Annotated in this window: 50 protein-coding genes and 1 pseudogene; 16 read left to right on the top strand and 35 right to left on the bottom strand. The window is 72.4% G+C overall.

The window, feature by feature from the left end; translation table 11 throughout:
* Nucleotides 1-233: 233 nt before the first annotated feature.
* On the top strand, nt 234-542 hold the full coding sequence (locus ACZ4YL_RS23475) for a hypothetical protein (RefSeq protein ID WP_189742644.1): 309 nt from the start codon (nt 234-236) through the stop codon (nt 540-542).
* Between the two features lie 142 nt (nt 543-684).
* Nucleotides 685-1,146 carry a Crp/Fnr family transcriptional regulator gene (locus tag ACZ4YL_RS23470; protein ID WP_189742646.1) on the top strand — a complete coding sequence of 154 codons (462 nt, stop codon included), beginning with the start codon at nt 685-687 and terminating at the stop codon, nt 1,144-1,146.
* Between the two features lie 14 nt (nt 1,147-1,160).
* On the opposite strand, the gene ACZ4YL_RS23465 is transcribed toward ACZ4YL_RS23470, so the two are convergent.
* The gene (locus ACZ4YL_RS23465) at nt 1,161-1,364 is read right to left on the bottom strand and encodes a hypothetical protein (protein ID WP_468119041.1); all 204 of its coding nucleotides are present in this window, start codon (nt 1,362-1,364) and stop codon (nt 1,161-1,163) included.
* Between the two features lie 327 nt (nt 1,365-1,691).
* Between ACZ4YL_RS23465 and ACZ4YL_RS23460 the strand changes: the two genes are divergently transcribed.
* Nucleotides 1,692-2,135 carry a subtilase-type protease inhibitor gene (locus tag ACZ4YL_RS23460; protein WP_468119039.1) on the top strand — a complete coding sequence of 148 codons (444 nt, stop codon included), beginning with the start codon at nt 1,692-1,694 and terminating at the stop codon, nt 2,133-2,135.
* A 123-nt stretch (nt 2,136-2,258) separates the two neighbouring features.
* Here the strand turns inward: ACZ4YL_RS23460 and ACZ4YL_RS23455 are convergent, their stop codons facing one another.
* Genes ACZ4YL_RS23455 through ACZ4YL_RS23445 form a run of 3 tightly spaced genes read right to left on the bottom strand, consistent with a single transcriptional unit; the run spans nt 2,259 to nt 4,522 of the window.
* Nucleotides 2,259-3,101, bottom strand: coding sequence for a GNAT family N-acetyltransferase (locus ACZ4YL_RS23455; RefSeq protein ID WP_468119038.1), 843 nt, complete (start codon nt 3,099-3,101; stop codon nt 2,259-2,261).
* Nucleotides 3,098-4,051 (bottom strand): ATP-grasp domain-containing protein, encoded by a 954-nt coding sequence (locus ACZ4YL_RS23450; protein WP_468119036.1) that lies wholly within the window; start codon nt 4,049-4,051, stop codon nt 3,098-3,100. Before ACZ4YL_RS23450 ends, ACZ4YL_RS23455 begins: the two co-directional genes overlap by 4 nt.
* 42 nt (nt 4,052-4,093) lie before the next feature.
* Entirely contained in the window at nt 4,094-4,522 is a 429-nt protein-coding gene (locus tag ACZ4YL_RS23445) for a hypothetical protein (protein ID WP_468119034.1), read from the bottom strand.
* Nucleotides 4,523-4,674: 152 nt separating this feature from the next.
* On the opposite strand from ACZ4YL_RS23445, the gene ACZ4YL_RS23440 reads away from it, so the two are divergent.
* Nucleotides 4,675-5,415: an SIR2 family NAD-dependent protein deacylase gene (locus ACZ4YL_RS23440; RefSeq protein WP_468119032.1), complete on the top strand. Its 741-nt coding sequence runs from the start codon at nt 4,675-4,677 to the stop codon at nt 5,413-5,415.
* A gap of 32 nt (nt 5,416-5,447) precedes the next feature.
* On the opposite strand, the gene ACZ4YL_RS23435 is transcribed toward ACZ4YL_RS23440, so the two are convergent.
* The 9 genes from ACZ4YL_RS23435 to ACZ4YL_RS23395 form a co-directional block, all read right to left on the bottom strand.
* Nucleotides 5,448-5,936 (bottom strand): VOC family protein, encoded by a 489-nt coding sequence (locus ACZ4YL_RS23435; protein WP_468119030.1) that lies wholly within the window; start codon nt 5,934-5,936, stop codon nt 5,448-5,450.
* A 125-nt stretch (nt 5,937-6,061) separates the two neighbouring features.
* A complete protein-coding gene (locus ACZ4YL_RS23430; RefSeq protein ID WP_468119029.1) occupies nt 6,062-9,640 on the bottom strand; it encodes a bifunctional glycosyltransferase/CDP-glycerol:glycerophosphate glycerophosphotransferase in 3,579 nt (1,192 codons plus the stop codon).
* A 194-nt stretch (nt 9,641-9,834) separates the two neighbouring features.
* Nucleotides 9,835-10,209 (bottom strand): hypothetical protein, encoded by a 375-nt coding sequence (locus tag ACZ4YL_RS23425; protein WP_468119027.1) that lies wholly within the window; start codon nt 10,207-10,209, stop codon nt 9,835-9,837.
* 124 nt (nt 10,210-10,333) lie between these two features.
* Complete coding sequence (locus ACZ4YL_RS23420) at nt 10,334-10,753, bottom strand: roadblock/LC7 domain-containing protein (protein ID WP_301373166.1); 420 nt, start codon at nt 10,751-10,753, stop codon at nt 10,334-10,336.
* Nucleotides 10,754-10,824: 71 nt separating this feature from the next.
* Complete coding sequence (locus tag ACZ4YL_RS23415; protein WP_468119025.1) at nt 10,825-11,622, bottom strand: transcriptional regulator; 798 nt, start codon at nt 11,620-11,622, stop codon at nt 10,825-10,827.
* A complete protein-coding gene (locus tag ACZ4YL_RS23410; protein WP_189966848.1) occupies nt 11,619-12,059 on the bottom strand; it encodes a hypothetical protein in 441 nt (146 codons plus the stop codon). Before ACZ4YL_RS23410 ends, ACZ4YL_RS23415 begins: the two co-directional genes overlap by 4 nt.
* A gap of 160 nt (nt 12,060-12,219) precedes the next feature.
* Entirely contained in the window at nt 12,220-12,462 is a 243-nt protein-coding gene (locus tag ACZ4YL_RS23405) for a helix-turn-helix domain-containing protein (RefSeq protein ID WP_030723034.1), read from the bottom strand.
* 137 nt (nt 12,463-12,599) lie between these two features.
* Complete coding sequence (locus ACZ4YL_RS23400; RefSeq protein WP_468119023.1) at nt 12,600-13,220, bottom strand: DUF6461 domain-containing protein; 621 nt, start codon at nt 13,218-13,220, stop codon at nt 12,600-12,602.
* A 56-nt stretch (nt 13,221-13,276) separates the two neighbouring features.
* Complete coding sequence (locus tag ACZ4YL_RS23395; protein ID WP_468119021.1) at nt 13,277-13,840, bottom strand: TetR/AcrR family transcriptional regulator; 564 nt, start codon at nt 13,838-13,840, stop codon at nt 13,277-13,279.
* A 128-nt stretch (nt 13,841-13,968) separates the two neighbouring features.
* Here ACZ4YL_RS23395 and ACZ4YL_RS23390 point away from each other — a divergent pair, with 128 nt between their 5' ends.
* The gene (locus ACZ4YL_RS23390) at nt 13,969-15,261 is read left to right on the top strand and encodes an RsbRD N-terminal domain-containing protein (RefSeq protein WP_468119020.1); all 1,293 of its coding nucleotides are present in this window, start codon (nt 13,969-13,971) and stop codon (nt 15,259-15,261) included.
* Here ACZ4YL_RS23390 and ACZ4YL_RS23385 read toward each other — a convergent pair.
* The 3 genes from ACZ4YL_RS23385 to ACZ4YL_RS23375 form a co-directional block, all read right to left on the bottom strand.
* Nucleotides 15,179-17,119, bottom strand: a complete 1,941-nt coding sequence (locus tag ACZ4YL_RS23385) for an APC family permease (RefSeq protein ID WP_468119018.1) — start codon at nt 17,117-17,119, stop codon at nt 15,179-15,181. The genes ACZ4YL_RS23390 and ACZ4YL_RS23385 overlap by 83 nt on opposite strands.
* 154 nt (nt 17,120-17,273) lie before the next feature.
* Nucleotides 17,274-17,729, bottom strand: a complete 456-nt coding sequence (locus tag ACZ4YL_RS23380; protein WP_030723046.1) for a (2Fe-2S)-binding protein — start codon at nt 17,727-17,729, stop codon at nt 17,274-17,276.
* Nucleotides 17,730-17,750: 21 nt separating this feature from the next.
* Nucleotides 17,751-19,979 carry a xanthine dehydrogenase family protein molybdopterin-binding subunit gene (locus ACZ4YL_RS23375; RefSeq protein WP_468119016.1) on the bottom strand — a complete coding sequence of 743 codons (2,229 nt, stop codon included), beginning with the start codon at nt 19,977-19,979 and terminating at the stop codon, nt 17,751-17,753.
* A gap of 489 nt (nt 19,980-20,468) precedes the next feature.
* Here ACZ4YL_RS23375 and ACZ4YL_RS23370 point away from each other — a divergent pair, with 489 nt between their 5' ends.
* Nucleotides 20,469-21,890, top strand: a complete 1,422-nt coding sequence (locus ACZ4YL_RS23370) for a PP2C family protein-serine/threonine phosphatase (protein WP_468119015.1) — start codon at nt 20,469-20,471, stop codon at nt 21,888-21,890.
* Between the two features lie 133 nt (nt 21,891-22,023).
* Here the strand turns inward: ACZ4YL_RS23370 and ACZ4YL_RS23365 are convergent, their stop codons facing one another.
* Complete coding sequence (locus ACZ4YL_RS23365; RefSeq protein WP_382541735.1) at nt 22,024-23,520, bottom strand: DNA-binding protein NsdB; 1,497 nt, start codon at nt 23,518-23,520, stop codon at nt 22,024-22,026.
* A 231-nt stretch (nt 23,521-23,751) separates the two neighbouring features.
* Here ACZ4YL_RS23365 and ACZ4YL_RS23360 point away from each other — a divergent pair, with 231 nt between their 5' ends.
* The 3 genes from ACZ4YL_RS23360 to kstD all read left to right on the top strand — a co-directional run bounded on the left by ACZ4YL_RS23360 (nt 23,752) and on the right by kstD (nt 27,560).
* Nucleotides 23,752-24,876, top strand: coding sequence for an aminoglycoside phosphotransferase family protein (locus tag ACZ4YL_RS23360; RefSeq protein WP_468119013.1), 1,125 nt, complete (start codon nt 23,752-23,754; stop codon nt 24,874-24,876).
* Between the two features lie 206 nt (nt 24,877-25,082).
* Nucleotides 25,083-25,676, top strand: coding sequence for a hypothetical protein (locus ACZ4YL_RS23355; RefSeq protein WP_468119011.1), 594 nt, complete (start codon nt 25,083-25,085; stop codon nt 25,674-25,676).
* 90 nt (nt 25,677-25,766) lie between these two features.
* Nucleotides 25,767-27,560, top strand: coding sequence for a 3-oxosteroid 1-dehydrogenase (kstD, locus tag ACZ4YL_RS23350; protein ID WP_468119009.1), 1,794 nt, complete (start codon nt 25,767-25,769; stop codon nt 27,558-27,560).
* A 28-nt stretch (nt 27,561-27,588) separates the two neighbouring features.
* On the opposite strand, the gene ACZ4YL_RS23345 is transcribed toward kstD, so the two are convergent.
* The 10 genes from ACZ4YL_RS23345 to ACZ4YL_RS23300 form a co-directional block, all read right to left on the bottom strand.
* Nucleotides 27,589-28,089: a hypothetical protein gene (locus ACZ4YL_RS23345; protein ID WP_468119007.1), complete on the bottom strand. Its 501-nt coding sequence runs from the start codon at nt 28,087-28,089 to the stop codon at nt 27,589-27,591.
* A gap of 88 nt (nt 28,090-28,177) precedes the next feature.
* Nucleotides 28,178-28,939 carry a maleylpyruvate isomerase family mycothiol-dependent enzyme gene (locus tag ACZ4YL_RS23340; protein ID WP_468119005.1) on the bottom strand — a complete coding sequence of 254 codons (762 nt, stop codon included), beginning with the start codon at nt 28,937-28,939 and terminating at the stop codon, nt 28,178-28,180.
* A 34-nt stretch (nt 28,940-28,973) separates the two neighbouring features.
* Entirely contained in the window at nt 28,974-31,841 is a 2,868-nt protein-coding gene (locus tag ACZ4YL_RS23335) for an ATP-binding protein (RefSeq protein WP_468119003.1), read from the bottom strand.
* 102 nt (nt 31,842-31,943) lie between these two features.
* On the bottom strand, nt 31,944-32,351 hold the full coding sequence (locus tag ACZ4YL_RS23330; protein WP_468119002.1) for an ACT domain-containing protein: 408 nt from the start codon (nt 32,349-32,351) through the stop codon (nt 31,944-31,946).
* Between the two features lie 9 nt (nt 32,352-32,360).
* Nucleotides 32,361-32,906, bottom strand: coding sequence for a GNAT family N-acetyltransferase (locus ACZ4YL_RS23325; protein ID WP_468119000.1), 546 nt, complete (start codon nt 32,904-32,906; stop codon nt 32,361-32,363).
* Nucleotides 32,907-33,082: 176 nt separating this feature from the next.
* Nucleotides 33,083-33,310 (bottom strand): DUF397 domain-containing protein, encoded by a 228-nt coding sequence (locus ACZ4YL_RS23320; protein WP_202505543.1) that lies wholly within the window; start codon nt 33,308-33,310, stop codon nt 33,083-33,085.
* Between the two features lie 145 nt (nt 33,311-33,455).
* Nucleotides 33,456-34,622: a thiolase domain-containing protein gene (locus tag ACZ4YL_RS23315; RefSeq protein WP_030723088.1), complete on the bottom strand. Its 1,167-nt coding sequence runs from the start codon at nt 34,620-34,622 to the stop codon at nt 33,456-33,458.
* Nucleotides 34,619-35,677, bottom strand: a complete 1,059-nt coding sequence (locus ACZ4YL_RS23310; protein WP_468118998.1) for a thiolase domain-containing protein — start codon at nt 35,675-35,677, stop codon at nt 34,619-34,621. The genes ACZ4YL_RS23315 and ACZ4YL_RS23310 overlap by 4 nt, the downstream gene beginning before the upstream one ends.
* Complete coding sequence (locus ACZ4YL_RS23305; protein WP_468118997.1) at nt 35,677-36,636, bottom strand: Zn-ribbon domain-containing OB-fold protein; 960 nt, start codon at nt 36,634-36,636, stop codon at nt 35,677-35,679. Before ACZ4YL_RS23305 ends, ACZ4YL_RS23310 begins: the two co-directional genes overlap by 1 nt.
* A 218-nt stretch (nt 36,637-36,854) precedes the next feature.
* Nucleotides 36,855-37,655, bottom strand: a complete 801-nt coding sequence (locus ACZ4YL_RS23300; protein WP_351159377.1) for a crotonase/enoyl-CoA hydratase family protein — start codon at nt 37,653-37,655, stop codon at nt 36,855-36,857.
* Nucleotides 37,656-37,852: 197 nt separating this feature from the next.
* Between ACZ4YL_RS23300 and ACZ4YL_RS23295 the strand changes: the two genes are divergently transcribed.
* Nucleotides 37,853-39,481, top strand: coding sequence for an acyl-CoA synthetase (locus ACZ4YL_RS23295; protein WP_468118995.1), 1,629 nt, complete (start codon nt 37,853-37,855; stop codon nt 39,479-39,481).
* 94 nt (nt 39,482-39,575) lie between these two features.
* On the opposite strand, the gene ACZ4YL_RS23290 is transcribed toward ACZ4YL_RS23295, so the two are convergent.
* Both ACZ4YL_RS23290 and ACZ4YL_RS23285 read right to left on the bottom strand, forming a co-directional pair.
* Nucleotides 39,576-39,938: a hypothetical protein gene (locus ACZ4YL_RS23290; protein ID WP_468118993.1), complete on the bottom strand. Its 363-nt coding sequence runs from the start codon at nt 39,936-39,938 to the stop codon at nt 39,576-39,578.
* A gap of 262 nt (nt 39,939-40,200) precedes the next feature.
* A complete protein-coding gene (locus ACZ4YL_RS23285) occupies nt 40,201-41,052 on the bottom strand; it encodes an alpha/beta fold hydrolase (RefSeq protein ID WP_468118992.1) in 852 nt (283 codons plus the stop codon).
* Nucleotides 41,053-41,157: 105 nt separating this feature from the next.
* Between ACZ4YL_RS23285 and paaK the strand changes: the two genes are divergently transcribed.
* Both paaK and ACZ4YL_RS23275 read left to right on the top strand, forming a co-directional pair.
* Nucleotides 41,158-42,486 carry a phenylacetate--CoA ligase PaaK gene (gene paaK, locus ACZ4YL_RS23280; RefSeq protein ID WP_468118991.1) on the top strand — a complete coding sequence of 443 codons (1,329 nt, stop codon included), beginning with the start codon at nt 41,158-41,160 and terminating at the stop codon, nt 42,484-42,486.
* 71 nt (nt 42,487-42,557) lie between these two features.
* Nucleotides 42,558-43,412: a YhjD/YihY/BrkB family envelope integrity protein gene (locus tag ACZ4YL_RS23275; RefSeq protein ID WP_468118989.1), complete on the top strand. Its 855-nt coding sequence runs from the start codon at nt 42,558-42,560 to the stop codon at nt 43,410-43,412.
* 45 nt (nt 43,413-43,457) lie between these two features.
* Here the strand turns inward: ACZ4YL_RS23275 and ACZ4YL_RS23270 are convergent, their stop codons facing one another.
* Nucleotides 43,458-44,999, bottom strand: coding sequence for a fatty acyl-CoA synthetase (locus ACZ4YL_RS23270; protein WP_468118988.1), 1,542 nt, complete (start codon nt 44,997-44,999; stop codon nt 43,458-43,460).
* 593 nt (nt 45,000-45,592) lie between these two features.
* On the opposite strand from ACZ4YL_RS23270, the gene ACZ4YL_RS23265 reads away from it, so the two are divergent.
* A complete protein-coding gene (locus tag ACZ4YL_RS23265; protein WP_468118987.1) occupies nt 45,593-45,970 on the top strand; it encodes a hypothetical protein in 378 nt (125 codons plus the stop codon).
* Nucleotides 45,971-46,804: 834 nt separating this feature from the next.
* On the opposite strand, the gene ACZ4YL_RS23260 is transcribed toward ACZ4YL_RS23265, so the two are convergent.
* The gene (locus ACZ4YL_RS23260; RefSeq protein ID WP_384395236.1) at nt 46,805-47,188 is read right to left on the bottom strand and encodes a hypothetical protein; all 384 of its coding nucleotides are present in this window, start codon (nt 47,186-47,188) and stop codon (nt 46,805-46,807) included.
* On the bottom strand, nt 47,109-48,401 hold the full coding sequence (locus tag ACZ4YL_RS23255) for a hypothetical protein (RefSeq protein WP_468118986.1): 1,293 nt from the start codon (nt 48,399-48,401) through the stop codon (nt 47,109-47,111). The genes ACZ4YL_RS23260 and ACZ4YL_RS23255 overlap by 80 nt, the downstream gene beginning before the upstream one ends.
* 73 nt (nt 48,402-48,474) lie before the next feature.
* Here ACZ4YL_RS23255 and ACZ4YL_RS23250 point away from each other — a divergent pair.
* Nucleotides 48,475-48,749, top strand: a pseudogene (locus ACZ4YL_RS23250) (penicillin acylase family protein); the annotation flags it as partial.
* A gap of 35 nt (nt 48,750-48,784) precedes the next feature.
* Here ACZ4YL_RS23250 and ACZ4YL_RS23245 read toward each other — a convergent pair.
* Complete coding sequence (locus tag ACZ4YL_RS23245; protein WP_468118984.1) at nt 48,785-49,888, bottom strand: calcium:cation antiporter; 1,104 nt, start codon at nt 49,886-49,888, stop codon at nt 48,785-48,787.
* Nucleotides 49,889-50,036: 148 nt separating this feature from the next.
* Between ACZ4YL_RS23245 and ACZ4YL_RS23240 the strand changes: the two genes are divergently transcribed.
* Nucleotides 50,037-50,390 (top strand): hypothetical protein, encoded by a 354-nt coding sequence (locus tag ACZ4YL_RS23240; protein ID WP_468118982.1) that lies wholly within the window; start codon nt 50,037-50,039, stop codon nt 50,388-50,390.
* A 16-nt stretch (nt 50,391-50,406) separates the two neighbouring features.
* Here ACZ4YL_RS23240 and ACZ4YL_RS23235 read toward each other — a convergent pair whose 3' ends face one another.
* Both ACZ4YL_RS23235 and ACZ4YL_RS23230 read right to left on the bottom strand, forming a co-directional pair.
* Complete coding sequence (locus tag ACZ4YL_RS23235) at nt 50,407-51,990, bottom strand: acyl-CoA synthetase (RefSeq protein WP_468118980.1); 1,584 nt, start codon at nt 51,988-51,990, stop codon at nt 50,407-50,409.
* 5 nt (nt 51,991-51,995) lie between these two features.
* Complete coding sequence (locus tag ACZ4YL_RS23230; RefSeq protein ID WP_468118979.1) at nt 51,996-53,111, bottom strand: nitronate monooxygenase; 1,116 nt, start codon at nt 53,109-53,111, stop codon at nt 51,996-51,998.
* 414 nt (nt 53,112-53,525) lie between these two features.
* Between ACZ4YL_RS23230 and ACZ4YL_RS23225 the strand changes: the two genes are divergently transcribed.
* Nucleotides 53,526-55,424 (top strand): serine hydrolase domain-containing protein, encoded by a 1,899-nt coding sequence (locus ACZ4YL_RS23225; RefSeq protein ID WP_468118977.1) that lies wholly within the window; start codon nt 53,526-53,528, stop codon nt 55,422-55,424.
* Nucleotides 55,425-55,523: the final 99 nt, after the last annotated feature.

Here is a 55,523-nt window from a genome sequence, read left to right as displayed (position 1 = left end):
GCTGCCGCGGGCAGGTTACCGGCGGGTCGCTTCCGGGGGAAGGCACATCCGGGACTCTTTCCGGCGCGGTCGGCCCGTGGATGACCTGTGGCCGGCCCGGACGGCGCGCCCGCCGGATTCAGCCGGTCGACGCCCGGTCACGCACCGTCACCCTGGCGAAACGGCCCCGCGCGGGGCCGCGCCCCTCTACCGTGCCCTGAGGTGATGTGGCACGGCACCGGAGGGCGGGGCGGATGGACGACGACGAAGACATGCGGCTGGCGGGAATGACGCCGGAGATCTCCCGCCGCACCCTCACCCTGCTGCGCGGTCTGGCGGGCCTCGAACCGCCCGAGCAGGTCCCCGAGGAGGCCATGGTCGTCGCCGACGCGGTCCTGGCCGAGCACGGCACCGACGGGCTCCGGGTGCTGGTGATGACGCTGGCGGCCTGGGCGACGGCCCAGATCGAGAATGTCGCCGAGCTGAGCGGGCGCAGCCACGAGGCCGTCCTCGACGCGATGGAGCTGGCCTGCCTGGAGGCCAATGCCGAGGACACCCCCTGAACCACGGGCCGCGGAAGGGCTCTGGAGCCCCGTTCCCGGACCGGGTGCGGAAGAAACCGTGCCCGGTCCGGCCGCGATTCGGCGGGCTTCGGCGACACTGGGAGAGCAGGAGCGTCGTGGGGGGTCGTGATCGGAGGCCGTCGTGAGCACACCTTCCCCCATCCGGATCGCCGCCGTCCTGTCCACCGAGCACCGTGGACGGCTGATGTCCCAGGCCCGTGAGGTCAATTTCCCGGAGAGCGCGCGCATCTTCGACGAGGGCACCCGGGCGGATTCCTTCTGGATCGTGCGTTCCGGCACCGTGACCCTGGAAATCCCCGTCGCAGGCCGCCGGCCCGCGCCCGTGGAGAGCCTCGGCCCCGGTGAGCTGGTGGGCTGGTCCTGGCTGTTCCCGCCGTACGTGTGGCAGCTCGGCGCGGAGGCGATGACGCCGGTACGGGCGTACGAGTTCGACGCCGCGACCGTCCGGATGCTGATGGACGCCGATCCCACCTTCGGCTCCGCGATCGGGCACTGGGTCGGACGCGTGCTCGCGATGCGCCTCCAGCAGACCCGCACCCGCCTGCTGGAGCTGTACGCGCCCCGCCTCAGCAGCACCGCCTGAGCAGCCCTTGGTCCTCAGTCACGCACCTCGGCCGTCCCGGCCGGGCAGGCGGCGGACGTCGCCCCGAGGGCGCCCCAGGGGATCACCAGGGCGCCCATGACGGCGGTGAAGGTGCCCCGGGGGAAGTCGAGGGAGACCCGGTCGAGGGCGGTGACAGCCCGGTCGCCCGCTCCGAAGACCCGGGTGACGTCCTTGAGTTGGATCGCATCGTTTTCCATGCCCCCAGCCAACCGTCGGGGGCGGCGCGGCACAGCGGGCCCAGGCCGTGTCCCCGGGGTGGGACCGGCCCTACCCCGGGAGGGGGTCCAGGCCCCGTCCGGGCAGATCACAGGCGTGGTGCAGCAGGTTTCGGGGACGTGTCCCGGTCGGTGTTCGGCCGATTCGGCGGCCTGCTCCCCCACAGGTCAGCCCGCGCGCACGGCTGCGGTCTGCAGTCATTCGTACACGATCGGTGACGAAAAATGGGGGTCCGAACGGGCGTTCACGGCTCGGGTCGGCAAGACTGCGTCCGCTATCCGAAACATCAACCCAAGGGAGTGTTCGAAATGCGGTCCATCGCAAAGGGTCTCGGGCTCGGTTCCGCCGCCATGGCGCTCACCGCGCTCACCGCGCTGGCCTGGCCGGGTACGGCCGGAGCCGCACCGACCGGTACGGAGAGCCTGTACGCGCCGTCCGCGCTGGTGCTCAGCGTGACGGCCGGGCCCGATGCCGACAGGGGCACGGTCATGCGCGCGGTGACCCTCGTCTGCTCGCCGACGCCCGGCGGGACGCACCCGCACCCGGCCGCGGCGTGCGCCGAATTACGTGCGAACGGCTCGCAGCTCGACCCGCTCGCCGCACCGGCCTCCGACGCCGTCTGTACCAGGGAGTGGAACCCGATGACGGTGGCGGCCGTCGGGGTGTGGCAGGGCCGTCGGCTCAGCTACACGTACACCTTCGCCAATCCGTGCGGCCTGCGGAACACCTCCGGCGCGCTGTTCGGCTTCTGACCCCTCGTGAAGCGGTGGGCCGGGCGGCGCCGTGCGACCGCCGTCCGGCCCGGTGCACCGGGGGTTGCCAGCGCCCATGCCCAGGAGGTGTCTTGTCGACCCTCCGTCAACACGGCCGCATGTTCACCCCAGTTCGAGACTGGTCACCCCGAAGAGCTCCGGCAGGGCGAGGTCCGGTGCCGGGCCGGTGTACATCCGGGCCGTCTCGAAGGCCGGGGCCAGGCCGAGGCGTTCGAAGAGCGTGCCGGCCGCCGGGTTGGCGTCCGGTACGTCCACGGACACCAGCCCGTCGGGGGCGTGCCGGGCCAGTCTCCGCAGCAGGGCCGCCGCCACCGCCGGGGTGGCCGCGTAGAGGGGGCCGATCCGGTGGGCGGCGCTGGAGGGGCGGATCACGCCGAGGCCCTCGATGCGGCCGTCCCGGACGGCGGCCAGCGCGGTGCGGCCGGGCAGCCCGGTCCAGGCGGACAGGAAGGCGTCCCGCGGCGCGGGGAAGAACCGCCGGTCGTAGGCGGCGAGCCGCCCGAAGGGCAGGGTGCCCGCGTCCACGATCTCGACCGCGCCGTCGTCGTCCCCCTGCGGGGTGCCTTCGTAGCGGAAGTTGTTCCAGGCCCAACGGAATCCTGATTTGCGATAGTTGTCCTGCTGGTCGACGACCCCGTCCAGCCCCACGAGCCGCCCGTCGAGCCGTTCCATCCCGGCGCGCCACAGCCGGATGCCGTACCCCTGGCCGCGGACGGCCGGCCGGGCGATGTAGAAGCCGATGAAGCCGAAGCCTCCGCCGTACCGCACGGCGGAGATACAGGCCACCGGCTCGCCGTCCAGCCGCCCGATGAGGAACCCCTCCGGGTCGGCGACCGCGAAGGCGAACCGGTCCGAGTCCCCCGGATTCCAGCCCTCCTCGTCGGCCCAGTCGCGGATCAGCCCCATGTCGGCGGCGCTCGCGCCGGCGATCTCGAATCCCGTCATGCCGGTGTTGTACCAGATGGGTCCGGTGTGCGCAGCGGTGCCTGATCAGCCGTCAGAAGGCGGACGAACGCGGCCTGATCGGCTTCCCGGTGAAGGTCACTGACCTGACCGTCCCCCACTTCGACGACCCGCCAGACCCCGTCCGCGCGCAGCGCGAGGTCGGTCGTCACGAAGGGGCAGCCGAGCGCCCCGACGGCCGCCCGGACCGGTTCGAGGGCCCGTTCGAGGGCTGCTTCCGGGACTTCTGCGGCCGGGCTGTCGGGGTGGGCGGTGACCAGCCTGGGCGCCCCGTCCCGCCACCACACCCGTATCTCCGCGGCCGCCGCCTCCGGCGTGACGAAGTGCTCGAAGGCCCGCAGCACCACCCCGCCCGCCAGGAACTCGCCCTGCAGTTCGACGAAGCGGGTGACGACGCGGTGCAGCGCGGCCGGGTCGGCGAGGTCGGGCACGTAGCAGGCCTCGTCCCACTCGTGCTTGCGGGACTTCACGTAGTCCTTCACGACGGCGGGTCCCGGCGGGAGGCCCGCCGCGAGGGCCGCGAGTCCCTCCGGGTCCGGGACCGCTCCCGGACCCGCCGGCAACCAGCCGCTGACCGGGGTCAGGCCCGCGAAGGTCTCGTACCAGCCGGGGAGTTCGTGCGCCCGGCGGTACGCCTCCGGGGTGACGAGGAGCTCGCCACCGCGCCGGCGCAGGGCCGCGTCCAGTGCGGCGTACCGGCCCGCGGGGATCATCCAGCCCCGGTACCAGACGGCTCCGGTCCCGTCCGGCACGCGTGCGACGGCCCGCTCGGCGTCCCCGGCGAGCAGCGCGTCGTGGTCGATGAGCAGGGCCGTGCCCCCGGCGGCGCGCAACTGCCGGGCCTCCGCCGCGAAGTGGGCGTCGACCCGGCGCTCGTTCAACGGGTCGCGGCAGTGGAGGACGGTGGTGGTGGTCGCGGTTGTCGTAGCCATGCGCCCACCCTACGAACGGCCCCGTCGATCACCGTAAGGATTTCAGCCCGCGCAGATCACGTCGTCGAGCCGGATGGGGTTGGAGTCGAGGCGCACGTACGCGGTGAAGGTGTCGGTGGTGCCGGAGGCCCAGTGGGTGGTCACGGTGGCCCAGCCCACCGAGGCGGTCTTCGCGACGGTGACCGGGCCGACGCCGATGTCCTGCGGCTCGTCGTGGGCGCAGAGCAGGACGTCGAGCTCCTCATTGACCTGCTGTCTCTCTTTGAGGATCTGCGAGACCTGGTTCTCCCGGTCCTGCGCGGAGGGACCGTGGTCACCGTAGAAGCCGATGAGGAAGTCGCTGATCTGGGCAGCGGTGTGTCCCCTCCCCGCGAGGGCGGCGGGCGCGGCAAGGGCGGGAACGGACGGCATGACCGGTAGCGCGAGCAGGGTCAGCAGCAGGGCACCGAGGCGGTACGGCTTGAGCATCATGTCCGGTCTTGTACCCGCCGGGCCGGTGGATCGGGAGGGCGGGGCGCGGATCTCACTCCTGTGGGGGGCGGGATTCACCGCAGAAACGACCCTCCGGCCGGTGCGCGGAAATGGGCTCGCGGCCGGCCCTCACCCGTACGTAGGGTCGATGCATGGGGAAGCCACTTGTCGCAGTGTTCAGCGGGGCCGGGATGTCCACCGACTCCGGAATTCCGGACTACCGGGGGCCCCGGGGCCTGTGGCGGCAGGATCCCGACGCCGAAAAGCTCGTGACGTACGCGTACTACATGGCCGATCCGGAGATCCGGCGCCGCTCCTGGCTGATGCGCGCCGAGATCGGCGGGCTCGGAGCACGGCCGAACGCCGCGCACCTGGCCGTGGCGGAGCTGGAGCGCGGTGGCACCCCGGTGCGGGTGATCACCCAGAACGTGGACGGGCTGCACCAGCTCGCCGGGATGCCCGAGCGCAAGGTGTTCGAGCTGCACGGCAGCGCCCGGTCGGTGGTGTGCACGGCCTGCCACGCCCGGTCGGGCATGGACCAGGCGCTGGCCCGGGTGGCTGCCGGGGAACCGGATCCCGCCTGCCTGGTGTGCGGCGGGATCCTCAAGTCGGCGACCGTGATGTTCGGCCAGCGGCTCGACCCGGAGGTGCTGGGGCAGGCGATCGCCGTGGCCAAGGGGTGCCAGGTCTTCATCGCCGTCGGGTCGACCCTGCAGGTGCAGCCCGCCGCGTCGCTCGCCGGGATGGCCGCGGAGGCCGGGGCCCGGCTGATCATCGTGAACGCGGAGGAGACCCCGTACGACCCGCTGGCCGACGAGATCCTCCGGGAGCCGATCGGCACCGCCCTGCCGGCCCTGCTGGCCAGGATCGCCGCGCCCGAGCCCAGGCCCTAGCCCAGGCCCAGGCCCGAGCCCGAGCCCCGGCCTTAGCCCTGACCCGCGTCCGCCGCCCGGCGCATTTCCGCCACGTCCAGCTTCTTCATCCGCATCATGGCGGCGGTGGCCCGGGCGGCCCGCCCCGGGTCCGGGTCGGCGATCAGGTCGATGGCGCCCGGCGGGATGACCTGCCAGGACACGCCGAACCTGTCCTTGACCCAGCCGCAAACGCCCTCCTCGCCGCCGTCGCCGGTCAGCGCGTCCCAGTAGTAGTCCGCCTCCGCCTCGTCGGCGCAGCGGATCTGGAAGGAGATCGCCTCGGTGAAGGGGAACTGCGGGCCGCCGTTGAGGCCGATGAACTGCTGGCCGTTGATCTCGAACTCCACGACCATCACGGAGTCGGCCTCACCGGGGCCCGCCTCCGTGTACCGGCCGATCCGGCCGAGCTTGCCGTCCTTGAAGACGGACAGGTAGTAGTCGGCGGCCGCTTCCGCGTTGCCGTCGAACCACAGACACGTGGTGAATCCGTTGCCGCTCATCTCTGCCTCCGGGCCGGTGGGTGGACGGTGGTCACCGTCCCTCACATACAGACCGGCCCCGGACCCGAAATTCATCGGTGGGTCCGGGGCCGGTTCGCATTCAGCCGGTAATTCGTCCGTTCGGCCTACTTGGCGGGCGCCGCACCCATCGCGAGCATGCGCTCGACGACGCGCTCGGTGGCGTTGCCGTCGTCCAGGTCGCAGAACTCGGCGCGGAACGCCGCCCGCGCCTCGGCGTACTCCGCCCCGACCTCGTCCGCGTTGCGCACGGCCTCGATCAGGCTCGCCGAGTCCGCCAGCAGCGGTCCCGGCGCCTTCGCCTCCAGGTCGAAGTTGAAGCCGCGCAGCGTGCCGCGGTAGTGCTCCAGGTCGTACGCGAAGAGGAGGATCGGCCGGTCGGTGTGCGCGAAGTCGAACATCGCGGAGGAGTAGTCCGAGATCAGCACGTCGGCGACCAGCAGCAGGTCGGCCGCGTCGGGCCAGCGGGACACGTCGACGACGAACCCGTCGCGAACACCGTCCCGGACCTGCTCCGTCACGTGGTGGTGGCTACGGATCAGCAGGACGTGGTCCTCGCCCAGCTCGCGGCGGGCCTGGTCCAGGTCGATCCGCAGATCGAGCTTGTAGCCGCCCGAGAAGCCCTCGTTGTTCTCGCGCCACGTGGGCATGTAGAGGACGACCTTCTTGCCCTCGGGCAGGCCGAGGCGTCGCCGGACCTCGGCGATCCGCTGCGCGTCGGGCCGCACCAGCGCGTCCGTGCGCGGGCTGCCGGCCTCGATGACCTCGCCGTCGTAGCCGAGGGCGCGCTTGAGGAGGGGCGTGGCGTAGGAGCTCGGGGAGGCCAGCAGGGACCACTGGGCGCTGTCGTGCGCCAGTCCCTCCAGGATCTCCGGGCTCGTGTAGTAGTCGTGCACGAAGTCGTGGCCGATCTGCTTGATCGGCGTGCCGTGCCACGTCTGTACGACGACCTGGCCGGTGCGGCGCTCGAAGCGCTGCGGCACGTTGTCGTTGGTCACGTAGTAGCGGGCGCGGGCCAGCACCTCCCACGACTCCACGCTGCCGTACTGCACGGCGCGGGCGGTCGCGGGGACCTCGGCGCGGCCGTCGCGGACCAGCCAGACGTGCTCCAGCTTCTCGCCGCGGCGCACCAGTTCCTCGTGGATGGCGCGCGGCGAGTCGCCGGCACCCTGCCCCTGGAAGGTGTCGTAGACGACGATGTCCTTGACCGGCAGGGCGCGCTGCGCCGGGTAGGTCTCGAAGCGGGCGACGCGCTGCGCGTAGTGGGAGCGGTCGTGCGGGCTGATCAGCGGGTCGGCGACCAGCACCATGCGGTCGTAGAAGCGGGCCTCGACCCGCATCCGGCGGCCCTGCACGGTGAGCGGGTGCGGCCCGGCGAAGAGCAGGCCGGGGCCCATCTGCACGGGGGCGCCGCGGTCGACACCGAGCAGTCCGGCGGTGGTTCCGCCCTGGGCGGCCGGGCGCAGCGTCGGCCACCAGCGGCCCTCGGGGAGCGTGGTGCGGCCGGCGTACACCTCGGGCAGCACGGGCTGGAAGACGGCCTCGAAGGCGTCCCCGTCACGGGTGACGGGGTAGCTGAACTCCACGCCGTGCGCGTCGTGCAGGACGAACTCGTACGGCTCGTCGGTCGGCGCGACGAAGCGGCCCCGCAGGGTGAGGGTGCCGTCCTCGGCGATGACCTCGTCGACCAGCGGCGGGGAGGGCTGAACGGAGAGGGTCAGGTGTCCGGTGTTGCCGCGCTTGGCGAAGAGGGAGCGGTCCCCCTCCTCACCGGACAGGGGCAGGACGAGGCCGTCGAATCCACCGCGCTCGTCGTGGACCACGCGGTGCTCGGTGCCGTCGGCGCCGATGACGGAGAGGCTCCAGGGCTCGGGGGCCCACTCGCCGGGCTCGCACTCGGCGTCCGGTACGGCGGCCAGGTCGGCCAGCGGGACGCGGGCGGTGAACGAGGCCCGGCCGGCGCCGGACGCCGCGGTCTCCAGCGGGAAGGTGAGGACGGTGCCCGTGGTGACGTGGACGGCCTGCAGCGCGGTGGATCCGACGGCCTCGGCGGAGAGTTCGCCGATGATCTCGACGGCGTCTTCACCCGCGGCGCGGACGTCCAGGGCGCGGGCGCGGGCGATCTCCACCTGGATGGTGAGGGCGCCGGAGACGGCCGGGACGATCCGGACATCGGGGGCCACCCAGTGCGGGGGCGGGTTCTGGCCGGTGTCGTTCTCGCCGCCCCGCAGGCGGGCGCGGTGCAGCCCGCCGGCCCCGGTGACGGCGATGGACGTGGTCCATATGCCCTGGTTCCACTTGCCGCCCGACTGGAAGATCGAGGGGTCGACGACGGCGGTGAAGCCCGCCCAGTCGGCGTGCCGCAGGGCGAGGTGCGGGGCCTTCACCGTGGCCATCGGGGAGGCGACGGTACGGGTGCTGACGACGGAGCGGCGGCGCTTGCTCCCCTCGCGGAACACCAGCATCTTGCGGGAGCCGAGGCGGCTCTCCGCACCGAGGTGGCCGGGGAGGGCGTAGCCGCGCAGCAGCAGCTTGCCGTCGGCCCAGGCCGCCTGCTCCAGGCGGCTGACGACGCGGCGCTCGCGCGGGCCGAGGGTGAGGATCTTGGCCGGGACCGGCGGACGGCCCTGCAGGAAGGGGTAGTCCGCCTGCGGGCGGGCGAGGCCCTTGACCGGCACGCTGTAGTTGTAGTCACGCTGGTGGTGCTGGAGCGCGATGAAGTCCTCGACGCGGCCTTCGCCGGCCAGGTACGCCTTGAGCCGGTCGGCGACGGTCAGGTCGGACCAGGGGCCGGTGCCGATCTCGCGGACGAGACCGCCGACCTCCTTGACGAACGCGGCGCGGAAATCCGGGCCGCCCTCGTCGACGTACTTGTAGATGAGCGGGAGTTCCTCGCTCAGCACGTTGTGGTCGTAGTCGCGCAGGTAGCGGGCGTACTTGGCGCCCTGCTTGGCCTTGAGGGACTCGCGGACCAGGCGTACGGACTTCACCCGGTCGATGAGGGAGATCGGGTCGGTGGAGCGCTGGGTGATGGAGCGCTCGCCGGTCTCGCGGACGCGCCAGTGGTAGACGCAGTCGCTGATGATGTCGACGCTGGAGGCGAAGTAGTGCGCGGGGATGCTGACCGGGGCGTCCTCGTAGAGGATGCCTTCCGGGTACTGGAAGCCGTGCCGGTCCCAGAAGCTGCGCCGGTAGACCTTGTTCCACGCGGTGCGGTCGGTGACCAGCGCCGGGAACTTCGAGATGTGGGTCTTCAGCTGGGTGCGGGCGAAGGCGGCCCGGTGTCCCCAGGACTGCTGCATGCCGACGGAGCGGAAGCGCTTCACGTTGCCGCCCGCGAAGTCCGAACCCGTCTCGTCGAGCGCGCCAATGAGCCGCTGGTAGGCGTAGTCGGGCATCGTGTCGTCACTGTCGACGAAGGCCAGGTACTCGCTGTCCTTGTCGGCGTGGCGGGCGCCCACGTTGCGGGCCGCACCGAGGCCCGCGTTGTCCTGCATCACGACGCGGAAGCGCTTGTCCTTGGCGGCGAACGCCTTGGCTATGACGGCGCTGGTGTCCGTGGACCCGTCGTCCACGAGGATGACCTCGAAGTCTTCGAAGGTCTGGGATGCGATGGATTCCAGGCACTCGTCGAGGTAGAGCTCGACGTTGTAGACGGGGACGACGATACTCAGGCGCGGCGGCATGGGTGGCGGTTTCTCCAGCGTTTTATGCTTTGTCGATGATCAGCTACTCACAGCATCCTACTCTGTAACAGAGTCATAAACTCCACCCATATGGGGCATACGCAGCCAACCGCCAGGGCGGACGGCAAAGAATTCAGCCGTCCGCCACTTCGGCGATGCGGTTGGAGGCGGCCCGACCGTGCCCGTGGGGCCGGTCAGACCTCCAGGTCTGCTTCGATCTTCTTCAATTGATGACGGGCCATCGCGAGGTTGGCGCGCCCCTTGTCGAGCGCCAGGTAGAGGAAGAAGCCCGTGGAACCGCGGGCCTTCATCAGCCGGATCAGGTGGTACTGGCTGCCGAGGGTGATGAGGATGTCCTCGATCTCGTCCTTGAGGCCGAGCATCTCCATCGTGCGGACCTTGGCGCGGACCACGTCCGTGTTGCCCGCCGCCGCGACCGCGAGGTCGAGGTCCTTGCCGCCCCCGATCGTGCCGAGGGCCATACCACTGCCGTAGTCGACGAGCGCGGCACCGAGCGCGCCTTCGATCGTGGTGGTGGCTTCCTTGAGTGCGGTCTCCACATTGACCATGAGAGGGTCCTCTTTCTCGTTTCACTGTGACTGGGATGTGAGGGAATGTGACGGGCTGTAGCTGGGTATGGCCGTGGCGGCACGCGCCGGACAGGTCGGGCCCTGCCGCCGGCCGGAACGCGAATCACCCGGGAGCGGCTCCGGGACCGCGTCGCCCGAGGGTGTGGTCGATCAGTTCTGCTATCCGGAGACTGGAGCGCCGGGCCTCAAGGTGGAGGCGCCCGACGTTGACGCGCGGTTCGGCGGTCAGGGTGAGGACCGCCGCCAGGCCCGCCGCGTAGGTGGCGACGTATCCGTCCTCACCGCGCACGAGCAGTTCGCGGAATGCACCCTGGCCGGTGCAGTCGCTGAGCCGCTGGGCCACCCCCAGGGCGGCGGCGGTCAGCGCCGCGACGGACTCGGCCTCGGCGGCGGCACTGTCCTGGGCCAGCACGAAACCGTCGGCGCTCGCGGCGAGCGCACCGGTGAGCTGGGGTACCCGGGCCCGCAGCCTGCGGAGCTCTGCGAGTATCTCGGCCTCCGTCTCGGGGGGCACCGTACTCATGTCGGCCTTTCTCCTTTCGGGCTGCCTTCGCTCGGAGCGGTCGGCGCGCAGGGCCGGTCGCAGCGGGAGCCTCACAGACTTGCCTCCAGTGCGTCGCGTAACCGGCGGAGCAGCGCCACGTCCGGGGATTGGGCCTCGGTCATCCAGTCGGGCAGGGGCGCCACGGCCGGCGGCGGGGCCGGGGTGTGCGGGGTCTCGACCAGTCCGGCCGCCGCGAGGCGCCGTACGTCGAGCAGGGTGTGGAAGGCGGGCCGGCCCAGGACCCACGCGAGGTCGGCCGGGGTGCGCAGGCCGTCGGCCCGGCCCAGCAGGGCCCGCTGCCGGGAGGTGATCGTCTGGCCCGGCGCGGCCGCCCGGGGTACGACCGGGGAGGTGTCCAGCAGGGGGTACGGCCAGACCGCGTCGAGCAGGTCCCGGCGGCGCCGGGTCTCCCGTTCGACGGCGGCGGCGGGAACGGAACGGACGGAGCCGATCCAGTGGGTGGCCCCGCGGCGGAAGCGGGAGGGCCCGCTGCCCGGGGAGAGTGCGAAGAAGGCGGCGTCGAATATGGCGGCGAGGTGGCATATCTCCAGCTCCCCGCCGGCGAGGCCGCCGCTGTCCACGAGGAAGCGGGCGACCTGGCGGCGGGCACCGGCCCGGTCCACGGCCTCGCGCCAGCGCTCGGGTGCGAGGCCGCCGCCGGTGGTGAGCAGTACGTCGAGACCGGGGGTGGCCGGGCTCTCCGCGTGCACGATGCGGCCGTCCTCCAGGAAGAGGGTGCCGCGGTCGCGGAGCAGGGCACCGGTGGCGCGCTCCGCGGCGAGTCGGGTGAGAAGGGGGGAGACAGCGGCGCAGGCGTTCGCGGCCGTGGCGGTGGCCGGGGTGGTCATCTGAGTACCAGCCCCTCGGCCAGGGCACGGAGCCTGTGGCGCGCGAGGGCGAGATTGCCGTCGGCACGGTCGAGCCACAGGTGCAGGAATACGCTGCTGTCGAAGCTCGTCTCGACGAAGCGCAGTACGTGGTATCCAGTGCGGGTGGTGACGATCAGATCCTCGACAGGCGGGCCGGCCGGTAAGCCGGCGGACGAACCGGCGGAGGGAACGGCTCCGCCACCGTGTGCCGGGTCGGTCTCCGCCGGGGCGAAGGACTCGTACTCGGCTGCCGCCCGAGCCAGTTCGGCGGTCTCGGCGGCGGTGGTCTCGTGGTCTCCCACGGGCGACTCCCCCGCGGTGCCGAGGGCCAGTCCGCTGCTCCAGTCGACCAGCGCGGCCCCCCGCGCACCAGGCAGGGCCATGGCTTCGAGCAGGCATTCGTCGATCCCGGGCACGCGGGCTCCCCTCCCGGCCGGACGTGCTGGGTGCACTGTCGTACGGCGCAACAGGAGGGAACTTACTCAAGTTCCCGTGCACGAAAGGGTGTTCTGGCATTTTCCGCTGGAACATGCCAGGAAGGGTGCGAGACCTTGGCCGGAACGCGTCGATATTTGATCACGAAGCGAGCGGAAGATCGTCCGCGAGGCGGAACGACCCTCCCTCGCGCTGCACGTAGCCCTCATGGCTGAGGGTGCGCAGCAGGTGATAGACGGTCGGCAGGGGGATGCCGGTGAGCCGGGCGAGCCGCTTGGCCGTCACCCCGCCCTCCGCGGACATCGCTTCCAGGAGGCGCAGTGCGCGCTGCACGGAGCCGATCAGGGTGGGTGTGCTGTCCTTCTGACTGTGGTCGGTGCCCATGACTAGTCCCCCTGCTCCGGTACGAGGCCTGGCAAACCCATCAAAGTGGCTCACCGGGCGCAAAACCAGCGGACTCGCGTAAACCTGAGCATAAGATCACCGCATCCCGGCCCTGGCCCGGCCCGGACCGCCGGGCCCTAGCGCGTGCAGGTCACGTACGCCGGGAGCGGGGTGTCCGCGATCAGGTGGCGCGGCAGGGACAGCCCGAAGCGGCGTTCCACGACGGCGAGGGTGTGGCGGTCGCGGTCCGCGTCCGGTTCGCCGGCCGGGCGGGCGCACGCGCCGTCCGGGGTGAGGATGCCGGCCGCGATCAGCTCTTGGAGCAGGAAGTCCGGCCGGTGGCCGCCGCGCCAGCATTCCTCGCCGAGGCCGAAGCAGCACACGAGCTCGCCGTCCCGGGCGTACGCGAACTGCTTGGGCGGGTGGTCGGGCTGCGGGTCGAGGTGGACGGCCTCCACGCCGCCCCGGGAGACCTCGGCGAGCCGTTCCGCTCCGGCCGGCAGACCGTGCTCGACGGCGAAGGACCAGCCGCCCCACCGGCCGACCCGGGCCACGCCGTCGCCGTCCGCGGTCTCGGTGACCATGCTCCAGGCGTCGAGTGCGCCCAGCGGCCCGGGGTGCACCCCGGGGAGCGCGCCGAGCCGCGCGGCGAGTTCGTCGGGGGTTATCCCCCGGGCGAAGGTCAGACCGGCGAACCACTGGTCCCAGTGAGCCAGCCACCGGATCCCGTCCGACACGTCCTCTGCGATGTCCGCCATCTCCGCACTCCCCACGGTTTCCCCACCCCGCCGGTGCTTGTTCACCGGCACGATAGTCAGTCCGCGGGCTTCTCCGGGAGGAGGCGCTCGACCATCGTCCGAATGAGCCCCTGCACCGAGTGCGCCTCCAGCATGGCGGGCGCGGTCAGGTCGTCCACGATCAGACCGAGCATCGCCAGGTACATCAGGAGCACGCCCTGCCGGTCCCCGGGCAGCCCCGCGTCCAGGTGCCACCTGATGTTGGCCTCCAGCTCCAGGCCCTGGAAGGACGCGAGCTCCGCCTGGAGCTCGGGGCGCCGGGTGCCCTCCAGCCGCAGCTCCAGCATGGCGATGTGCACACTGCGCTCGCGCCGCATCCGGTCCAGGAGCCGGGTGAGCAGGATCTCGGTGTCCAGCGGGCCGGCGAGGTCCGCCGGGTCCGGGACCAGCCGTTCCCGGGTGCGGTGCAGGATCTGCACGAGCAGCTGGGACCGGTTGGCGAAGTAGTTCGAGGCGGTGCCCGTGGGCACGCCCGCCTCGGCGTCCACCGCGCGCAGGGTCAGGCCGCGCGAGCCCTCGCGCGCCAGGACTTCGATGGCGGCGTCGAGCAGTGCGGCGCGGCGCTGCGGGTTCTGGCGCATGGGCGGGTCCCTGGGGTGGGTGGGGCACATCGGGTGAGCACTGCAGGTGCAGTGATTCGCACACGGTAGCGGACGTGCCCGGTCCGAGCCCTCCCCACCGCCCCCTCCCCCGTGTCAGGCTGCGCGTCATGGAGCGGATCATCGAGGAGATACGCGAGGACCTGTCCCGCCGGATCGCCGTGGCGGCGGACCGGCTCGCCGACCGGACGCTGGCCGAGGACCCCGCCTACGCAGCCCTGCTGGGGCGGGCCGAGCTGCGCGAGCGGATCCACCACACCCTCCGCCAGGCCGTCGAGGGGCTGTTGCGCAGTTCCCGGGGCCTGCCGGTGGAGCTCGCCGACGCCCGGGCCGTCGGCACGCTCCGGGCCGAGCAGGGACTGCCGCTCGCCTCCCTGCTGCGCACCTACCGCCGTGGCGGCCGGCTCCTCTGGCAGAGCCTCACGGAGGCCGTGACCGCGCACGACCGGGCGGCGCTGCCCCGGCTGCTGCCCGGCGCGGCCGCATTGTGGGACGTACTGGACCAGATGACGGACGCCATGACCGAGTCGTACCGCCGGACGGAGGCCGCGCACGCAGACCGGGACCGGGAGCGCCGGGCGGCCCTGCTGGACGTGCTGCTCGACGGCGCGGACGGGCCGTCGCTCTCGGCCGCCGAAGCCGCCGAAGCCGCCGCCGTGCAGCTGGGGCTGCCGGAGCGGGGCCGTTTCACGGTGGTCGTGCTGGCCGCAGGCGCGTCCGGCATCCCGGTCGCCGCCGTCGCGCCGGCCGCCCCGGCCGGGGGGCCCGGAGCCGCCTCCGCTCCGCGCGTGCTGTGGCGCATCCGCACCGACGGGGAGATCGGCCTGGTGGAGCTGGGCCACCATCCGCTGGAGTCCGTACGGGACCTGCTCGCGCCCCTCGGGGTGCGGGCCGGGGTCGGCCCGGTCGTCGAGGCGCCGGCCGAGCTGGCCCGGGCGCGGCGGCTGGCCGCCCTCGCGCTGCGCACGGCCCCCGAGTCCGAGGGCCCGCGCACCGCGGTGCTGGACGAACGGCTGCCGGCGGCGCTGGTCGCGGCCCAGGCCGAGCTCGCCGGCCGGCTGCGCCAGGTGGTGCTCGGTCCGGTGCTCGCACTGCCCGCAGAGGACCGGCGGACGCTCCTGACCACCCTGGGCACCTGGCTGGCGTGCCGGGGCTCGACCACGGACGCCGCGCAGCGGCTGTACTGCCACCGCAACACCGTCTCCAACCGGCTGCGGCGCCTGGAGCGGCTCACCGGCCGCTCCCTGTCCGACCCCCGGCAGGTGGTGGAGCTGGCGCTGGCGCACTCGGCGGTGCTGCAGCGCGTCGAGGCGGAATCCGCTACCCGCCGCGCCGCGCCGGATCCGCGGGCCTCGCGGACTCCAGGAGGTACGGCACGTCGATCACCGCGACGCCCGGCGTGAAGAACAGTCGCGCCTTCAGCCGCAGGGCGTTCTGGTTGTGCAGGGGCTGCTCCCACCAGTGGCCCACCACGTACTCGGGGATCACCACCGACAGCATGTCCGTGCCGGAGCCGGCGGCCAGTTCCTCGACGTGGGCCAGGATCGGGCCCACCACCTCCCGGTACGGCGAGTGCAGGATCTTCAGCGGCAGGCCGGTGTCGTGCTCGGCCCACGCCTCGCGCAGCCCGGTCGCCTCCTTCTCGTCCGCCGCGACCGTGACCGCCGTCAGGGTGTCCGGGCGCAGTCCCTGCGCGTAGCCGATGGCCTTGAGCGTCGGGGCGTGCACGGCGGCGACCAGGACCAGGACGTGGTGGCGGGCGGGCTTGCGCGGGGTGGCGTCGGGAGCGATGGCGACCTGCCGGGCGACCTGGTCGTAGTGGCGTCGGACGCCCTTCATGCCGAGGAAGAGCAGCGGCATGGCGATGACCACCAGCCAGGCGCCGTGGGTGAACTTGGTGAGCAGGACGATGACCAGGACCAGGGCGGTCAGGGTGGCGCCGACGGCGTTGATGGCGAGCCTGCGGTGGATGTGGATCCGCTCCTCGCGCGGGGTGGCGGGTGAGGCGAGGGCCTTCCTCCAGTGCCGGACCATGCCCGACTGGGAGAGGGTGAAGGAGACGAAGACGCCGATGATGTAGAGCTGGATGAGGCGCGTCAGTTCGGCGTCGAAGGCCACGATGAGGGCGATGGCGACGAGTGCGAGGAGTACGACGCCGTTGGAGTACACGAGCCGGTCGCCGCGGTTGAAGAGCTGGCGGGGCGCGTACCGGTCCTTGGCCAGGATCGAGGCGAGCATCGGGAAACCGTTGAAGGCGGTGTTCGCGGCGAGGATCAGGACGCCCGCGGTGACGGCCTGGAGCAGGTAGAAGAGGAAGTGCCAGCTGCCGAAGGTGGCGCGGCCGATCTGGGCGAGGGCGGTGGAGGTGGCGGTGCCCGGGGGCAGGCCCAGTTCGGTGGGGTCGGCGGCGACGTGCACCTGGTACGACATGGCCAGGGCGGTGATGCCGGCGAACATCGTCACGGAGAGCACGCCCATGGCGGCGAGCGTGCTCGCGGCGTTCTTCGCCTTGGGCTTGCGGAAGGCGGGGACGCCGTTGCTGATGGCCTCGACGCCGGTGAGGGCGGTGCATCCGGAGGCGAAGGCGCGCATCGTGAGGAACACCAGGGCGAGTCCGGTGTAGGTGTCGACCGGGGTGATCGGGAGGTCGGCGGACTCGGCCCGGATGGTGTCGCCGGTCCCGAGCCGTACGGCGGCGACGGCGAACATGAGGTAGATGACGAGGACGAAGCCGTAGGTGGGGATGGCGAAGACGCGGCCCGACTCGCGTACGCCGCGCAGGTTCATGAGGGTCAGCAGCACCACGAAGGCGACGGACAGGACCACTTCGTGGTCGCTGAGCGAGGGAACGGCCGAGGTGATGGCGGAGACGCCGGAGACGACGGAGACCGCGACGGTCATCACGTAGTCGACGAGCAGGGCGCTGGCGGCGGTGAGCGCGGCGGTCTGCCCGAGGTTCTCGGAGCTGACGACGTAGGCGCCGCCCCCGCCCGGGTAGGCGTGGCAGGTCTGCCGGTACGAGGCGACGACGACGATGAGCAGGAAGACGATGGCGGCGGCCGCGTACCAGGTGAGGTGCAGCAGTGCGACGCCGCCGAGGGCGAGGATCAGCAGGATCTCCTCGGTGGCGTAGGCCACGGAGGAGAGCGGGTCGCTGCAGAAGATCGGCAGGGCGAGTCTTTTGGGCAGCAGGGTCTCGCCCAGGCGGGAGGTGTCGAGGGGTTCGCCGACCAGCACGCGTTTCACATTGATACGCCTCATTCGGGCATGATCGTGCATGCTGTAAGCACATCACCCCTTTTGCGGCTTGTGTCACCCCATGAGGTCCTCGGTCCCGTACGGCGGCCGGCGGCCGGTGCGCGGGGGCCGGCCGGCGCGATCGGGCACGGGAGGGGTCCCGGGATCGCCTCGCCCGTCACATCTTGCGCGCCGCGCTGCGGATGGCCTCCCGGATGCGGAAGTAGGTGCCGCAGCGGCAGATGTTGGCGATGGCGTCGATGTCCTCGTCCGTGGGCTCGCTCGTGCGCTTCAGGAGTGCGACGGCGGCCATGATCTGGCCGGGCTGGCAGAAGCCGCACTGGGAGACGTCCTGTTCGAGCCAGGCCTCCTGCACGGGGTGCAGGTCGTCCCCGTTCGCCAGGCCCTCGATGGTGGTCACCGTTCGGCCCGCGCACGCGGAGACGGGCACCACGCAGGGACGGATGTCGGCGCCGTCCAGGTGGCTGGTGCAGGCCTTGCAGACGTCCACCCCGCAGCCGTACTTGGGGCCGCGGACGCCCAGCATGTCGCGGAGCACCCACAGCAGGGGCAGGTCGTCGGGCGCGTCCACGGTGACGCTCCGCCCGTTGACGGTGAAGGTGTGCGAGGGCACTGCGTACTCCTGGATCCGGGACTATCGGGGGTAGGGGGTGAAGTCGACGTCGAAGTCGAGGGGGAAGCTGCGCGGCTTGGAACCGGTGGCCCTGGCCCAGGCGTTGGCGATCGCACCGACGGCGGCGGGCACGCCGAGCTCGCCCGCGCCGCCCGGCTCGTCGCCGGTGGCCGGGAGCACGAAGACCCGTACGTCGCGCGGGGTGTCGCGCTGCCTGGCCCAGTGGAACTGGCTGTAGCTGCCCTCCAGCGGAAGCCCCTTGTCGAGGTGCAGCCCGGCGCGCAGGGTGGTGGAGATCGCGTCGGTGAGGCCGCCGATCATCTGGGCCTCCAGTCCGCGCGGATTGACCGGCAGGCCCACGTCCACGGCGATGACTGCCTTGGTGACGCGGACGTGGTCGGGGTCCCTGGTGTCGATCTCCACGAGGCACGCGGTGCGGGACTTGTACTCCTCGTGGAAGGCGATGCCCTGCGCGCAACCGGCCTCCATCGGCCGTCCCCAGTTCCCCTCCTGGGCCGCCTTGTCGAGTACGGCGCGCTGGGCGTCGGTCTTCAGGAAGGTGCGCCGGAACCGGTACGGGTCCCGGCCCGTCCTGGCGGCGAGTTCGTCGACCACGATCTCCTCGGCTCCGCGCGTGTTGGCGGAGTAGACCGAGCGCCAGGAGGCGGTGGGGATCCCGGTGGGCACCTCGGTGAGGGCCTGGGTGGTGAGTCCGAAGTGGTACGGGGACTTCACCGTGGTCAGGAAGAGGGTCTGGGCGAGGGTGGCGTTGCCGATGCCCAGCGGCAGACTGGCCGCGGTGGCGGTGATGATCTCGCCCAGGCCGTGCCGGAAGTCGGTCTCGGCGGCGGCGACGCGGTGCTCGAAGCTGAGGACCTCGCCCAGCAGGTGGGTGGCGCGGATCTTGTGGTGGGTCGCGGGGCGCATCCGGCCGTGCCGGGTGTCGTCCACGCGGGTCCACATGAGCCGGACCGGGCGGCGGCAGGCCTTGGAGATGCGGGCGGCCTCCAGGGCCGCGTCGAAGAAGAGCCGCCGGCCGAAGGAGCCGCCGGCCTGGACCACGTGCACCGTGACCTTGGACAGCGGCAGGCCGAGATCGGCGGCGATGGTCTCGCGCGCCACGATCGGGGACTTGAGGCCGGACCAGATCTCGGCCCGGTCCTCGCGCACGTCGGCGATGGCGGAGTTGGTCTCCATCGGGGCGTGGCTGACGAAGGCGAAGTCGAACTCGGCGTCGACGTACGGGGTCAGCAGGGGCGGGACCAGCAACGGCGGGGTGGCGGCGCGCAGCTTGGCGCGGATCCCGTCGTCGGACAGCTGGTCGGCGGGTCCGGGGCCCCAGGTGACCTGGAGGGCCGCCTTGGCTTCGATGGCCTGCCCGAAGGTCTCGGCGACGACGGCGACCCCGGTCGGGACGGTCACCACGTGCAGGACACCGGGCATGGCCCGGACGGCGGCGAGGTTGGTGACGGTGCGGACGGTGCCGCCGAGGGTGGGCGGGCGGCGCACGACGCAGGGCTTGGCGCCGGGCACGTCGAGGTCGAGGGTGTACTGCAGGGCGCCGGTGACCATGGCGCGGGCGTCGACGCGGCCGGTCGGCCTGCCCACGAGGGTGTGCCCGGCCCGCTTCTTGGGGGTGGCGCCGAGGACGATCAGTTTGGGGTCGGCGGCGGCCGCGGCGAGGTCGCCGTAGTCGGCGGTGCGGCCGTCGGGGGCGCGGACGGTGCCGCCGGAGGTGGTCAGCGAGGCCGGGGCCAGGCTCCAGCGGTGGGCGGCGGCCGCGACGAGGCGGGCCCGGGCGGTGGCGGCGCACTGGCGGACCGGCCCGTAGAGGGAGCGGATGGAGTTGGAGGATCCGGTGAGCTGGTTGAAGAGCAGCTCGGGCCGGGCGTCGTCCAGCTCCACGCGTACGCCGGCCAGCGGCGCGTCGAGTTCCTCCGCGACCAGCATGGCCACGGCGGTGGTGAGGCCCTGCCCGACCTCCTCGCGCGGCAGCCGGAAGCGGATGGTGCCGTCCGCCTCGACGGCGAGCGCCAGCAGGGCCGAGGTGGGTGCGCCGGCCAGGATGAACAGGTCGCCCAGGTCGATCAGGTCGGCGATGGCCGGCAGGGAGGGCACCACGGCGTGGGCGGGCTGGGGGGCCAGCGCGTCGGCGCCGGCCCGGGTGACCAGGGCCAGGGTCGGCGCGGCCACGAGGTAGGTGAGGAAGGAACGGCGGCTCTGCCCCGTGGCGTGGTTCTGCCCGGTCATGTCGTTGTGTGTCCCCACGCTGCGCGGGCCCGCCCGCGCAGACCTCCCCCGGTTTATTACCGGCACGTAGGGTAGCGACCCGGCCAGGCGATGGGAAGCCCTGATCACGCCGCGTCATCCACGGCGACATCACTCGTTCGGGGGTATCCCGATGGCCCGCCTTGATCCGTTCCTTACTCAATTCCCGCGGCGGGCCGGGCTCGTACATCTCGGCCGTACGATCGAGCGACGGCCGCCGGATGGCCTGATTCCGGCCACCGTTCCCACGGTGGAACGACCTCCACCGGCTGATGCCGTTGCGGCGCCCCGGAGTTCGCCTGACCGGATTCGTTCGCACGCCACGGACGGGCCGGAAGGCCTGCGGCATATACCAGAAGCAAGAACGTAGCGGATGTTGCCAAACGCCTTACACACCGTCGCGCCCTGTGCAACAGTCGTTACCGGTCCTTCCTTCAGACTTGGCCGTGCCGCGCCTGTATCGGAGTTCTCATGCCGTCCCACCTGTTCGCGGACCGTCCCGCGCAGCCGCCCGAGCCGGGGTCGGTGGACGCGCTGATCTCGCAGACCCGGCGGCTGCGGGGGGAAGTGGACGCGGTCCGCCGCGACACCGTCGTCGACGACGACGACGCCCAGGGCCGCTGGCAGCGCGCACTGTGCGATCTCGCCGTCCACCACCTCGACGACCTCCGCGAGCACCTCGACCAGCTCAAGGAGGGCCTGCCGCCGGCGCCCGAGACCGCCGGGCAGCCGCAGGCGGCGCCCGAGGCCGGATCCGAGGCCCAGACCCGCGTCGGCAGCGCCGAGTGGAACCTGCTGACCGACGAGGTGAGTTGGTCCGACGAGCTGTTCCAGATCTTCGGCCGCTCACCCGAGTCCGGTGCGCTCCCCCTCGACGAACTGGGCTCGACCCTCTTCTCCGAGGACCAGCCGCTGCTCACCGCGTGGGTCACCGCCTGCCTGGTGGACGGCAGACCGATCGACGGCGAGTTCCGCATCGTCCGGGCCGACGGCCGGGTCCGGACCTTGCACATGAGGGGCGAGCCGGTACTCGACTCCGACGGCTGTACGGCCTCGATGTGGGCCGTCCTGCGGGACGTGAGCGAACTGCGCCGGAGCCAGCGCGCGGTGCGCGAGTCGCGTGACTCGCTGCAGCGCCAGCGGGAGATCGCGCAGACCGAGCGCCGGCTGGCGGTCGAGCTGCAGGAAGCCGTGCTCCCCCCGTGGCGCGGCTCCCTGCGGTTCCCGTACGGCAGCGCGGGCACGCTGGACGTGGCCGCGCACTACCTGCCCTCCGCGACCAGCGCACTGATCGGCGGCGACTGGTACGACGCGCTCGAACTCCCCGACGGCTGCTCGATGCTGACGGTCGGTGATCTGACCGGACACGGGGTGACCGCCACCTCCGGCATGGCGATGATGCTGGGCGCCCTGCGCGGCATGGCCATGGCCGGCATCGAGCCCGGCCCGCTGATGGGCTGGCTCAACCAGCTCCTGGAGACCTCCGTACAGCCGGCGCTCGGATCGGCCGTGTGCTGCCGCTACGATCCCGCGCGCCGGGTCCTCTCCTGGGCGCAGGCGGGCCACCCGGCACCCCTGCTGTTCCGCCGCGGGTCGGGGCGCTCCCTGCTGCCGCCGGAGGGTGTCCTGCTGGGCGCGACCTCCGGAGCCTCGTACGGGCAGGCCGAGGAACGCCTCGAAGTGGGCGACCTGCTGGTCCTGCACACGGACGGACTCACCCCGCGCAGCATCGAGTTCAGCCGGGCGGACGGGACCGAGCGGCTGCTGGCGCTCGCGCCGCGGTTCTCGGCGGCGCGGTCGGCGCAGGAGTGCGTGCGGATCGTGATCGAGGAGTTCGGCGAGAGCGAGCGCGAGGACGACGCCTGCATGCTCGTCGCCCGGGTCGGCGGGTAACGGGCCCCGGGACCGCAAGACTGCAGGGCTGTAAGGGCTTCAGCAGGGCCGCGCCGGAAGGCGCGGCCTTTCTCGTCTCCGTACGGGGCTTCGTGCAAAGCCTGCGGCGAACCGTGCGGGGGTCGGCGTGGGACTACACCCCCGTACCGCGCGCGCCGCGCGGGGCCGGCGTGTCGGGGAGGGCCAGCTTGATCTCCTGGCGCAGGTCCTCGATGCGCGCGTACCCGGAGTACTGGGCGGTGAGCCGGTACATCTCCCGCAGCCGGTCCCAGGTCCGGTGCGAGGAGGTCTCGTTCATCGAGACCAGGGCGAGGCGCGCGTACCGGTCGGCCTGCTCCGGCTCGTCGGCGATGAAACAGGCCGAGGCCATCGAGATGTAGTCGAAGATCTGCGAGCGCTGGTAGCCCTCGCCGCGCAGCCGCAGGGCCTCCTTGGCGTGGCGCGCGGCGATCGGCGCCGCGGCGGCGTCGTGGTCCGCGAGGGTCCGGTAGGCGAGGGCCTGCATTCCGTGCAGATCGGCCTCGTCGAAGTGCTGCATCCAACTCGGCGGCGGCACGTCGCCCTTGTCGGAGACGAACAGCTCCTCCGCCTCGCCCAGCGTGCGGCGCATGGCCTGGCCCTTGCCCATGGCCGCCTGCGCCCAGGCCTCGATGGTGTGCAGCATGGCGCGCGTGCGCGGGAGGGTCTGCTCGCCGGATCCGGACTGGGCGAGCTTCATCAGGTCCAGGGCCTCGTTCGGCTTGCCCAGGTGGACCATCTGCCGGGCGGCGCGGGACAGCGCCTCGCCCGCCCGCGGCCGGTCGCCGCCCTCACGGGCCGCGTGCGCGGCGATGACGAAGTACTTCTGCGCCGTGGGTTCGAGCCCCACGTCGTGGGACATCCAGCCGGCGAGGACCGCCAGGTTGGCCGCCACCCCCCAGAGCCGCCGCTGGAGGTGGTCGGGGTGGTGGTAGGCGAGCATGCCGCCGACCTCGTTGAGCTGGCCGACGACGGCCTTGCGCTGGAGTCCGCCGCCTCTGGAGGCGTCCCAGGCACGGAACACCTCCACGGAGCGCTCCAGGGCCTCGATCTCCTGGGAACCGATCGGAGCGGCCTCGTAGCGGTCGTAGCCCGCTGGGTCGGCCTGGAAGGATTCCCCGAAGTTCCGGGCCTCCTCGGCCCGGGCGGGGTCGGTGTGCAGCCAGTCGTACATGGCGTTGCTGAGGGCGGAGCCGGCGGTGAGCACCGCTCCCGCGCCCATCAGTCCGCGACGGTTGAGCATGAGGTCCATTCCCGTGAATTCGGTGAGGACCGCGGCTGTGCGTTCGGGCGCCCAGGGCATCCCGTCGGGGTTCTCACGAGCCCCGTCCGGCTGCCGTCTGGAGGTGCGCCGCTGCCGTACGAACCCGAGGTCCTCGATGGTCACGACACGACCGAGCCGCTCGGTGAACAGTGCTGCCAGTACCGTGGGCACCGGTTCGCGGGGGGCCTCCCCCATGTCGATCCAGCGCCGCACCCGCGAGGTGTCGGTGGCCAGCTGGGGGTGGCCCATGGCCGCCGCCTGCCTGTTCACCATCCTCGCCAGTTCGCCCTTCGACCAGCCGGCCAGGCCGAACAGGTCGTTCAAGCGGGTGTTTGGACCTTTGCTCACGTCAAGCCCCCAGGTTCTCGGCTGAGTTGACAGTAGCCCGCCGTCAGATGCCCAGCGACTATTCGCCAGGCTTCGCCAGGGCACGCCCGATGGTTCGCCACCTTGCGCTCGGTGTCAGGTAGGAATGCGCCTCCCCGACCCGGTTCACCGGCGGAACTCCCCAGGGTGAAGTACGGGATCCGGCGGGGCGGCGTACGCAATTCGTCGGCGCACGAAGGGATCCGTATCACCATGTACGCAGCAACGTCCTCCGTGTCCGCACCGGTCCGGTCGCACCGCACGCTCCCGGCTGGCGGCGGCCCCTACCTCGAACCCGGCCGCCCGTCGGCCCCGGCGCAGGGCGCCGTCCGGCCGCGGCGGATGCCGGGTACCGGATCACTGCCCGTCAGCGGAAGAATCGACCTCTCGGGGCCGCAGGGGGCGCAGCTGCGCACCGCCCTCGCCTCGGTGCAGCGGATCTGTCCGGAGTTCGCCCCGGTGCAGGTACTACGGCGCAGTGGCCGTTCGGTCCTCCTGGTCGGCACCACCGGACGGATGACCGCCGTCGCGAAGGTTTTACTGGATCACTCACCCGAGTGGCGTGAGCGCTACCGGCACGAAATAGCGGCATACCGGGCCTTCGTCCGGCACCGCCCACCGGTCCGGGTGCCGCGGCTGATCGCCGCCGACCCCGAGAACTGCACGCTCGTGGTGGAGCGGATGGCCGGGCGGGTCGCGGCACTGCAGCGGCACCCGGTGGAGCCGCCGCCGCGGGTGGACCTCCGGGCGGCCCTGGGCGCGGTGTGCCGGGTCAACCAGTGGCGGCCGCCGGCGGAGTTGTTCGGCTCCCCGATGAACTACGCGCGGCGGATCGCCCGCGACTACGAGTTGGGCCTGCTGACCGATCGGGACCTCGGTGACCTGCAGAAGCTGCTGCACGGCGTGAAGCTGTCGGGCACGGCGCTGCAGTTCAACCACGGTGACGCCCTGCTGTCGAATCTGCTGCTCTCGCCGGCCGGTCCGGTCCTGCTCGACTGGGAGCACGCGGGCTGGTACCTGCCGGGGTACGACCTGGCCACGCTGTGGACGGTACTGGGCGACGCCCCGGCCGCCCGCGCCCAGATCAGCCGGCTCGCCCAGTCGGCCGGTCCGGCCGCGCGGGACGCCTTCCTGGTCAACCTGATGCTGGTACTGACCCGGGAGATCCGGATGTCCGAGACGGCGGTGCAGCGCTCGATGCTGGCGACCGCCCCGGCCCAGCCGCTGCCGGTGGGCGCCCTGTCCTCCGGTGAGGAGCAGCGGCTGCTGCTCCGCCGCCTGCACGACGATGCAGGGATGGCGCGCCGAGCGGTCCGCGCGGCGGTCGGCACGCGCTGACCGTCCCCCGATACGCGAAGTCCCGTGGCCCCCACCGCCGCGGGACTTCGCCGTTCACGGGTGCGGACAGGGGGACGGGGGACGGGGGACGGGTGTCCCCCGTACGGGGGAGCCGGATCCGCCCGGCGGGCGATCCGGGCCCTGCCGGGCAGCTGCGATCTTCGGAGCGGAGCGGGCAAGGGCTGCCCGCGACTCCGGAGGAAACCGTGTCCGTACATCCCGAAGCCCGCCCGGCGGGCGGGCGCGTCAGAGCCGCGTGGACGGCCGCGCACGCCCCGGTGGCGGGAGTTCCGCGCTGGGCGCGGGTCGCCGCGTACGCCGTTCCGCTCACCGTTCTGCCGTCCGGCATCTGGCGGTTGGGCCTCCTCTTCGTCGACCACTCCGAGGCGGACAGCGGGCAGCTGCCGGACTGGCTGCCGCTGGAGGTGTACGTCGTCCTCCTCTCGGCCGTGTCCGAGCTGCTGGCGTTCACGGCGGTCGGGCTGGTGGCCGCGTGGGGCGAGGTGGTCCCCCGGTGGATCCCGGTGCTGGGCGGCCGGCGGATCCCGGTGGCGGCGGCCGCCGTCCCGGCGGCGCTCGGTGCCGTCGCGCTGACCGCTCTGTGGACGGTCCTCGCGTCGGTGACCCAGGTGGCCGGGACCACCCTCCAGGGAGATCCGGTGCCCGCGGACTTCCCCAGTGAGGCGGGTGGCTGGACCGCGCTGTGGTTCTACCTCTGCTACGCCCCGCTCGTCCTGTGGGGTCCGCTGCTCGGCGTGGTGACCGTGGCCTACTGGAGGCGGCGGCGCCGGATGCCTTGACATCACATGATCCCCCGAACACCTTTTCTGACTCAGCATCAGAAATGCTGGAGGCACTTCCCCTCCTCCCCACACCGCTGGAGCCTGCCCATGTCCGCAAGCGCTTCACGCACCAACCCCGCCCCCCTCCCGTCCAGACGTGCGGTCCTCGCCGGTACGGGGGCCGGGGTGCTCGCCGCCACCGTGCTGCCGTCCGCCAGCGCCCGGGCCGACGGCGCCCAGGACGGCCCCCCGCTCGGCGAGTACGACGTCGTCGTGGTCGGGTCCGGGGCCGCCGGGATGACCGCCGCACTCACCGCCGCCAAGCGGGGGCTGAGTGTGCTGGTGGTGGAGAAGGCCCCGACCTTCGGCGGATCGGCCGCCCGGTCCGGAGCCGGTATCTGGCTGCCCAACAATTCGGTGATCCTGGGTGCGGGGGTGCCGGACACCCCGCAGAAGGCCGCGACGTACCTCGCGGCCCTCGTCGGGCCCGAGGTGCCGGCCGACCGGCAGGCCGCGTTCCTCGCCAACGGGCCGCGGATGCTGGACTTCGTGATGGCCAACAGCCCACTGAGGTTCCGCTTCATGGAGGGCTACAGCGACTACTACCCCGACCTGCCCGGCGGACTGCCGAACGGCCGGTCCATCGAGCCGGACCAGATCGACGGGAACATCCTGGGCGCCGAACTGGCCCGCCTGAACCCGGCGTACATGCCGGTCCCGGCCGGGATGGTGGTCTTCAGCCAGGACTACAAGTGGCTGAACCTGGCAGCGGTGAGCGCCAAGGGGCTCGCGGTGTCCACCGAGTGCCTGGCGCGCGGCACGAAGGCGGCGCTGCGCGGCGAGAGGCCGCTGACGATGGGCCAGGCCCTGGCGGCCGGACTGCGCGCCGGGCTCCAGCGGGCCGGGGTTCCCGTGTGGCTGGACAGCCCGCTGGTGGACCTGGTCCTGGAGGGCGGCGCGGTCACCGGCGTGGTGGTGGAGCAGGACGGCGTACGGGGCACCGTACGGGCCGGGCGCGGGGTGGTCATCGGCACGGGCGGGTTCGAGCACAACGCGGCGATGCGGGCGCAGTACCAGCAGCAGCCCATCGGCACCCAGTGGTCGGTGGGCGCGAAGGAGAACACCGGCGACGGGATCCGGGCGGGGCAGCGGGCCGGGGCCTCACTGGCGCTGATGGAAGACGCGTGGTGGGGGCCGTCGATCCCGCTGCCCGGGGAGCCGTACTTCTGCCTCGCCGAACGGACCCTGCCGGGCGGGCTGATCGTGAACGCGAACGGCGCGCGGTTCGTCAACGAGGCGGCTCCGTACAGCGATGTGGTGCACGTGATGTACGAGAAGGACCGGGGCGCGGCCGACTCGCACATCCCGGCGTGGCTGATCGTGGATCAGAACTACCGCAACAGGTACCTGTTCAAGGACATCCTGCCGACGCTCCCCTTCCCGGACTCGTGGTACCAGGCGGGCGCGGCGAAGAAGGCGTGGACCTGGGACGCGCTGGCCGGTCAGATCGGGGTCCCGGCGGCGGCGCTGCGGGCGACGCTGGGCCGGTTCAACGCGCAGGCGTGGAGCGGCAATGACGCCGACTTCCACCGGGGCGACACGGTGTACGACCACTACTACACGGACCCGAACGTGCACCCGAACTCGTGTCTGGCACCCGTCTGGGTCCCGCCGTTCTACGCGTTCAAGATCGTGCCGGGGGATCTCGGTACGAAGGGCGGCATCGTGACGGACGCCCGGGCGCGGGCCCTGCGTCCGGACGGCTCGGTGATCCCGGGCCTGTACGCGGCCGGCAACGCGAGCGCGGCGGTGATGGGCCACAGCTACGCGGGTGCCGGATCGACGATCGGCCCCGCGATGACGTTCGGCTACGTGGCGGCGAACGCCATCGCGGACGCGTGACGCCCGCGCCCGGGGCTACGCAGGACGGTCAGCCCTGCTGGAAGAGCTCGGCGGGGAGCGGCTTCAGGAGGGTGTAGAGGTCATCGGTGATCGGGCGGTCCCAGCTGGCGATGGTGACCAGCACGTTGTCACTGCGGTCGAACTGGACGCAGGAGATGCGGGACTCCGACAGCTTGATCTTCCGGACGATGAGGAGGTTGTCGCCCTGCATGACGGGGCAGTCCTCGACGCCGGTGACCTCGACGTCCTCGTCGTTCTCCAGTGCGTCGAGGAGCTGCGCCACCTCGAAGGGGATCTGGCCGTCGGTGAGGTCCCTGGCCGGGGAGCCCTCCGGGAGGTTCCCGATGATCATCGCGGGGCCGCGTCCGCCGAACAGGTCATAGCGGAGGAAGACACCCTGGCAGCTGCCGTCGGGCGCGGGGAGCAGCCCGGCCCCGAGATTGCCCGGCCAGTCCCCCGGGTCCATGGCCAGGACATCGAAGTCCGGGCCGGCGGGTGTGGCGGCGCGGTGGCGGCGGAGGAAGGACATGCCGCCATGGTACGTGGCCGCGCGAGTTTTCCGGCCCGGGGGCCCGCATCCGGCGACCTGTCCGGGCCGGGCCCGCCGGCCCGGCCCGTCAGACCGGGGGGACGAGCGTGAACCAGTGCGGGAGCAGGGCGGCGTCGCCGGTGACGCGCAGGGCGGTGGGCGGGAGGCGGCGCCAGAGGAACAGGGCGAGGTCGGAGGCGGTGCCGGAGGCCTCGACGTCCGCCGGGGCCGTGGCGCCGGGCTCCAGCAGGACCTGGTCTCCCGAGAGGACGGCCGTCCAGGTTTCCGGTCCGTCGGTACGCCGGAAGCGGTACCTCTCCCCCGTGCCCGGCGGTGCCTGCTGCCAGCCGCGGCGGGCCGGGGCCATGACCTCGATCGTCTGGGTCACGGCGTCGGCGGCCACGGCCGGGTCGAGGCGGTCCGGGGTGCCGGTCGCGGATTCGGCGTCCCAGCGGTGCACGGCCAGCTCGATCAGCTGCATCCGGAGCCAGAATCCCGTGGTCTGCTCGGCCGACCAGGTCCAGACCGCCGTGTCCGGCCCCAGCTCGTGGAAGAGCTCCGCCAGCTCCCGGGCGCCCTGCGCGAACCAGTCGGTCAGCGCGTCCGGGTCGCCGGGGACCTCGGGGAGGGCGAGGCCGGCCGGGTCGGGCGGGGCCGTGAGCCGTTCGCGCAGGACGTGCGCGAGGTAGCGGTGGACTCCGCCCAGGTGCCGGACGAGGTCGGTGACCGTCCAGCCGGGGCACGCGGGCACCGCGGGCACCGGCTCTCCGAGGTCGAACGCCCGGCGCACCGCCTTCTCGAACGCTGCCGCCTCGGTCCGGAAAGGGGCGAGTCTCTCGTCGTGATCCATGGAATCCACCCTGCCCACCGGGCGGCGGATCCGATCACGTTGAGCTACGGGCGAACGACTCCAGTGCGTCCCTGAGCCCGGTCCGGTCGGTGCCCAGCTTGCGGCAGGCCGCCGACAGTGCCCAGTCCGGCGCGGGCAGCACCACCGTCTCCGGCACGGGCTCCTTCTCGGCGCGCACCGCGAGGTCGGCCGCCAGCCGCTCCTCCTCCGTGAGCCCGTCCTCCCAGGCCAGCCCGCACGGCAGGGCGCCGCCCAGGCCCAGCAGGGTGTCGGTGGTCTCCGCGGCCAGCCCGTCCGCACCGCATTCCCGCGCCGTCACCACGGCCTGCATGAGCAGGTCCGCGTCCCGCAGCTCGGTGCCGAGCGCGGCCAGGGCGCAGGCCAGTTCGTAGCCCGCCGGTGAGGCCGACAGCAGGGTGACCGCCTCCTGGAGGAGCCCGGCCCGCTCCTCGGGGGCGGCGACCTGCGCCGCCACCCGCAGGGCCTGGCCGATGCCCGAGGCGGCGCCGAAGGCGCGGGCCCTCCGGACGGCGTCGTCGGCCAGGGCGCGGGCCCGCTGCGGATCGCCGGCGGCGACCGCCCGGGCCAGGTGCAGTTGCCACGGGCACCAGGCCGGATTCTGGATGCCGCGCGGGGTCAGCCGCCGGTCGACCGCCTCCAGTTCGACGATCGCGGCCTGCACCTCGCCCCGGGACAGGAGCAGTTCGGCGTACACGGTCTGCGAGTCGGGGAAGACCACGGCTGCCGGGAAGGGGCTGCCGTACTCGTGCTCGCGGGCCAGCTCCCAGGCTTCCTCGGGCCGGCCCCGGGCGAGCAGGGTGGTGAGGAGGATGGCTATGGCGTACCAGTGCACGGGGGTACGCCGGCCCACGCGTTCGGCGAGCCGCAGCCCGGCCCGGGCCAGTTCCTCGGCCTCCACGAGCCGCCCGCGCCGGTAGCGGACGTAGGCCCGCAGGCTGTAGGCGAAGGAGAGGTGCGCCCCGCGCCAGCCGTGCCGTTCGAACTCGGCGGTGCCCGCCTCGAACAGCTCCTCGGCGCGTCCGGGCCGGTCGGTGTACATGTGGGCCATCGCGACCAGGACCGGGACCTCGAAGCCGCGGTCCTCGTGGGCCCAGCTGAAGGGCCGCTCCAGCACCCGTCCGGCGTGGTGCAGCACCACGTCGACCGACTCGCCCCGCAGGCAGGCGTCCCAGGCGCGCAGCCCGATGATGTACCGCTCGGTGAGGTCGCGCCCGGTCAGCCGGTCGGCGAGGCGGGCGAGCCGGCGGGAGCGGGCCGGGGAGTCGGTCTCGGCGGCGTTGAAGGCGTCCCACATGAACTGCTCGGACTGCAGGCGCAGCCGGGCGCGTACGTCCTGGGTGTACGGGATCTCCCGCGCCAGTGATTCGGAGGCCTCGGCGAGCCGGTCGCTGTGCGCGAGGACCTGGGCGAGCCGGATGACGATGCCCTGGCGCAGGGCCGGGTCGTCGGAGGGCTCGGCGAGGGCGGCCCGCAGGTGGTTGACCGTGTTGGCGGGCTCGGTGAGCAGGGAGGCGCAGCCAAGTTCGTAGAGGACGGCGGCGCGTTCGTCGAAGTCCGGGGGTTCGAGCAGCGCGCGGGCGAGCTGGCGGCGGGCGGCCTCGGGGGCGCCGGCCCGCAGGTTCTCGCCGGCCGCCTCGCGCAGGGTGCGCACCACCCAGGGGTCGTTCTCGGGGTGGGTCTCCAGCAGGTGGCGGGCGGCCGCGGAGGAGCCGAGTCCGGCGTCGACGACGGCCGCCGCGGCCTTGCCGTGCAGGGCGACGCGGAGCGCGTCGGGGATGGCCCGGTAGATGGAGGTGGCGATGAGCGGGTGGACGAACTCCAGCCCGGCTTCGGCCTCGGGTTCCTCGGCGGCGGCCGCCGAGAGGATACGGGCGTCACGCAGCCGCCGGGTGGCGTCCGAGGCCTCCTCGGCGCCGAGGGCGGCGACCCGGGCGGCGAGGTCCTGCGGGATGGCGGTGCCGAGGACGGCGCAGGCCCAGGCGAAGCGGACGGTGGAGGGGCCGAGGCGTTCGAGGCGGGCGACGAGGCCGCTGCCACGCTGGGCGGCGGCGAGGTCGCGCAGCTGCGGGGCGTTCGCCCCGACCGGGGTCAGGCCCTTGCCGCGGACCTTGGCGGTGAGTTCGACGGCCTCGAAGGGGTTGCCGGTGGTGACGGCCCAGGCCTCCTGGCAGAAGGCGTCGTCGGCGTGTGTGCCGACGGCCTCGCGGACCAGGGTGGCGACGGCGGCCGGGGTGAGCGGGGCCAGGGGCAGCGGGCGCTGTCCGGCCCGGCCGGGCAGCGTGCGGAAGGCGTCGGCGTGCGCGGGCAGTTCGTCGGGCCGGTAGGCGACGACGAGGAGCAGCGGGAGGTGTTCGGCGCGCGGGGCGAACGCGGCGAGCCAGCCGAGGGACTCGGGGTCGGCCCAGTGGGCGTCGTCGAGGACCAGGACGACCGGGGCGCGCTTGACGACCAGGTGGGTGAGCACCCAGTCGAGCCCGTCGCGCAGACCTTGGGGGTCGGGCGGGACGCCCTGTTCCGGGGCGCAGAGTCCGAGGGCCGGGCCGACGATGGAGTACCAGCCGCCGAGGGCGGCGCGCAGCTCCTGCTCGGAGGTGCCGGCGAGCTGGGGCTGGATGAGCTGGCGGGCGACGTGGAAGGGCTGGCTCTGCTCCTGTTCGCCGCCCCGGGCGGCGAGGACGGTGCAGTTGCGGGCGAGGGCGCGGCGGCGCAGTTCGGCGAGCAGGGTGGTCTTGCCGAGGCCGGCGGGGCCGGAGAAGGCGAGCAGCGCGCCACCCGCGTCCGGCCCGGGACCGGTGAGCTGGTCCAGGGCTTCTTCGACGATCGCGAGTTCGGCATCGCGTTCGACCATCGTGCGCCGTGTGCGGGTCCGGCGGTCCGTCATGGCTGGTACCCCCCAGGCCTGTTCGGGGGTTCAGCGTACGCCCGCGCGCAGCGCGACGGATCCCAGTGCGGAAAAGAATCCGATCTTCTTTTCCGGAGGGCGTCAGTCGTGTACGGAACGGGCCGCGAGGTCCTCCAGGACGGCCACGGCCTCGGCGGCCCGGTCGGCGGCCACGAAGAGGTGGTCGTGGTGGTAGCCGGCGATGACATTGCAGCTCAGACCGTGTGCGCCGAGTTCGGCGGCGAAGGCGGCGGTGAGCCCGACGGCGTCGAGGGCGGAGTGGATCCGCAGGGTGATCCAGCCGGCCGTGTAGTCGTAGGCGAGGCCGGCCGCGTCGGCGTCCTCCTGGCGCAGTACCAGGGTGAGGCCCTCGGGTTCGAGGACGGTGGCGACGGGGGCGGTCCCGGCGGGGACGGTGGTGCCGTCGACGGTGCAGAAGACGTACCGCCCCTCGTTCAGCTCGGGCCGCATGCCGCTCAGGAGTTTCCGCAGATCGTGCTCTCCGCTCATGCGGCCACCCTAACCATCGCTCCCGTTACGGGCGGTCCGTCGGGTCGGGCCACCGCGCCGACGGACCTGCCCAAGACGCTTGCGCATCACGGTGCACATCGTCTCGTGGCGGCGCAGCGTCCCGTCCGGGGCCTGCTCCGTCCACGCGTCGGGCCGGCGGCCCCGGGCGACGTAGCCCAGCCGCTCGTAGAGAGCCCGCGCCCGGGGGTTGTCCTCCTCCACGCCCAGCTCGGCGTGGAGCAGTCCGCGGTTCCTGATCCGCAGCTCCGCCGCTCCGATCAGGAACGTGCCGATCCCGCACGACTGCAGTGCGGGGTGGACGGCCAGCTGCCACAGCGTTCCGACGCCCTCCTCGACCTGGTAGTCGACGCCGCCCTTGGCCACGGGAACGTCCGTCGCGGTGCAGACCGCGAGGTAGTCGACCTCACCGAGCCGGGCGCGCTCCAACTGCCGCGCGACCCCGGCCAGGTGCTGCTCGGAGCCCGACCATCCGCACGACGCCAGGTCCGCGTGCCTCAGGTCGCGTACGGACAGCTCCAGCACCACGTCGGTCACCTTCACCACCTCCGGCCCGTCAGCATCGGCGCCGCCCGCGCCGGGCGCAACACCGTTTCCGCGGACGGCCTCAGACCCCCGGGCGGAGGATCGCAGCGCGTACGCGGCCGTACGGGCGCGATGCCCCACCCCGGGGGTCGGGCCCGCGAGCAGCGCCCGGTCGGTGTCGGGTCGGCTCAGGTCAGGTCGAACTCACCGCCCCGCGCGTTCAGCACGAACTTGTGCCACTCGTCCGGCGAGAAGATCAGGGAAGGGCTCTCGGGACGCTCGCTGTTGCGCATCGCGATGAAGCCCTCGACGAAGGCGATCTGGACGTCGCCCACTCCCCGGCTGCTCGACTGCCAGTCCGCCTCGGTGAGATCGAGGTCCGGCTTCCCCCAGCCAGCGAGGGGCTGTGAAGTCATGCTCTCGGCCACGTGCGTGCTCCTCCCGGTACGTCGTCCGGGGGCAAGATTAACCACCGCAGCGGGTGCCGGACAGACCACGGTGAGTCACCCGTGGCCGGTCCGGCTCCCCGGCCGGCCCCTCCGTCGTCGGCCGGGCCTGTGTTCAGGAGGTCGGCTCCTGTGCCCCCACCAGCCACATCGCGAAGAACTGCGCGCCGCCGCCGTACGCGTGTCCCAGCGCCCGGCGGGCTCCCGGAACCTGGTGTTCCCCGGCCTGACCGCGGACCTGCAGGGCCGCCTCCGCGAAGCGGATCATGCCGGAAGCGCCGATCGGGTTGGTGGACAGCACGCCGCCCGACGGATTGACCGGAAGGTCCCCGTCGAGTTCGGTGACCCCGGCCTCCGTGAGCTTCCAGCCCTCGCCCTCCGCCGCGAAGCCGAGGTTCTCCAGCCACATCGGCTCGTACCAGGAGAACGGTACGTACATCTCGACCGCGTCGATCTCCCGGCGCGGGTCGGTGATGCCGGCCTGGCGGTAGACGTCGGCCGCGCAGTCCTTGCCGGCCTGCGGCGAGACGAAGTCCTTGCCGGCGAAGAGGGTGGGCTCGCTGCGCATCGCCCCGCCGTGCACCCAGGCGGCCGGCTTCGGCGAACGGGCCGCGCCCGCCCGGTCGGTGAGGATCATCGCGCACGCGCCGTCCGAGGAGGGGCAGGTCTCCGAGTAGCGGATCGGGTCCCACAGCATCGGCGAGGCCTGGACCTTCTCCAGGGTGATGTCGTGCTCGTGCAGGTGCGCGTACGGGTTCTTGAGAGCGTTGCGCCGGTCCTTGTACGCCACCAGCGAGCCCACCGTGTCCGGCGCGCCGGTGCGCCGCATGTACGCGCGCACGTGCGGGGCGAAGAAGCCGCCCGCGCCGGCGAGCAGCGGCTGCTGGAAGGGGACGGGGAGCGACAGGCCCCACATGGCGTTGGATTCGGACTGCTTCTCGAAGGCGAGGGTGAGGACCGTGCGGTGGACGCGGGCCGCCACCAGGTTCGAGGCGACCAGGGCGGTGGACCCGCCGACCGAACCGGCCGTGTGCACGCGCAGCATGGGCTTGCCGACCGCGCCGAGGGCGTCCGCCAGGTACAGCTCGGGCATCATCACCCCCTCGAAGAAGTCGGGGGCCTTGCCGATGACGACCGCGTCGATGTCCGCCCAGGTCAGTTCGGCGTCCGCGAGGGCGCGCGCCGCCGCCTCGCGGACCAGTCCGGCGATGGACACGTCGTGGCGGGCCGCCACGTGCTTGGTCTGGCCGATCCCGACGATGGCCACGGGCTCTTTGCTCACCTTGCATCCCCTTCCAGGACGGCGACCAGGTTCTGCTGGAGGCAGGGGCCGGAGGTGGCGTGGGCGACGGCCCGGTGCGATGCGCCGCGGTGGATCCGGGCGGCCGCCTCGCCGATGCGGATCAGGCCGGCGGCCATCATCGGATTGGCGGCGAGCGCTCCCCCGGAGGGGTTGACGGTCACGTCGTCGGCGAGTCCGAGTGCCTTGCAGAGCACGACCTCCTGGGAGGAGAACGGCGCGTGCAGTTCGGCCGTGTCCACCGGGGCTTCGAAGACGCCCGCGTGTTCGGCGGCGAGCCGGGTGGACGGGGAGTCGGTGAGGTCGCGCAGGCCCAGGCTGTGGGCCTCGATGCGGTGGTCGATGCCGGTGATCCAGGCGGGGCGTTCGCACAGCCGGCGCGCCAGGTCGCCGGCGGCCAGCACGACGGCGGCCACGCCGTCGCCCACGGGCGGGCAGTCTCCAGTGCGCAGCGGCCTGACCTGGTAGTCGCCCTGCGGGACGGGGCCGCGGAGCTGGGCGTGCGGGTTGGCGGCGGCCGCGTCCCGGCTGCGTGCTCCGACGGCGGCCAGGGCACTCTCGTCGGTCTCGCCCGCGTCGATCAGGGCCTGGGCCTGGAGGGCGGCCAGGGCCACCGCGTCGGGCCAGAGCGGGGCGACGTAGTACGGGTCCAGCTGGCGGGTGAGCACGTCGCGTACCGACCCGGGTGAGGACTTCCCGTACGAGTAGACGAGCGCGGTGTCGGCCTCGCCGGTCTGGATCTTGACCCAGGCCTCGTAGAGGGCCCAGGCCCCGTCCATCTCGACGTGCGACTCGGAGATCGGCGGCCAGGCGCCGACCCCGTCGAGGGTCATGGTGAAGGAGAAGGCCCGGCCGGCCAGGTAGTCGCTGGAGCCGGAGCAGGTGAAGCCGATCTCGCCGGCCTTCAGGCCGGTGGCGGCCAGCACCTGGTGCAGGACCGGCATGACCATCTCGACTTCGCTGAGCTCGTCGGTGCGGCGCAGGTGGTCGCTCTGCGCGAAGGCGACCACCGCGACCTCGCGGGCGTATCGGGCCATCAGATGAGCTCCTTGTACGCGTCGTAGTCCGCGTCCGGTTCGCCGGTGGGGCGGTAGTGGTCGGGGTAGCGGCCGCCCTCGGTCCATACGGGCTCGACGCGCAGGCCCATGCGGACCTGGTCGTAGGGGATGCCGCCGATCCGGCCGTGGAGGGCGAGACCGGCGCCGTCGAGGGCGATGTGGGCGTAGACGTAGGGGACTTCGATGTCGAGGTTCTTGGCTTTGATGTTGACGATGCAGTAGGTGGTGACCGTGCCGGCCGGGCCGACCTCGACGCGGTCGGTGGTGGCCACCCCGCAGGTGGGGCAGGCGCCGCGCGGCGGGACGTACACCTTGTGGCAGGAGGGGCAGCGCTCGCCGACGGTCCGCCGCTCGGAGAGGGCGTTGATGTATGCGGTCTGGGCGCGGCCGGGGCTGTAGACGTAGTCGAGGCGGGCCTCGGCGACGATGCCGGTGACGGCGTCGGCGAAGCTCCCGGCGTGCGGGACGGCCTCCCCGCCCGCGGGGCCGTCGTACGGTTCGAAGCAGGCGATGTCGGTGATGGCGCCGGTGCGCTCGGCGGCCCAGCGGACGCGGACGCGCATGCCGGTGCGGACGGCGTCGGGGCCGGGCGCGTCGAGGGCGTGCAGGAGGGCGGTGTCGGCGCCGTCGAGCTTGACGAGAACCCAGGCGAAGGGGGTGTCCAGGGGCTGTTGGGGGCGGGGCCGGTCGTTCCAGGCCCAGGTGGTGACGGTACCGGTGGCGGCGACCTCGACGAGCTCGCGGATCTCCTCGGCGGTGACGGGGTCGTACTCGACGGGCGGGACCATCACCTTGCCGTCGGAGGTCTTCACCCCGAGGACGGTGCCCTCCCGCAGCCCGGTGAGGAAGGCGCTCTGGACGGGCCCGAGGGACCGGGTGAAGGGGAACTCGACGACGAGGGGCGCGCGGAGCACCTCCGGTGGGGAGGGAGCTGTCATGACGATTCTCCGATGCGATCGATTCCGGTGTTTTCAGCCCCGTCGGCACAATCTCAGCCCCGCCGGCACTTTCAGCCCCGCCGGCGTTTGAGGCGCGGGGTCCGGGGCGGAGCCCCGATCTCTCAGCCCCGCCGGCGTTTGAGGCGCGGGGGTCCGGGGGCGGAGCCCCCGGCAACGGCACCGCACCCGGCCACGGCCTCGGCCACGGCGTGCCCGAACTACTCGCGCCGATACACCGCGGGCCGCTTCTCGGCAAACGCCCGCGCCCCCTCCTTCGCATCGGCGGTGTCGAAGATCGGCCATCCGCGCAGGAGTTCCGAGGCCAGCCCCTCCCGCTCCGTCATCTCGGCGGTCTCGTACACCGACGCCTTGACCGCCTCCACCGCCAGCGGCCCGCACGCATTGATCCGCTCCGCGATCTCCAGGGCCGCCGCCAGCGCCGTACCGTCCGGCACCACCCGCCCGACCAGCCCGATCCGCTCGGCCTCGGCGGCGGAGTACGGGCGCCCGGTCAGCAGCATCTCCAGGGCGTGCGTACGCGGGATCTGGCGCGGCAGCCGCACCGTGGAGCCGCCGATCGGGAAGAGTCCGCGTTTGACCTCGAACAGCCCGAAGGTCGCGCCCTCGGCCGCCACCCGGATGTCCGTACCCTGCAGGATCTCGGTCCCGCCGGCCACGCAGTAACCCTCCACCGCCGCGATCACCGGCTTGCGCGGCCGGTGGTGGCGCAGCATCGCCTTCCAGTGCAGGTCGGGGTCGGCCTTCAGGCGGTCCCGGTACTGGTCGCCCGCCATGCCCTTCCCGGCCAGGGCCTTGAGGTCCATCCCGGCGCAGAAGTCCCCGCCCGCGCCGGTGAGGACCACCGAGCGGATCCCGTCGTCGGCGTCCGCCTCCAGCCAGCCGTCGTACAGCCCCACCAGCAGCGGCAGCGAGAGCGCGTTCTTCGCCTCGGGCCTGTTCATGGTGAGCACCAGCGTGGCGCCGTGCCGATCCACGGTCAGGTGTTCCGTCCCACCCATTGCCGTCCTCCCGTCTCAAGACCTAGAACAGGTTGCAGTAGGGGAGGGTGCAGTTCAATAGTTTTCTGACACTCAGTCAGATTTCTTGGATGCCGCCCTTCCCAGTTGCCGTCTCCGGCGCTCTAATGACCGCCGGAGCAGGCCGGCCACATGCCGGTCGCCGGGAACTTCGGGAACATCCAGGGTCAGGAGGAACGGTGGAGTACAACCTTGCCGACCTGTTCGAGTCGGTCGTGGACGTGGTCCCGGACCGTGAGGCCCTCGTGTACGTGGACCACCCCGGGACCGGCGCCGAGCGCCGCCTGACGTACGCGGAGCTCGACACGGCGGCGAACCGGATCGCCCACCACCTGCTCGACAGCGGCTTGACGGCCGGCGAGCACCTGGGCCTTCACCTCTACAACGGGATCGAGTACCTGCAGACGGTGCTGGCCTGCCTGAAGGCCCGGCTGGTCCCGGTGAACGTCAACTACCGGTACGTGGAGGAGGAGCTGGTCTACCTCTACAACGACGCCGATCTCGCCGCCCTCGTCTTCGAGGGCGAGTTCACCGGGCGGGTCGCGGCCGCGCTGCCGCAGACGACGAGGCTCCGGCACCTCATCCGGGTCGGCCGGGCCCCCGAGGGCGCCCCCGAGCCGTCGATCGCGCCGGTCCCGTACGCGGACGCCGAGGCGGCCGGATCACCCGGGCGCGGGTTCCCGCCGCGCAGCCCCGACGACCTGTTCATCATCTACACCGGCGGCACGACGGGCATGCCCAAGGGTGTGATGTGGCGGGCCGAGGACCTCTTCTTCGCCGGACTCTTCGGCGGCGAGCCCTCGGGCGAGCCGGTGAAGCGGCCCGAGGAACTGGCCGAGCGGGTCGCGGCGCGCGGCGCCGGACTCACCTTCTTCCCGGCGCCCCCGCTGATGCACGGCACGTCGACGCTGACCTCGTTCATCGCCTTCAACTACGGCCAGCGGGTGGTCATCCACCGGAAGTACGCGCCGGAGGAAGTGCTCCGTACGATCGAGAAGGAGAAGGTCTCCAGTGTGTCGCTGGTCGGCGACGCCATGCTGAGGCCGCTGATCGACGCCCTGAACGGCCCGCTCAAGGGCGCAGACCTGTCGTCGCTGTTCAGCGTCTCCTCGTCCGGGGCGATCATGTCGGAGACGGTACGCGCGGAGTTCCAGCGGCTGGTGCCGAACGTGCTGCTCCTGAACAACTTCGGGTCGTCCGAGTCCGGGTCCAACGGCCGGGCGGCGGACGACTCCGGCCCGGAGAAGGGCTTCCGCCTGGTGGTCAACGACCGTACGCAGGTGGTGGATCCGGTGACGCACGAGCCGGTGGCGGTCGGCGAGCCCGGTCGCCTCGCCCAGCGCGGGCACGTGCCGCTCGGCTACTACAACGACCCGGCCAAGACCGCCGAGACCTTCTTCCGGAAGGGCACGGAGCGCTGGGTGCTGCTCGGCGACATGGCGACCGTCGACGAGCAGGGCATCGTCACGGTGCTCGGGCGCGGCTCGCAGTGCATCAACACGGGCGGCGAGAAGGTGTATCCGGAGGAGGTCGAGCAGGCTCTGAAGTCCCACCCCGACGTGTACGACGCCTTGGTGGCGGGGGTCCCGGACCCGACCTGGGGCAGCCACGTGGCCGCGGTGGTCCAGGTCCGGGAGGGCGCCGAGGCGCCGTCCCTGGACCAGATCCAGAGCCACTGCCGCACCAGGCTGGCGGGCTACAAGATCCCCCGGCAGCTGGTCATCGCGCCCGCCATCCAGCGGTCCCCGAGCGGCAAGGCGGACTACCGCTGGGCGAAGGCGGTGGCGACGGAGGCGGACACGGCCTGATCGTCCGCACCCGCCGACATGCCGCCGGGGCCCGTCGAAAGGGCCCCGGCCGGCGAGTTGTACGGGGCGCACGGGCCGTACGCCCGGCGTTCGCTCAGGACGGCGCGGGTGCGGGTGTGAGGGCCGGGGCGGAAGGCTCCGCGGGGGCGGTGGAGGCGTCGTCGCCGTCCACGCAGATCAGCGAGATGACGACCGGTGCCTGCAGACCCGGTGCCGGGTCACCCGCAAAGCCGGCCAGGGCCGTCCAGTTGTTCTTCGTCAGGGTCACCGACGCCCCGCCGGTGTCGGGGCCGGCCTGCCAGCCGTACTCGGAACGGGCCCGCGCGAGGGCCGCCTTCATGGCGGCGTCCACCGTCTCCGGCGCGTGACGCCCTGAGAGCCGTTCGTGGCACCTGCCCAGAACCCCGTAGGGTTCCCGCTCCACCGTGATGCCCTCCGCCGCCAGGATCGAGGTCATCTCCGCCACCACCGCTTCGCGAGGCAGCGGCGGCCCCGGGTATCGCGGGGGGAGAGGGCCGAGGTCCCGCAGCAAAAACGCGCCGGCGGCCGCCGTGGCCGCCGCCAATGCCGTCAAGGCCAGGGACGCCAGGGCTGTGAGCACCACTATCCGTCGCACGATGATGATGTCGGTCCTCTCGGTTCGCGGTACGGCCCGTCAGTCTGCCATCCCGCCGATCTTGATGAGCCACCGCCCGACGAGCCCCCGCCGCGTCGCGTCGTCAGGCGCCCGCCGCCAGGAACCGTTCCACGCGGGCCGCGAACCAGGCCGCGTCGTCCAGCCACGGGAAGTGGCCGGCCCGGGGCTGGACGTCGACCGAGCCCCGCGGGAACAGCGTGGCGAGCCGGGCCGCCAGGGCGGGGCGGGGGTTTCCGTCCAGTTCCGCGGCCAGTACCAGGACCTCGCCCGTGACCCGGCGGAGCGCCGCGCGCGTGGCGGGCGGGTCGAAGGCCCCGGGGCCCGCGTAGGCCTCGGCGGCCTTCTCGTTCTGCTGCCGCGCGTTCGCCGCCCAGTGCGCCCGGGCCGTCGCGTCCCATTTCCCGTAGAACACCGGCGCGGCCAGCTCCCAGTCCTCCTCGCCGTGGGCGGTGTCCGCGAGGATCCGCTCGTAGGCCGCGATGGCCGTGTCGTACGGCTCGCCGCCCGCCCGCAGCCGGGCCCCCTCCAGCCGGTCCTCCGCAGCGACCGGGAGATCCACCGCCCACGCGGTCGGGGTGACCAGGACGGTCCGGCGCAGCCGCTCGGGGTGCGCGGCCGCGTAGAGCTGGGCGAGGTTGCCGCCGGCGGAGTGGGCGAGGAGGTCCATGCGCTCCAGGCCCAGGTGCGCCCGCAGTGCCTCGACGTCGCCGACCTGGTGGTCGACGCGGTACGTCGACTCGTCCGCCGGTACCGCGGAGTCGCCCGTGCCGCGCAGGTCGAGGAGGATCAGAAGGCGGCCGTCCGCCAGTCCGCCGAGGTCTCCCAGGTATGCGGAGGCCCGCATGGCGCCACCCGGGATGCAGACCAGCGGCTCACCGCCGCCCTGGAGGTGATAGGCGAGTTCGGTTCCGTCGTAGGTGGTGAAGGTAGGCATGCCGGCCAACATAAAAGACGATCACTCGTTCGAGTCATTGATTTAACCTGCGGATTCCTGGCAATCTACCGAATGATCGGTCGGTTCTCATGGTGAGGTGACGGCATGGCGGTGTACACGGATCTCCACGACACGGGCGAGCGGCTGGGCCGCGACGAGCTGGCCGCCCTCCAGCTCACCCGGCTGCGCGCGACCCTGCACCGTGCCTACGAGAAGGTGCCGTTCTACCGGCAGGCCTTCGACAAGGCCGGCGTGCATCCCGACGACTGCCGCTCCCTCGCCGACCTGTACCTGTTCCCCCTGACCACCAAGGCCGATCTGCGCGACCAGTACCCCTTCGGGATGTTCGCCGTGCCGCGCTCGCAGGTGCGCCGCATCCACGCCTCGAGCGGCACCACCGGGCGGCCGACCGTCGTCGGGTACACCGACGGGGACCTCTCCACCTGGGCGGACGTCGTCGCCCGGTCCATACGGGCGGCGGGCGGCCGGCCCGGCCAGATCATCCACATCGCCTACGGGTACGGGCTGTTCACCGGCGGCCTCGGCGCGCACTACGGCGCCGAGCGCCTCGGCTGTACGGTCGTTCCCGCGTCAGGCGGGATGACGGACCGGCAGGTCCGGCTCATCGAGGATTTCCGGCCGGAGGTCATCATGGTGACCCCGTCCTACATGCTGACCCTGCTGGACGAGATGGAGCGCCAGGGGATCGACCCGCGTGCCACCTCGCTGCGGACGGGGATCTTCGGCGCCGAGCCGTGGACCGAGGAGATGCGCCGGGAGATCGAGGAACGGCTCGACATCGACGCGGTGGACATATACGGCCTGTCCGAGGTCATCGGACCGGGCGTGGCGCAGGAGTTCGCGGAAACCAAGGACGGCCTCCACATCTGGGAGGACCACTTCTATCCCGAGGTGGTCGATCCGCTGACCGGCGCGGTGCTGCCGGAGGGCGAGCCCGGCGAGCTGGTGTTCACCTCCCTCACCAAGGAGGCCATGCCCGTCATCCGCTACCGCACCCGGGACCTGACGCGACTGCTGCCCGGAACGGCCCGGCCGGCCTTCCGCCGGATGGAGAAGATCACGGGGCGCAGCGACGACATGATCATCCTCCGCGGGGTGAATGTGTACCCGACCCAGATCGAGGAGGTCCTGCTGCGGACGCCGGGCCTGGCTCCCCACTTCCAGCTGCGGCTGACCCGGGAGGGCCGGATGGACGCCCTGACGGTACGGGTGGAGGCGCGCCGGGAGACGGACGCCGAGCGGCGGCAGAACGCGGCCGCCGCCGTGGTCCGGGCCGTCAAGGAGGGGGTCGGGGTCTCCGTCCGGGTCGAGGTGGTCGACCCGGAGACGCTGGAGCGCTCGGTGGGGAAGATCAAGAGACTGGTCGACCTCCGCGGAGCCGGGGAGACGAGGGACACGCGTCCGGGCGGCTGAAACCACCCCTTCGGGCCCATTTGGGGGTGGCTCCCGGGAGCGGGTCGGCGCTCGGGGGTAGTGCATGAGGTGTGATCTCCACCGTCCGACAGCTCTACGACCGGCTCCAGGGCTCCCAGATCGGGCTGGCCTGGAGCCGTGGCCGGGAGATGGAGCTGATGCACCGGGCGATGGGCTTCGCGGCCCTCGGCTTCCTCACCCTGGTGCCGCTGCTGGTGGTCGTGGCGGCCGCCGCACCCGGGAGCGGCTCGGGCTTCGGCCGCTGGCTCGGCCAGGCCCTCGGGGTGACGGAGGCCTCGCGGGTCCGGGTGGAGATGCTGTTCGGCGCCGCGGATCTGGCGCTGGAGCGGACCACCGCGTTCGGTCTGGCCGCGCTCGCGGTGTTCGGCCTGACCTTCGGTTCGGCCGTGCAGACCGGCTACGAGAAGGTCTGGGACCTGCCGACCGCGCGCTGGCACACCATGTGGCTGCACGTCGTCTGGCTCGCCCTGCTCGTCTGCTACCTCGGCCTGCTCGTGGGGATCCCCTCGCCGTCGAACGACGCCATCGGCACGGTCCTCGGCGCTCTGGGCGACCTCGTCGGCACCTGCCTGTTCTTCATCGTCTCGCAGCGCCTGCTGCTCGGCGGCCGGGTCCGCTGGCGCGCCCTGGTGCCGGGGGCGGTCGCGACCAGCCTCGGGCTGCTGGGGCTGCGGATCTTCTCGCAGCTGGTGTTCTCCCCGCTCATCGCCTCCAACGCGGTGATCTACGGCCCCTTCGGCACCCTGCTCGTCGTCCAGTCCTGGCTGGTCGGCGTCGGCTTCGTGGTCTACGGCGGCGCGCTCGTCGGCCGGCTCGTGCACGAGCACCTGACCCTGCGGCGGCTGCGGCGCAGCGGGCTCTTCCCTCCCGAGGATCCCGCCGCACACCCTCCACGGCCCGGCTGACCGGGCTCCCCCGGCGGCCCCCGTCCGGGCGTCAGGGGCCGGGTGTCAGGGGCTGGGCTCCGCGAAGCGGTCGCGCAGTTCCCGCTTGAGGATCTTGCCGCTGGCGTTGCGCGGGAGGACGTCCACGAAGAGCACCCGCTTCGGGGCCTTGAAGTGGGCAAGCCTCTCCCTCGCGTAGGCCATCAGCTCCGCCTCCGTCACCTCCCCCGCCTCTCCGCACGGTACCACCACCGCGGTGACGGCCTCGATCCATCGCTCGTCGGGCAGCCCCACCACCGCCGCCTCGGCCACGCCCGGGTGGGTGTAGAGCACGTCCTCCACCTGCCGTGAGGCGACCAGCACCCCGCCCGAGTTGATGACGTCCTTCACCCGGTCCACGACCGTGAAGTACCCCTGCGCGTCGCGCACCGCGAGGTCGCCCGAGCGGAACCAGCCGTCCCGGAAGGCCTTCTCCGTGGCCACCGGGTCGTTCCAGTACCCCAGGCAGAGCTGGGGCGAGCGGTAGACGACCTCGCCCGCCGTTCCGTCCGGCACGTCCTTGCCGTCCTCGTCGACGACCTTCGCCTCCACGTGGCGCACCGGCCGCCCGCAGGAGTCCATCCGCCCCTCGTGCTCCCGCGGTCCGAGCACCGTGGCCAGCGGGCCGATCTCGCTCTGGCCGAAGCAGTTGTAGAAGCCGAGCCCCGGCAGCCGCTCGCGCAGGCGTTCCAGGACCGGGACCGGCATGATCGAGGCCCCGTAGTACGCCTTGCGCAGCCCGCCCAGCTCACGCACCGCGAAATCCGGGTGATGGGACAGGCCGATCCACACCGTCGGCGGCGCGAAGAGGCTGTCCGCCTCGCCGGCCTCGACCAGGTCGAAGATCCGCTCCGCGACCGGTGCGTCCACGATCGTGTTCCGCGCCCCCACCGCCAGGTACGGCAGCAGGAAGACGTGCATCTGCGCCGAGTGGTAGAGCGGCAGTGAGTGCACGGGCCGGTCGTCCCCGTCCAGGTCCAGCGCCTCGATCGCACTCTCGTACTCGTGGACGAGGGCCCGGTGGGTCATCATCGCGCCCTTGGGCAGGGCGGTGGTCCCCGAGGTGTAGAGGAGCTGCGCCAGCGTGCCCGGATCCCGGTCGGCCTCAAAGGGCAGCGGCTCGGCCAGCTCCGCCAGGAAGGAGCCGGGGGCGTCGCGCAGCGCCCGTACCGGGTACCCGTCGGGGATCCGCCCGGCCAGGTCGGGATCGGCGAGGACCAGGGCGCTCGCGGAGTTGTCCAGGATGTACGCGAGGTCCTCGCCGGTGAGGTTCTGGTTGACCGGGACGTGGGTGAGCCCGGCGCGGGCGCAGGCGAGGAAGGCCAGGAGGTAGGCGTCGGAGTTGTGGGCGAAGGTGGCGACGCGGTCCCCGCCGGCCAGCCCGTACCGCTCCCGCAGCACGGCGGCGCCGGTGGTGACGGCCGCGTCGAGTTCCGCGTACGTCCAGGTGCGTTCGCGGTAGCGCACGGCCGGGCGGTCGGGGACTCGCCGCGCGCTGTCGTGCACCAGTCCGTCGACCGTGTTGTCCCGCACCGCTCGCACTGCCCGCACCGCCCGGTCTGCCGTCATGGCGCGATCCTCGTCCTCCCGTACGCCCAAGGTCAATAACCGGATACCAAACGGGATGTTGACAGATCATCGGACGGGCTGAATGAGTGAGGGGCACGGACGTACCGCCTGTCCAACGGGTAACCACGCCCATCCACAGGCTGCTTGGGAGGACTGTTGCATCTCAGCACTCGTCCGATACTCCGCCGCGTCGCCCTCACCGGCGCCGCCCTGCTCGCCGCGACGGCCGCCGTGCCCCAGGCCTCGGCGGCCACGGCGCCCGACGGATCGGAGCTGAGTCGCCTCATGCCTCACGCCCCGGTCTGCCGGACGCCCCATCGAGACGAATCTGCTCCCTCTGCTGTCTTCCGCCACCTTTCACCACAGAGGGGTTGAAGGGCAGCGCGCCCTTCGCGGGCGAGCTGCCCGACGGCCGATGGGAAAAGGCGATGGAGTCGATGGAGTCGATGGACACCGTACCGGCTCCGCCTGCACCTCCTCGTTTCGGACCAGACCGAAACGAATCGACGTGCCCGTGCCGGTGGCCGAACCTGGAAGGCAAGCGAGCCAAGTGCTCGTGGTCCGCAGAACCAGCATCGATCGCAGGAGGATTCATGCGTCTTCGTAGCGTCCTTGTCACCGTGGCCCTCGGCGCGACGGTGGCGGCTGGCGGCATGGTCGTGCCCGCGCAGGCGGCTCCGCTCGGCGAAACGGCCGTCACCTGCGGGAACGCGTACTGGCCCCACCAGAACGTGGACAACGGATCCGGGACGGTGTCCCAGTCCGGCAGCGCTGCGGTGCACACCGGCCCGTACGGAGCCTGCACCACTGTCGGGTACGTGTCCCAGGGCACGCTGGTCTCCTACGACTGCTACGTGGTGAACGACTACGGCAACCGCTGGACGTGGGTCAGGGACGGTGGCGGATCCAGTCTCGGGTGGATCTACAACGCCTACCTCAGCAACGGTGGCGCCACCACCCGCTGCCCGTGACACGCTGACGACCCGGCGCCCACGCCGCACGCAGGGCCCGGCCACCAGTGGGTGGCCGGGCCCTGCGTGCGGACACGGCCAGTTGTCCAGTGAGCGTACGATCCGGCCGGTTGAGTGCCTGGCTGTGACCGACTCCCAATCATGTTTCTCAGGAGATGCGGTTGAACAGAGCGGTTACCCGTCGCGGTCCCGCCCTGCAGGCCGGCCCGAGCGTGGCGAGCCTCGCCGCCCCGGCATACCTCGCCGTGAAGTTCATCTGCCACATCACCCACGCTGTCGTCGAGCACAGCCGGCCGCAGCCCGAGCCGGAGTTCTGGCTGCACGTCGCCGTCCTGCACAAGCTCCAGACGCGAGTACATACCGCGATGGAAGCCGCTTCCACCGGGCCGCCGACGAGGAAGCCTCGTCCCTGGCCGGCGCCGTCCTCGCGCACGCCAGCGACCACGGGTCCACCACGGTGCGGTGGAAATGACCGCTGCGCCACAGCGCCCGCGCACCCTCCCACACCCACGGGTGCATCGCCCCGGCGCTCAGCAGGGGCGCGTTGTCGCCGAGACACTCGCGGACCTGGGCGTCACGTGCGAGGGAGGCATCAGCACGCCGGACAGCCTCGCGGTGCTGAACCCATCTATTGACCCGCAAGTTGCCGGTCGCGTCGACGGTGGTCTTCCACTCCGGCAGTACGCGGTCGAGGCTCTGCTCCACGACGTGCCCGCTCTGACTAGCTAGTCAACCACTCCCGCACAACGGGGAACCTCACTCCAAGACAAGACGAACGGCGCGAAGCCCCCAGATCTCAGCAGAGAGCTGGGGGCTTCAGTCAGGCGCGGGGCGCTAGAGTACCCAGATCCAGCCGCTGCATTGCCACCAAATCGGGTCTCCCTGCTTGGAACATACCCTGTAGGACGAGACGGGCGAGGGCGTCCATACCTGTCCGGAGTTGCCCCCGTTGCCGTCCGGGTCCTCGATGTAGTTCTCATCGCCGTTGATCATCCGGTAGCTCGTCCGGAAGCCGTAGCCGTCGGAGCGCTGGTCGTAGGCGAACACCCTCCGGTTGTTGTCACCAACACCACCGTGCCCACAGTTTTCTGTGAAGAACGGACCGCACCGGTTGACGTGGGTGTTGCCGTCGATAGCGCTAGCGGTCGGGGCTAAACCCACTCCTGCCCCTATGATCACCGCGAGGCCACTGGCGACGGCTGCGAGTCGGTTCCTCATGCCACTGTTCATTCTTCATCCCACCCCTTGTGGAGAATTCGAATGTGCGCGCCATTTGTACCCTCAGTGGGTATAATGTGCAACATATGCGCGGGTGTTCGGGCATATTGGGCTTGAACTCACCACTGCTTGCTCTATGAACCGGCCAGTGCACTTCCAACACACCAGTCAGATCTTCCAGCCACGCCCCGCATGAGGCTGGCTTCGGTATCTGCGTAGACGTCGCGCGCGCAGTGTCTCCATCCGGGACAGGCGTGATCTCGCCCGCAGAACCGCTGTCGTCGCCGAGGCCCGTACCAAGCTGATCGCCGTGCACGGCGACGCGGTCAGGGCGCTGGAAGACGCTTCGAACGCCATGTCGTCGGCTGCTTCCGCCTCTCGCGAGGCGGACCGGATGCTGGCGGCCGACCGGGCAGGCAAGCGGCTGTCGAACTACGACCAGGTCAAGGCCGAGGTCGCGCGTCAGGTCGGGTATGCCCAGGACGCCGCCAGGGCGGCGCAGGTCGCGGCCTCGCAGGCCAAGGCGCAGGCCGATGTCCTGGTGCAGACCGGTCTGGAGCACGGTGTCCAGTGGTCCGAGGTCGCCTCGGGCATCGCCGCCGCGGCGGACGCCGCGTGGAAGGCCGGTCAGACGGCTCAGCACGCGGTGGACGCCACCGCCGCCACCGCGGCCGGCCCGAACGCCAAGAACCAGGCCGAACTGCGCGAGCAGCAGGCCAAGAAGTGGCGGGCGAACGCCGAGGAGCACGCCCGGGCCGGGGCCCGGATGGCCGAAGCCGCGGACAAGCAGGCGAAGATCGCCGCGACCGCCGCCGGGCGAGCCAAGGACGCGCGCGTGGCGGCCGAGCAGGCGGAACGCGAGGCGTGGGAACACGCCCGAAAGACCCGCGAGGCTCGCATCGAGGCGGAGCGTCAGGCGGTGGTCGCGGCCCAGCAGCGCAAGATCGCCGAGCGTGAGCGCGACCTCGCCGCGGCGGCCCGGGCCCGGGCCGAAAACGAGCGCGATCTCGCCGCGGCAGCCCGTGCGCGTGCCGAGGCCGAGGCCCGTACGGCGTCCACCGCCCGTGCGCAGGCACAGGCGGCGGACGCGACGGCCGCGTCCGCGCGGGCGGACGTCGCCCGCCAGGACGGCATCGCCGCCGAGTCGGACCGCAAGGCGCGGGCGGAGGAGACCAACGCCCGTGACGCCGCGCGCACGGCCGAGCAGCGGCACCAGGCGCAGGAATCCCGTGCCCGGGCGACCGAGGCGATGGCCGCCTCCGGCCGCGGCACGATCCACGCCGCCGAAGCCCGAGGCGCCGTGGAACGCGGCGGCCGGCGGCTACCCGGAGGTCATGCACGGGTCCAGCCACATCCAGGCGGTCGGCTGGGACGGCGCCCGCTGTCCGGTGGCGCGCACCCTGCTGACGTACAGCCAGTCCTGAACCCCCCGCTCTCGCCGAACTACGCCGACCAGACCCGGATGTACTGCGAGGAGCGCTGGGTCACGGCACGTTTCTGCGAGCGGGACATCCTCACGTCGCCGGAGCTGAAGGTGGTCCTGGTGCGCGAACGGCGGTGATCACCCCCTGCGTGCCCCTTCCTGGCCCCGGCCCCTCACGGGCTGACGGCCAGGAGGAGGTACGCGGCGAGCACGACGATGTGTACGCCGCCCTGGAGGAGCGTCGCACGGCCCGGGGCGATGGTGAGGGCGCTGACCACAACCGTCAGGGCGAGCAGCACCATGTGGACCGGATCGAGGCCGAGCAGGAGCGGACCCGAGAGCCAGATCGAGGCCAGCGCGATGGCCGGGATGGTCAGCCCGATACTGGCGATCGCGGAACCGTAGGCGAGGTTGAGGCTGGTCTGGACGCGGTCGCGGCGGGCGGCGCGGACGGCGGCGAGGGTCTCGGGCAGCAGGACGAGCAGGGCGATGATCACGCCTACGACCGCCTGGGGCAGCCCGGCGCCGGCGACCGCCTGCTCGATGGTCGGGGAGACGGCCTTGGCGTCGCCGACCACCGCGACCAGCGCGACCACCAGGAGGCCCAGGCTGGTCAGGGCGGCGCGGGCAGTGGGCGGCGCGGCGTGGTCGTCTCGGGCGCCGGGCTCCCGCCCTGTGTCCACGGGCAGGAAGTAGTCGCGGTGGCGGACCGTCTGGACGGCGACGAAGAGTCCGTACAGGGCGAGCGAGGCGACGGCGGCGAAGGTGAGTTGCGCGGCGGAGAACTCCGGGCCGGGTTTGCTCGTGGTGAAGGTCGGCAGGACCAGGCTGAGGGTGGCGAGGGTGGCCACGGTGGCGAGGGCCGCCCCTGACCCCTCGGGGTTGAACACGGCCACCCGGTTGCGCAGGGCGCCGACGAGCAGGGAGAGGCCGACGATCCCGTTGCAGGTGATCATGACGGCGGCGAAGACGGTGTCCCGGGCGAGGGAGGCGCTCTTGTCGCCGCCATCGGCCATCAGGGTGACGATGAGGGCCACTTCGATGACGGTGACCGCGACGGCGAGGATGAGGGAGCCGAAGGGCTCGCCCACCCGGTGGGCGACGACCTCGGCGTGGTGGACGGCCGCCAGCACCGCGCCCGCGAGGCAGAGCGCGACGAGCGCCACCGCGAAGCCGGGCAGGTCCCGTCCCCAGCTGAAGACGAGCGCGACCAGCGCCACCACGGGGACCACCACGGTCCAGTCGGTCAGAGGGGATCTGCGCGCAGTCGTACTCATATCAGCCAAGTTGCCAGAAGTGTCACGCCAGTGCGGTGCAAGGCGCGCCTCCGCGGCCTTGACGTGGCTTTTCTCACGACATCGCGCGGCGTGGCGGGCACGGGGTGCGCGACCGCGGCGGCGCGGCGCTGCGCGGGACCATGGAGCCATGGCATCGGCGGACGCACCGTCACCCTGGAACGAGGAGCAGCCGACCGACCTGCACCGTGTGGTGCTGCGGGAGCTGCTGCGCCTGGTCTCGCCGCCTCCGGACGCCGAGGACGGCGGCGCCGGCCGGCCCGTGCGGGGTGTGGTGCGGCCGCCCGGCCGGCCGGACACGACCCGCGTCGTGCTGTGGGACGGCCGCGACCCGGACACCTCGGTCGGGCACGACCTGCCCTGGCGAGGGGGCACCGGGACGCCGGCGGCCCTGCCCTCCCTCGTACGCTCCGAGCTCGCCCGGCACCTCTCCGGGGCCGAGGACCCGTACTGCGCGGCGGTGTACGACTTCACCCGGTGGTGAGGCCCGGCGGCCGGCGTCACAGCGGCCGGGCGTGCCCCTCCCAGTACGGGTCGCGCAGCCGCCGCTTGTAGAGCTTGCCGTTCGGGTCGCGGGGCATCGTCTCGATGAAGTCGACCGTCTTGGGGCGCTTGTAGCCGGCGAGCTGCCGCTCGCAGTGGTGCAGGATCTCCGCGGCCAGGGCGTCGCCCGCGACGAAGCCCTCGGCGGGTTCGACGACCGCCTTGACCTGCTCGCCCCAGTCGGCGTGCGGGATGCCGAAGGCGGCGGCGTCCGCGACGGCCGGGTGGGTGAGCAGGGCCGATTCGATCTCGGCCGGGTAGATGTTGACCCCGCCCGAGATGATCATGTCGATCTTGCGGTCGCGGAGGAAGAGGTAGCCCTCCTCGTCCATCAGCCCCAGATCGCCGACCGTGAAGAAGTCGCCGATCCGGTTCTTCCTCGTCTTGCCCTCGTCCTTGTGGTAGCTGAAGCCGCCGGTGTTCATCTTGAGGTAGACGGTGCCCAGTTCGCCGGCGGGCAGCCGGTTGCCGTCGTCGTCGAAGATGGCGAGTTCGCTGATCGGCCAGGCCTTGCCGACGGTTCCCGGCTTCTTCAGCCAGTCCTCGGCGGTCGCGAAGGCGCCGCCGCCCTCGCTGGCCGCGTAGTACTCCTCCACGCAGCGGCCCCACCAGTCGATCATCGCCCGCTTGACGTGGTCGGGGCAGGGCGCGGCGCCGTGGATGGCGTGCCGCATCGAGGAGACGTCGTACGCGTCCTTCGTGTCCTGCGGGAGGGCGAGGAGCCGGTGGAACTGGGTCGGCACCATGTGGGTGTGCGTGCAGGCGTGGACGTCGATCAGGCGGAGCATCTCCTGCGGGGTCCATTTGTCCATCAGGACCAGCGGGTGCCCGATGTGCAGGGCGGCGCCCGCGAATTGGAGGACGGCGGTGTGGTAGAGCGGCGAGCAGACCAGGTGCACGTTGCCGTCGAAGGGCCGGATGCCGAAGATGCCGAGGAAGCCGCCCAGGTACGTCTCCTCCGGGAGCTTGCCGGGCAGCGGGCGGCGGATGCCGCGCGGGCGGCCGGTGGTCCCGGAGGTGTAGTTCATGACCCAGCCCAGCGTGCGGCCCTCGGGGGCGGTCGCGGGCTGCCCGTCGAGGAGCTGCGCGTACGGCCGGAAGCCCGCGACCGCTCCGACGGCGTAGCGGTGGCTCGCGGGCATGCCGGCCTCGTCGGCGGCGGCGGTGGCGGCCTCGGCGAAGCGCTCGTGGGCGATGAGGACCTTGGCTCCGGAGTCGGAGACGATCCAGGCGATCTCGGGGCCGACGAGGTGGTGGTTGACGGGGACGAGGTAGAAGCCCGCCTGGGAGGCGGCGAGATAGGCGGTCAGGAACTCCACGCCGTTGGGGAGGACGACGGCGAAGACGTCGCCCTCCTCCAGGCCGGCGGCGCGCAGGCCGTGGACGAGGCGGTTGACGTCGGCGTGCAGCCGGCCGGCGCTCCATTCCTCGCCCTCGGGGGTCACCAGGACGGCGCGCCCGGGGTCGGCGGCGGCCTGGGCCCAGAAGCCGTTGGGCGGCTGCCGGTCGGCGGTGGGGGTGGTGGACGTCGTCGCGGTCATGGCACTCACGCCTCTCGGACTCGGCCGGCGATGCGGTTGATCCGGTCGATCGCCCGCTCGAACCCGCTGGTGAGGTCGTCGAAGACGGCCTGGACGCTGCGTTCCTCGGTCATCCGGCCGACGATCTGGCCGACGGGGGTGCCGAGCAGTGGCTGGATCTCGTACTTCTGGATCCGGGAGACGGCTTCGGCGACGAGCAGGCCCTGGAGCGGCATGGGGAGCGCACCGGGGCCCGCCGGGTCGTCCCAGGCGTCGGTCCACTCGGTGCGCAGCTGGCGGGCGGGCTTGCCGGTGAGGGCGCGGGAACGGACGGTGTCGCCGGAGCCGGCGGCGAGCAGCTTCTCGGTGAGGGCGCGCGAGTGGAGGTCGGCCTCGGTGGTGGTGAGCCAGAGCGAGCCGAGCCAGGCGCCCTGGGCGCCGAGGGCGAGCCCGGCGGCGATCTGCTCGCCGCTGCCGATGCCGCCGGCGGCGAGGACCGGGAGGGGGGCGACGGCCTCGACGATCTCGGGGACCAGGACCATGGTGGCGATGTCGCCGGTGTGGCCGCCGGCCTCGTAACCCTGGGCCACGACGACGTCGATGCCGGCTTCGGCGTGGCGGCGGGCGTGCTTGGCGCTGCCGGCGAGGGCGGCGACGAGGACGCCGCGGTCGTGGGCGCGCGCGATGACGTCGGCGGGCGGGGAACCGAGGGCGTTCGCCAGGAGTTTGATGGGGTAGTCGAAGGCGACGTCGAGCTGGCTCCGGGCGACCTGCTCCATCCAGCCGGTGATCCGCCAGCCGGAGGCCTCGCCTTCGGCGAGCTCGGGCACGTGGTGCTTGGCGAGGGTGTCGCGGACGAAGGCGCGGTGCGCGGCCGGGATCATCGCCTCGATGTCGGCCTCGCCGATGCCGTCGACGGCTTTCTTGGCGGGCATGACGACGTCGAGGCCGTAGGGCTTGCCGTCGGTGTGCGCCTGCATCCAGTCGAGGTCGCGTTTCAGGTCGTCGGGGGCCGTGTAGCGGACCGCGCCGAGTACCCCGAAACCGCCCGCGCGGGTGATGGCAGCGGCGACCGCCGGGAAGGGCGTGAAGCCGAAGATGGCGTGCTCGACTCCCAGTTTCTTGCTCAGCTCCGTCTCCATGGGCGGCAGGATGCCGCAGCCCGGCGGTCGAGGGAAGAGATTTTCTGATGCAGTGTCAGATTCTTTACGGGCCGGTCGGTGCGGAGGGTGCCCGGTGGGCGGGCAGATACCCACTACCGTGCGGATCGCCTGCGGCACACTCGGCGGGTACGGGCTCCAACCCGGGGTTCGCCTGCGGCGCGCTCGCCGGTTCCGGGTCCCGGACCCCGGGCAGTGCCCTGGGCGGTGACGCCGCAGGCGGTCGGCGGGGCAGTCCGGCTTGCCGGCGTGCGAGGTGCGAAACCCGGGGCGGAGCGCCGGGAGACGGCACCGCAGGCCGGGGCCGTCCCAGCCCCGCCGGCGTTCGAGGCGCGGGGTCCGGGGCGGAGCCCTGGGAAACGAAGCCGCAGGTGGACAGCGGACAGGAGGGCGGACATGACGGTACGCACGGGGGCCTTCGGCCTGACGAGCGGAGAGGCACGGCCCGAACAGGCCGCAGCGGGCGGGCCCGAGAAGACGAGCGGCCGGCCCGCGGCAGCCGCTGGCCCGTTGACGCGGCGGCGGCTCGGGGCGCGGTTGCTCGCCCTGGGCGGGGTGCTCGTCCTGCACGCCGCACTCCCGGGCGCCGCAGGCTCCGCGGGCGCAGCAGGCGGCCCGGCCGAGCGGCGCGCGCTCCAGGGCCTGCGGCTGCGGTACGGATCCGCCCGCCAGGCCGGGTTGCTGGAGAAGCACCTGGAGGGGGTGGCGGACGAGGCCCGGCGCTTCCTCGGCCCCTCCCCCGAACACCCCTACTACGCGGGGGCGGTGGTCCTCGCCGGCCGGGGCCGCACCATCGCCCTGCACCGCGCCATGGGGTACGCGGTGCGGTACGCGGACTATGACGGACGGACCGACCGGGTCCGGGAGTTCCCGGCGGCCGAACGGATCGCGATGGCCGAGGACACCGTCTTCGACCTGGCCTCGCTGACCAAGCTGTTCACCTCCGTCCTGGCGGTGCAGCAGATGGAGCGCGGGCGACTGGAGCTGGAGGCTCCGGTGTGCCTGTACCTGCCGGAGTTCACCGGCGGCGGCAAGGAGATCGTCACAGTCCGTCAGCTGCTCACGCACACCTCCGGGTTGCGCTCCTGGGCGCCCTTCTACCAGGAGTCCACGCGGGAGGGGCAGCTGAGGCTGCTGTGGTCGGTGCGGCCGCAGGAGACCCCCGGGACCGTCTACCGGTATTCCGACCTCAACCTCATCGCGCTGCAACTGCTCCTGGAACGGATCACCGGTCGCACTCTGGATGTCCTGCTCCGCGACGAGATCACCGCTCCGCTCGGGATGCACCGCACTCGTTACAACCCACCGCTCTCCTGGCGCCGGGTCACCGCCGCCACCGAGGTGCAGCGCCCGCCCTGGTCCGGCCTGGACCGCGGGCTGGTGTGGGGCGAGGTCCACGACGAGAACGCCCACGCGCTTGGCGGTGTCGCGGGCCACGCCGGGGTCTTCGGCACCGCCTGGGATCTGGCCGTCCTCGCCCGCGCCCTCCTCGACGGCGGGGTCTACGCGGGCAGGCGCATCCTGCGCCCCGCCTCCGTCGAGCTGCTCTTCACCGACTACAACACGGCCTTCCCCGGCGACGACCACGGTCTCGGCTTCGAGCTCTACCAGCACTGGTACATGGGCGCCATGGCCACCCCGCACTCCGCCGGGCACACCGGCTTCACCGGCACCTCCCTGGTCCTCGACCCCTCCACCGACTCGTTCCTGATCCTGCTCGGCAACTCCGTCCACCCCGTGCGGACCTGGCGGGCCGGCAGCGCGCCACGGGTCGCGGTCGGCAACCGCTTCGCCCGCGCCGTCCCGGTCCGCACCCGGCACGGCGGCGCGGCCTGGTTCTCCGGCATCCAGGCGGGCGCCTCGGGCACCCTCACGCTGCCGCCGCTCGGCCCGGCCACGGCCGCCGCCCGGCTGCGCTGCGCCGTGTGGTGGGACACCGTGCCCGGCGAGGGCGCCCTGCACCTGGAGGCCTCCGCCGACGGGGAGCACTGGGAGGCTCTGCCCTTCAGCACGCTGCGGTCCACCGGCGGCTCACCCGAGCAGTGGCCGCGGGGCTCCGTGAGCGGCTGGTCGGGCCGCGTCTGGCACCGTCTCGAAGCCCCCCTCACGGCCGCCTGGGCGGGACGCCAGGTACGGCTGCGCTTTCGCCACACCGCGACCGGCCGCTACGTAGGACGCGGGGCCTACGTGGACGTGGTCCGCGTGGCGGAACCGGGCCGCCTGCTCTTCGCGGAGGACCGCCCCGCCGACGCCGACCGCATCGAGGCCATCGGCTGGACCCGGTCGGCGGACTGACCTCCCCTAGCTTGACTCTGTCGGGGATCTTGGAGTTGCCGAGGTCAGGTGCCCAGGGTGCGCCAGGATTTTGGCCGGGGGATTTCGCGCTGGTCGAGG

It is taken from the genome of Streptomyces sp. NPDC030021, from assembly GCF_055574035.1.
This window is presented reverse-complemented; position numbering and strand designations above follow the sequence as displayed.

Coding starts and splice junctions, on each gene's coding strand:
- ACZ4YL_RS23310 (WP_468118998.1), bottom strand. CDS start 35,677: ATGGCCCGATACGCCCGCGAGGTCGCGGTGGTCGCCTTCGCGCAGAGC.
- ACZ4YL_RS23415 (WP_468119025.1), bottom strand. CDS start 11,622: ATGACCACCCCGGCCACCGCCACGGCCGCGAACGCCTGCGCCGCTGTC.
- paaK (WP_468118991.1), top strand. CDS start 41,158: ATGGCGGTGTACACGGATCTCCACGACACGGGCGAGCGGCTGGGCCGC.
- ACZ4YL_RS23360 (WP_468119013.1), top strand. CDS start 23,752: ATGTACGCAGCAACGTCCTCCGTGTCCGCACCGGTCCGGTCGCACCGC.
- ACZ4YL_RS23385 (WP_468119018.1), bottom strand. CDS start 17,119: ATGAGGCGTATCAATGTGAAACGCGTGCTGGTCGGCGAACCCCTCGAC.
- ACZ4YL_RS23445 (WP_468119034.1), bottom strand. CDS start 4,522: ATGATGCTCAAGCCGTACCGCCTCGGTGCCCTGCTGCTGACCCTGCTC.
- ACZ4YL_RS23455 (WP_468119038.1), bottom strand. CDS start 3,101: ATGACGGGATTCGAGATCGCCGGCGCGAGCGCCGCCGACATGGGGCTG.
- ACZ4YL_RS23450 (WP_468119036.1), bottom strand. CDS start 4,051: ATGGCTACGACAACCGCGACCACCACCACCGTCCTCCACTGCCGCGAC.
- ACZ4YL_RS23265 (WP_468118987.1), top strand. CDS start 45,593: ATGCGTCTTCGTAGCGTCCTTGTCACCGTGGCCCTCGGCGCGACGGTG.
- ACZ4YL_RS23290 (WP_468118993.1), bottom strand. CDS start 39,938: ATGACCTCGATCCTGGCGGCGGAGGGCATCACGGTGGAGCGGGAACCC.
- ACZ4YL_RS23370 (WP_468119015.1), top strand. CDS start 20,469: ATGCCGTCCCACCTGTTCGCGGACCGTCCCGCGCAGCCGCCCGAGCCG.
- ACZ4YL_RS23475 (WP_189742644.1), top strand. CDS start 234: ATGGACGACGACGAAGACATGCGGCTGGCGGGAATGACGCCGGAGATC.
- ACZ4YL_RS23330 (WP_468119002.1), bottom strand. CDS start 32,351: ATGAGCGGAGAGCACGATCTGCGGAAACTCCTGAGCGGCATGCGGCCC.
- ACZ4YL_RS23420 (WP_301373166.1), bottom strand. CDS start 10,753: ATGAGTACGGTGCCCCCCGAGACGGAGGCCGAGATACTCGCAGAGCTC.
- ACZ4YL_RS23235 (WP_468118980.1), bottom strand. CDS start 51,990: ATGACCGCGACGACGTCCACCACCCCCACCGCCGACCGGCAGCCGCCC.
- ACZ4YL_RS23430 (WP_468119029.1), bottom strand. CDS start 9,640: ATGCCGCCGCGCCTGAGTATCGTCGTCCCCGTCTACAACGTCGAGCTC.
- ACZ4YL_RS23240 (WP_468118982.1), top strand. CDS start 50,037: ATGGCATCGGCGGACGCACCGTCACCCTGGAACGAGGAGCAGCCGACC.
- ACZ4YL_RS23340 (WP_468119005.1), bottom strand. CDS start 28,939: ATGGATCACGACGAGAGACTCGCCCCTTTCCGGACCGAGGCGGCAGCG.
- ACZ4YL_RS23395 (WP_468119021.1), bottom strand. CDS start 13,840: ATGCGCCAGAACCCGCAGCGCCGCGCCGCACTGCTCGACGCCGCCATC.
- ACZ4YL_RS23440 (WP_468119032.1), top strand. CDS start 4,675: ATGGGGAAGCCACTTGTCGCAGTGTTCAGCGGGGCCGGGATGTCCACC.
- ACZ4YL_RS23320 (WP_202505543.1), bottom strand. CDS start 33,310: ATGACTTCACAGCCCCTCGCTGGCTGGGGGAAGCCGGACCTCGATCTC.
- ACZ4YL_RS23425 (WP_468119027.1), bottom strand. CDS start 10,209: ATGGTCAATGTGGAGACCGCACTCAAGGAAGCCACCACCACGATCGAA.
- ACZ4YL_RS23260 (WP_384395236.1), bottom strand. CDS start 47,188: ATGAGGAACCGACTCGCAGCCGTCGCCAGTGGCCTCGCGGTGATCATA.
- kstD (WP_468119009.1), top strand. CDS start 25,767: ATGTCCGCAAGCGCTTCACGCACCAACCCCGCCCCCCTCCCGTCCAGA.
- ACZ4YL_RS23305 (WP_468118997.1), bottom strand. CDS start 36,636: ATGACAGCTCCCTCCCCACCGGAGGTGCTCCGCGCGCCCCTCGTCGTC.
- ACZ4YL_RS23230 (WP_468118979.1), bottom strand. CDS start 53,111: ATGGAGACGGAGCTGAGCAAGAAACTGGGAGTCGAGCACGCCATCTTC.
- ACZ4YL_RS23435 (WP_468119030.1), bottom strand. CDS start 5,936: ATGAGCGGCAACGGATTCACCACGTGTCTGTGGTTCGACGGCAACGCG.
- ACZ4YL_RS23400 (WP_468119023.1), bottom strand. CDS start 13,220: ATGGCGGACATCGCAGAGGACGTGTCGGACGGGATCCGGTGGCTGGCT.
- ACZ4YL_RS23465 (WP_468119041.1), bottom strand. CDS start 1,364: ATGGAAAACGATGCGATCCAACTCAAGGACGTCACCCGGGTCTTCGGA.
- ACZ4YL_RS23270 (WP_468118988.1), bottom strand. CDS start 44,999: ATGACGGCAGACCGGGCGGTGCGGGCAGTGCGAGCGGTGCGGGACAAC.
- ACZ4YL_RS23460 (WP_468119039.1), top strand. CDS start 1,692: ATGCGGTCCATCGCAAAGGGTCTCGGGCTCGGTTCCGCCGCCATGGCG.
- ACZ4YL_RS23335 (WP_468119003.1), bottom strand. CDS start 31,841: ATGACGGACCGCCGGACCCGCACACGGCGCACGATGGTCGAACGCGAT.
- ACZ4YL_RS23245 (WP_468118984.1), bottom strand. CDS start 49,888: ATGAGTACGACTGCGCGCAGATCCCCTCTGACCGACTGGACCGTGGTG.
- ACZ4YL_RS23390 (WP_468119020.1), top strand. CDS start 13,969: ATGGAGCGGATCATCGAGGAGATACGCGAGGACCTGTCCCGCCGGATC.
- ACZ4YL_RS23375 (WP_468119016.1), bottom strand. CDS start 19,979: ATGACCGGGCAGAACCACGCCACGGGGCAGAGCCGCCGTTCCTTCCTC.
- ACZ4YL_RS23285 (WP_468118992.1), bottom strand. CDS start 41,052: ATGCCTACCTTCACCACCTACGACGGAACCGAACTCGCCTATCACCTC.
- ACZ4YL_RS23345 (WP_468119007.1), bottom strand. CDS start 28,089: ATGTCCTTCCTCCGCCGCCACCGCGCCGCCACACCCGCCGGCCCGGAC.
- ACZ4YL_RS23225 (WP_468118977.1), top strand. CDS start 53,526: ATGACGGTACGCACGGGGGCCTTCGGCCTGACGAGCGGAGAGGCACGG.
- ACZ4YL_RS23405 (WP_030723034.1), bottom strand. CDS start 12,462: ATGGGCACCGACCACAGTCAGAAGGACAGCACACCCACCCTGATCGGC.
- ACZ4YL_RS23300 (WP_351159377.1), bottom strand. CDS start 37,655: ATGGGTGGGACGGAACACCTGACCGTGGATCGGCACGGCGCCACGCTG.